The following is a 56,790-nucleotide window of genomic DNA, read 5'->3' as shown; positions in this document are numbered from 1 at the left end:
TGTCGCGGATCAGTACCGCCGAGGCCATTTTCGGTGTCGCCCCCAGGCTTAATTTCTCCTGCAGCTTCTGTTGTTCACTGCTAAACCGCTGGCCGAGGTTGTTGTAACACAGTCCTACAGCCACCATAGCGTTCCCCGCAATCATCCCGGAAATAGGGATAACCTGCATTGGCGTAAACTCGATTGAGCCGGACACCACCAGCACCGCCAGCGTCAGCGCCGTCCCGGTTGTAATGGCGATAAACGATGAGACAAACGCCTTATCGATATACTTACTGCGTTTCTGCGCGTTCCACGCCGCGTTAAAGCAGATAAACAGCACCATCAGGAGCGTCAGCACCGCGTGGTTGACGTTAAAAATATACTTCAGCACATAGCCGACAATAATGAGCTGGATAACCGCGCGGCAGATACTCCAGATAATATCTTTCTCCAGACCCAGCTTTTCCCGGTAGCTCACCACAATAGCGATCAGTACCAGCACCATCGAAAACGCCAGCGACGTATTCGTAATATTATGCTCACCCATGGTTTGCCTCCTGCATTTTCCCGCCCTGCGGCTCAAGCGTAATGACGTCATCCGCATGGGTAATTTCGTTTGAATCGTGCGTAACCCACAGCACGGCAATATTCTGCTCGCTTGCGTAACGATGAATAATCTCGTTAACGTTGCGTTTGTTCACCTCATCCAGCGCGCTGGTGATCTCGTCCAGTAACAATATCTTCGGCAAAAACTGCAGATTGCGAATCAGCGAAACACGCTGCTTTTCGCCGCCCGATAATTCATTGATGGATTTAGTCAGCGTCTCTTTCGACAGGCCAAAGCGGGCCAGATCGGCGATAAATTTTTCTGGCTCCGGCGTTTTATGACGGATTTGCCACGGAAAGACCAGGTTGTCATAAACCGTGTCCCCAAACAGCGAAGGGGTTTGCACGCAGTAAGAGACCTGCTGGCGATAGCTTTCTGGCGACAGCGTCGCGATATCCTGCCCTTCAAACAGAATAGCGCCCTCAGTAGGGCTGAGCAGTGAAGCGACTATCTTTAATAACGTACTTTTGCCACAGCCTGACGGCCCTGTTATCAGTTTGAACTCCCCCGGGGAAAGACAAAAATCGACATGCTGAAGGATCGTGGTATTTGCCACACGAAAACCGACATCCCTGACCTGCAAGAGCGTATTTTTATTGTTCATCATGCATCCTGTAACCACCTTTATTGCAACCACGCGTAGAATAATCCTTTCACGAACGCAGCGCGAATAGGGTGTGTCGATGGCTGGAGTAAAGGTTTTACCGGTATTCGTCGCGCCCCCTTCTTTACAGGGGCGAATTTCAGCCCGATAGCCGATATACTGACTTATAACACACACGCAGTTCCCTTCGTCACAGCATGCAAAACAGGAGGTTTTTATGCTTATCGTTATACCTGTCCTTATTTTCGTTGCGCTGGTTATTGTCGGCGCTGGCGTCAAAATTGTCCCACAGGGGTATCAGTGGACCGTTGAACGCTTTGGCCGCTACACCAACACGCTCCAGCCGGGTTTAAGCCTGATTGTCCCTTTCATGGACAGGATTGGACGTAAAATCAATATGATGGAACAGGTGCTGGATATTCCTTCTCAGGAAGTGATCTCCAAGGATAACGCCAACGTCACCATTGATGCGGTCTGTTTTATTCAGGTTATTGATGCCCCAAAAGCGGCCTATGAAGTCAGCAATCTGGAGCTGGCTATCGTAAATCTGACGATGACCAACATTCGTACCGTGCTCGGTTCAATGGAGCTGGACGAAATGCTCTCTCAGCGCGACAGCATTAACACCCGCCTGCTGCACATTGTCGACGAGGCCACCAACCCGTGGGGGATCAAAGTCACCCGTATTGAGATCCGCGACGTGCGTCCACCGGCAGAGCTGATCGCCTCCATGAACGCGCAGATGAAAGCGGAACGGACCAAACGCGCCTACATTCTGGAAGCTGAAGGGGTACGTCAGGCAGAGATCCTGAAAGCCGAAGGGGAAAAACAGTCGCAGATCCTGAAAGCGGAAGGTGAACGCCAGTCTGCCTTCTTACAGGCGGAAGCCCGTGAACGTTCTGCAGAAGCGGAAGCCCGCGCCACCCAGATGGTCTCTGAAGCAATTGCAGCAGGTGATATCCAGGCGGTGAACTACTTTGTTGCGCAAAAATACACTGACGCGCTGAAAGAGATTGGCTCCGCGAACAACAGCAAAGTGGTGATGATGCCGCTGGATGCCAGCAGCCTGATGGGCTCCATCGCCGGGATCACTGAACTTATCAAAGACAGCGGAAACGAGCGCAAAAAATGATTGAGCTAATCGTCGCACATCCTCATGCATTCTGGCTAAGCCTCGGTGGCTTATTGCTGGCCGCGGAGATGCTTGGCGGCAACGGTTACCTGCTCTGGAGCGGTGTTGCCGCTGTCATTACCGGGTTAGTGGTCTGGCTACTGCCCCTGGACTGGGCGTGGCAGGGGGCGTTATTTGCCGTGCTGACGCTGTTGGCCGCCTGGCTGTGGTGGCGCTGGCTTAACCGCCAGGTGACAGAGCAGAAACCGCTCGACGCCCACCTCAATCAGCGCGGGCAGCAGATTGTCGGCAAACGTTTTACGCTCGACACGGCGCTGGTTAACGGGCGCGGACATATGCGCGTGGGCGACAGTTCATGGCCCGTGGTGGCCGACGATGACCTCAGCGCCGGCACGCAGGTTGAGGTCATTGCGGTGGAAGGGATAACCCTGCGGGTTAAAGCCTGTCAGGCATGAGCCTTACGATGACAGCAGCCGGACAGATTATCGATAATCGGGCAGTCGGCGCTGTCATCCCCCGGACAGGATTCCGCCAGCGCCAGAAGCTGCTGACGCATCGCCTGTAACTCGGTAATGTGGCGTTCAATCTCAGCCACTTTCTCCAGCGTACGTTTTTTCACGTCTGCGCTATGGCGCGCCGGATCGTTAAATAAGGTGACCAGCTCGCCGCACTCTTCAAGGTTAAATCCCACCTGCCGCGCCTGGCGCAGCAGCGTCAGTTCATCAAGATGCAGTTGCGTATAACTGCGGTAGCCATTTTCACTGCGCAGCGGCGGTGTCACCAGCCCCTTCTCTTCATAAAAACGGATCGCTTTGCTGGTCAATCCGGTTTTTTTCGCAACATCACTGATATTCACATTTCCCCCTTGACCTTCCCCTTGATGGAAGGTTTAACCTTCATAACAGTTAGCGAAAAGCGTTATGCCGGTCAACATCTGACCAGATCATTATACGGGAGTTTTGTTATGTCTCACACTATTGACCTGACACTGGACGGCCTCTCCTGCGGCCACTGTGTCAAACGCGTTAAAGAAAGTCTGGAACAGCGTCCTGATGTAGACAGCGCTGAAGTGACCCTTGATCACGCCGCCGTCACCGGTAGCGCCAGTGCGGATGCGCTGATTGATACGATCAAACAGGCTGGTTATGGGGCGGAGCTGAGCCACCCAAAGGCTAAACCGCTGGCAGAGTCATCATCCCCGTCGGAAGCACTGACAGCGGCCACTCCTGAGCTTCCGGTAGCTGATGATATTGATGACAGCCAACAGCTGCTGATCAACGGCATGAGCTGCGCCAGCTGCGTCTCCCGGGTACAAAATGCCTTGCAGGCTGTACCGGGTGTCGCGCAGGCACGGGTCAATCTTGCGGAGCGTACTGCGCTGGTGATGGGCAGTGCCTCCGCCGCAGATTTAGTGCAGGCCGTTGAAAAAGCGGGCTACGGCGCAGAGGCCATCGAAGATGACCTCAAACGTCGGGAACGCCAGCAGGAAACGGCCGTCGCCACCATGAAACGCTTCCGCTGGCAGGCCATCGTCGCGCTGCTGGTTGGGGTGCCGGTCATGGTGTGGGGTATGATCGGTGACAATATGATGGTCACCGACGATAACCGCACGCTGTGGCTGGTCATTGGGTTGATTACGCTTGCCGTGATGGTCTTCGCAGGCGGTCACTTCTACTCCAGCGCCTGGAAAAGCCTGAAAAATCGCACCGCGACGATGGACACCCTTGTCGCACTCGGCACGGGTGCGGCGTGGCTGTACTCCATGAGCGTCAACGTCTGGCCCCAGTGGTTCCCGATGGAAGCGCGTCATCTCTATTATGAAGCGAGCGCGATGATTATCGGCCTGATTAACCTCGGCCATATGCTTGAAGCGCGCGCCCGTCAGCGCTCCTCCAAAGCGCTGGAGCGCCTGCTGGATTTAACCCCACCGACCGCGCGCGTCGTGACGGATGCAGGTGAAAAAAATGTCCCATTGGCTGAAGTTCAACCCGGCATGACGCTGCGCCTGACCACCGGCGACCGCGTTCCCGTCGACGGTGAAATCACTCAGGGCGAAGCCTGGTTTGACGAAGCGATGCTGACCGGAGAGCCCGTCCCGCAACAGAAAGCCCAGGGCGATGCCATTCATGCCGGTACGGTGGTGCAGGACGGTAGCGTGCTTTTCACCGCCAGTGCCGTCGGCAGCCATACCACGCTGTCACGCATTATTCGCATGGTGCGTCAGGCACAGAGCAGTAAGCCGGAAATTGGTCAGCTGGCCGATAAAATCTCCGCCATTTTTGTGCCGGTCGTGGTCGGTATCGCGCTGCTGAGCGCGGCTATCTGGTATGTCTTCGGCCCGGCACCGCAAATTGTTTATACCCTGGTGATTGCCACCACGGTGCTGATCATTGCCTGTCCTTGCGCGCTCGGTCTTGCCACGCCAATGTCGATCATCTCAGGCGTAGGCCGTGCCGCTGAATTTGGCGTGCTGGTACGGGATGCCGATGCGTTGCAGCGGGCGAGCACGCTGGACACGCTGGTGTTTGATAAAACCGGCACGCTGACGGAAGGGAAACCGCAGGTAGTGGCCGTGATAACGGCAGGCATCACGCAGGATGACGCGCTGCGTCTCGCCGCGGCGCTTGAACAAGGCTCCAGCCACCCGCTGGCCCACGCCATTATTGAGAAAGCCGGGAATGCCAGCCTGCCGCAGGTGAGCAATTTCCGCACCCTGCGCGGTTTAGGCGTCAGCGGTACCGCCGAAGGGCACACGCTGCTGCTGGGGAATCAGGCACTGCTGAAGGAGCACGGCGTTGAGACTTCAGCCCTGGAACAAGACCTGAAAGCTCAGGCCTCTCAGGGCGCAACCCCGGTTCTGCTTGCCGTTGATGGCAAGGCCGCGGCGCTGCTGGCAATTCGCGATCCGCTACGCCAGGACAGCGTGCAGGCGTTGCAACGCCTGCATCGCGCGGGCTATCGCCTGGTGATGTTGACCGGGGATAATCCTGTGACGGCGAACGCCATCGCCCGGGAAGCTGGGATTGACGAGGTCATTGCCGGGGTGTTACCTGACGGCAAAGCAGATGCCATTAAGACGCTGCAAAGCCAGGGTCGCCAGGTGGCGATGGTCGGTGACGGGATTAACGATGCGCCGGCGCTGGCACAGGCGGAAGTGGGTATTGCGATGGGGGGCGGTAGCGATGTCGCCATTGAGACGGCCGCCATCACCCTGATGCGTCACAGCCTGATGGGCGTTGCGGACGCGCTGGCGATTTCAAAAGCCACCTTGCGCAACATGAAGCAGAACCTGCTGGGTGCCTTCGTCTACAACTCGCTCGGTATCCCGATTGCTGCCGGTATTTTGTGGCCGCTGACCGGCACGCTGCTGAACCCGGTTGTCGCGGGTGCGGCGATGGCGCTCTCGTCCATTACCGTGGTGAGCAACGCAAACCGGTTGTTGCGGTTTAAACCGAAAGATTGAACCTTCTTCTCCTACGCGCTAGCATGAACCTTTCCGTTTATGGAGCGCGTATGAGTCTGTTTAATCGTATAAAAACATCGTTTCGCGCCCTCTTCCCCCGCCGTTATGCCTGGCCCGGCATGGACATCTCGCTTCCCGGCGGGCAGCACCTTCACCTGGTGGGCAGCATCCATATGGGCACGCAGGATATGTCCCCGCTGCCAGCTGGTCTGATGAAACTGCTGAAGAGCGCCGATGCGCTGGTCGTTGAAGCGGATATTTCGGGCCAGACGTCGCCGTTTGCCGGCCTCGAAAGCGATCTCCCCCTGGCTGAACGTCTGAACGACACGCAGTTTGCTGAACTGACGCGCGTCGCAGATGAGACGGGCGTGTCGCTCTCCATGCTGGACACACTGCCGCTGTGGCAAATCGCGATGGTCCTGCAGGCAACCCAGGCGCAGCGTCTGGGGCTACGCGGGGATTACGGTATTGATTACCAGCTGTTGAATGCTGCGAGAGCACGCCATTTGTCAGTCATTGAGCTCGAAGGCACGGACAGCCAGATAGCCCTGCTGCGCCAGCTTCCTGATGATGGGCTGATGCTGCTGGATGATACCCTGACCCACTGGCACACCAACGCGCGTCTGTTGCAAACGATGATCGGCTGGTGGCTGAATGCGCCGCCCACGGACGGTAAACTGGCGCTGCCGTCGACGTTCAGTGAATCGTTGTATGATGTGCTGATGAACGAGCGCAACAAAGCCTGGCAGCAGACGCTGCTTGCGTTACCTGCGGGACGTTACGTGGTCGCTGTCGGGGCGTTACATTTGTACGGAGAAGGGAATTTGCCGTCACTGCTGAAATAAAAAAAATGGCCAATATTTCTATTGGCCCGTCAAAGAGGAATTTCATCGTTTTTATTATGCCGAAGGAGACCTTCGGTTGAGCCGATTGTCGCTCAAAGTGACCATCACTGCCAATACTATTGCGCAAGATGGTGCTATTTTTTAGACAAACGTCAGGCGTATGCTGTCAGCATGAATTGTCTGTCGTAAGAAGGATAGCTATGACTCCCGCCGTTAAATTACTCGAAAAAAACAACATTCCCTTTCGGATCCACACCTACGATCACGATCCCAGCGAAACGAATTTTGGTGATGAAGTGGTGCGCAAACTGGGGCTGAACGCCGATCGGGTTTATAAGACGCTGCTGGTGGCGGTGAACGGTGATATGAAACACCTCGCCGTCGCGGTAACGCCCGTTGCCGGGCAGCTGGATCTCAAGAAAGTGGCCAAAGCGCTGGGGGCAAAGAAGGTGGATATGGCCGATCCGATGGTTGCGCAACGCACTACCGGTTACCTTGTTGGCGGTATCAGCCCGCTCGGGCAGAAAAAACGCCTGCCGACGCTGATTGATGCCCCTTCGCAGACGTTCGACACCATTTATATTTCCGGCGGCAAACGCGGGCTGGATATTGAACTGTCCGCAGGCGATCTGGCGAAAATACTGGACGCGACATTTGCGGATATTGCGCGACGGGATTGAGGAAGTGGCCCGGAGGCACTGTGCTTACCGGGCCGACGATTCTCAGACAGGCCGGGTCAGGCGTAGCCGCCCCCCGACACAAAACCGCACTACTGCCAGCTCACCTCGCCTTTCGGCTCATAGGTATTCACGTCGATCGGTGAATTCTGCTCGATAAACTGCTTCAGCACTTCCGCATCGATAAACCCGGTATTCACATAGCCCGGTTTATTGTCGATATGTGGATAACCGTCACCACCGGTGGCGTTAAAGCTTAATGTTGCCATGCGGTAGGTTTTGGCAGGGTCGACCGGCTCGCCTTTGATTTTGAGGTCGTTGAGCTTGCCGCCCTTTGCCACAAAGCTGACGTTGGCAAACTGCGGATAAGCGCCGGAATCCGGCTTCATCTGCGCCACGGCGGTGAGATAGTCAATCACCTCTTTACCGCTCATGTCGACATACACCACGATGTTACCGAACGGCTGAACCTTCAGCACATCTTTATAGGTTATGTTTCCGCCTTCGATGGAGTCGCGGATGCCGCCGCCGCTCATCACGCCAAAATCGGCATTTGTGCGCGCCATTTGTGCCGCCAGCACCAGATGCCCCATATTGGTCTGCACAAAGCGAACTTTGCTGCGGTCCCCTTCCAGACGACCATTCAGCGTACCAATCTTCACGTCCAGCTGCGCCTTGCCTTTATTCTGGAAGGGCGTCAGCAGGGAGAGCATCTGTGCGTTCTCGGCAATTTCCGGGGTGTAGAGTACGCGCTCACTTTTCCCGTCAGGGTAAGTCACTTTCTTCTTCAGGTTGACCGGAATGAGCTGATAGTGCACCAGCTTCATCTCGCCGTTACGGAACTCAAAGTCCGCACGCCCCACGTATTTACCCCATTCGTGCGCCTGCACAATCCAGATACCGTTCTGACGGTCCGGAGCACACGGCGTGCCTGGCACGTAGTCGACCTGCTTTTTATTCTCTGACGCCATGCAGACCGGGTCTTGTGAATGACCACCCACAATCATCGCCAGCGAGCCCGCAGGCAGGCTGCGAGCCATCTCCACGTCACCCGGAGCATTCGAGCCGTGCTCACCGTTGTCGTAGTGGCCCATATGGGTGGTGGCAATAATGACATCCGGCTCTTCGTTCTGCTGCAATTCCTGAATGACCAGCTTCGCTTCGTCTGCCGGTTTACGGAATTCGATATCGGTAAAGAACTCAGGGTTGCCGATTTTTGCCGTATCGTCGGTGGTTAACCCGATGACCGCAATTTTCAGATCCTGACGCTTAAACAGCGCCCAGGGTTTGAACAGTCGCTCGCCGGTGCTTTTCTGGTAGATGTTGGCAGAGAGGAACGGGAATTTGGCCCATTTTTCCTGCTGACGCAGCACCGTCAGCGGGTTATCGAATTCATGGTTACCGACGGCCATCGCATCGTAGCCAATAAGATTCATGCCGCGGAAATCAGGCTCCGCATCCTGTAAATCAGATTCCGGCACACCGGTATTGATATCGCCCCCCGACAGCAGCAGTACGCTGCCCCCCTGGGCTGCCACCTCTTTACGAATGCCATCCACCAGCGTTTTTTGTGCCAACAGACCGTATTCGCCGTATTCACTGCGCCAGAAATGGCCGTGGTGATCGTTGGTATGCAGAATGGTGATTTTATAGGTTTTATCTTTTTCATAGGCCTGCACGGGCAGGCTAACCAGACCCCAGGCGGCGATCAGCGCCAGCGCGACGCTCCGCTTCATTAACTTCATCTTCTCTCTCCCTGACCAATAGACAAAGGCAAAAATTACAGTGACTAATAAGAATAGACAAATAAGTTTTCAGAATTGCGACTTTATTCAAATGTCACTGCCGGGTATGTTAGTTGGATAATAATTACACCCTGCATTTCTAATAACAAAAGACGTGGTATTCATCTCTATGGCAATCAGTGAATCAACCCAGCCCGTGTCTGGCGCTCCGGCGTCGCGCACCTCGTTTAAAGTGTTAGGCGCAATCAGCCTTTCACATCTGCTCAACGACATGATCCAGTCGTTGATTCTCGCGATCTACCCGCTGCTGCAGTCCGAGTTTTCGTTAACGTTCGTGCAGATCGGGATGATCACCCTGACTTTCCAGCTGGCCTCCTCGCTTCTGCAACCGGTCGTGGGCTACTGGACGGATAAATATCCTATGCCGTGGTCGCTACCGATTGGCATGTGTTTTACCTTGAGCGGGCTGGTGCTGCTGGCAATGGCAGGCAGCTTTGAAGCTGTGCTGATTGCCGCCGCGCTGGTGGGCACGGGGTCGTCGGTCTTTCACCCGGAGTCCTCACGCGTGGCGCGCATGGCCTCCGGGGGCCGTCACGGGCTGGCGCAATCGCTGTTTCAGGTGGGCGGTAACTTTGGCAGCTCCCTCGGCCCACTGCTGGCAGCGGTGATCATCGCTCCGTACGGCAAGGGTAACGTAGCGTGGTTTGTGCTGGCAGCCTTGCTGGCGATTATCGTACTGATTCAGATCAGCCGTTGGTATGCCGCGCAGCATCGCGTGAACAAAGGTAAACCTAAAGCGAAGGTTATCAATCCCCTTCCTCGCGATAAGGTCATTCTGGCCGTCTCCGTGCTTCTGGTGCTGATTTTCTCGAAATACTTCTATATGGCGAGCATCAGCAGCTATTACACCTTTTACCTGATGCAAAAATTCGGATTATCGGTACAAAACGCCCAGCTTCACCTGTTTGCCTTCCTGTTTGCGGTGGCTGCAGGGACGGTTATCGGCGGGCCTGTGGGCGATAAAATCGGGCGCAAATACGTCATTTGGGGCTCTATCCTCGGCGTGGCCCCGTTTACCCTTATTTTGCCGTATGCAAGCCTGGAGTGGACGGGGATTTTGACCGTGATTATTGGGTTTATCCTCGCCTCGGCGTTTTCCGCCATCCTTGTTTACGCGCAGGAGCTGCTGCCAGGCCGTATCGGTATGGTTTCCGGGCTCTTTTTCGGTTTTGCTTTCGGCATGGGCGGCCTTGGTGCAGCAGTGCTGGGCATGATTGCCGACCACACCAGCATCTTCCTGGTCTATAAAATCTGTGCTTTCCTGCCGCTTCTGGGGATGTTGACCATATTCCTGCCTGATAACCGCCATAAAGCGTAATATAACGGTCGCTAAAGTTTTACTTTGGCGACCTGACCCCCTGATGCCATAAGGGTTTCTTCTGCACCCCCCCCGCCTAATTTATCAAAATGCGCTTTTTTACACGCATATTGCTGTTTTATTCAATCTTCAACAATTATTCATAAACATAACGGCAAAAATTGTCATAAACTATTACTCGGTTTTTGGTTTTTTAACCAAATGGAACACCCACAACGAAAGGAGACGGAATGCATCACGCCACACCGCTTATCACCACCATTGTTGGTGGACTTGTGCTCGCTTTTATCCTCGGCATGATTGCCAATAAACTGCGTATTTCGCCTCTGGTGGGCTATTTGTTAGCGGGTGTGCTGGCGGGTCCCTTTACGCCAGGTTTCGTGGCGGATACCAAACTGGCGCCCGAACTGGCGGAATTAGGCGTGATTCTGCTGATGTTTGGCGTAGGTCTGCATTTCTCACTCAAGGATCTGATGGCGGTAAAGTCGATCGCCATACCGGGAGCGATCGCACAGATAGCCGTAGCGACGCTGCTGGGAATGGCGCTTTCGACAGTGCTTGGCTGGTCGCTGATGACCGGTATCGTTTTTGGGCTGTGTCTTTCAACCGCCAGTACCGTCGTACTGCTGCGCGCGCTTGAGGAGAGGCAGCTTATCGACAGCCAGCGCGGACAAATCGCGATAGGCTGGCTGATTGTGGAAGACCTGGTGATGGTGCTGACGCTGGTGTTGCTGCCTGCCGTCGCCGGTATGATGGAAAAAGAGAGCGTCGGCTTTGCGACGCTGGCGCTGGACATGAGCATCACCATCGGGAAAGTGGTGGCGTTTATCACCATTATGATGCTGGTGGGCCGCCGTCTGGTGCCGTGGATCCTGTCCCGCAGCGCGGCCACCGGCTCCCGTGAGTTGTTTACCCTGTCTGTCCTTGCCCTGGCGCTGGGGATTGCCTTTGGGGCCGTTGAACTGTTCGACGTCTCCTTTGCACTGGGCGCGTTCTTCGCCGGGATGGTGCTGAACGAATCCGAGCTGAGCCACCGTGCGGCGCACGATACGCTGCCGCTGCGCGACGCCTTCGCCGTCCTGTTCTTTGTCTCTGTCGGGATGCTGTTTGATCCGATGGTTCTGGTTCAGCAGCCGCTGGCCGTGTTGGGCACCCTGGCGATTATTATCTTTGGTAAGTCGGTTGCCGCCTTCTTCCTGGTACGGATGTTTGGCCACTCGCCGCGTACCGCTCTGACCATCGCCGCCAGCCTGGCGCAGATTGGTGAGTTCGCCTTTATTCTGGCAGGCCTGGGTATGGCGCTGAATCTGCTGCCGCAGGCCGGGCAAAACCTGGTCCTCGCCGGAGCGATCCTCTCCATCATGCTGAACCCGGTCCTGTTTGCGTTGCTGGAAAAATACCTCGATAAAACCGAAACGCTGGAAGAGCAGACGCTGGAAGAAGCTATCGAAGAAGAGAAGCAGATCCCGGTGGATATTTGCAATCATGCCCTGCTGGTCGGCTTTGGCCGCGTAGGAAGCCTGCTCGGTGAGAAGCTGATGGCGCAGGGGATCCCGCTGGTGGTGATTGAAACATCACGTACCCGCGTCGACGAGCTGCGCGAGCGCGGCGTTCGCGCGGTGTTGGGCAATGCGGCAAACGAAGAGATCATGAATCTCGCGCATCTGGACTGCGCGCGCTGGTTGCTGCTGACCATTCCAAACGGCTATGAAGCGGGTGAAATTGTAGCGTCCGCACGTGAGAAGTGCCCGAATATTGAGATCATTGCCCGCGCCCATTATGACGATGAGGTGGAGTACATTACCGAACGTGGTGCGGATCAGGTGGTGATGGGTGAACGCGAAATTGCAAAAGCGATGCTGACGCTGTTAACGAAACCGCCGGTTGACGAGGTGGTGACGGGGTAAGCGTGCCTCCTGCAGCCCCTGACTGACCCCCTCCCACCGGGAGGGGGTACAAACACGAATACGGCAACCGCAAGGTTGCCGTTTTGCCTTTATCGGTCCCAGTAAGCTTCTTCGAGGCTATCCTCCCTCTCCGGCAGACCGCGGGTTAAGCGCGGCGAGTGCTGGTTCAGCACCTGATAACTCACGCGGTTCGCGTACTTACACACCTGCGCCAGCGACGAATAGGTGAGCCAGTTGAATTTGTGCTTGCTGGAATTCGGGACGTTGGTTTTATGGTAGGCATTCGCAGTGATGTCATGCAGCAGCGCCGCCAGTGCGCCATCTCCCGCGCCATTGGTGTTCATGATCTTTTCTGGCCCGCCCATATACGGCGCGATGTGGGAGTAAATACGCAGCGGGTTTTCGCAATCTTTATGGCGAATCGCGCGGCTGAACTCGTACTGGTTAAACTCGGCAATGGCGCCTGGCAGCAGTGGATGCTGCGTTTTGCGTTTGCTCTCTTCTTCCGTGAAGCCTGCCATATACAGCCCTACCGGTCCGGCAGTGCAGAGCACCAGATCGACCCAGTCGAGCGCTTTATCGGAGGCCAGCAGCGGATCGCTCTCGCCGGTCAACGCTTCAGCCTCTTCTTCGTTCATCGCCAGAATCGAGACGTGTTCCTTCAGGAAGGCCTGCCACCACTCGGGGTTGTCGGCTATCACGAATTTGGTACCCAGCGTCAGAACGACCGGCACATTGTATTTCTTCGCGTACTCAATCGCTTTCATGGTGGCTTCCGGCATCGGCTCGCCGGGTTTACAGCGCACCAGATACGACGTCAGCACCAGTGCAGACGCGCCCGCTATCACCGCTTCCGGAATGCTCTCTGCACGCAGCTTATTCATATGGCCGGGGCTGATGGCAAAGGTACGTTCGCCGGAATCGCTGATCAGCGTGAAGCAGCGGCCAATCGGCCCGTCAACGCCCTGAAGGTAGTTCAGATCGGTGCGGCTGGAAGTATTGCACAGGTAACGGTAGGCGTAGCCACCAATTTCGATGTTGCTGCACATGACGCCCAATAACACAGAGCGGTCGTCGGCAAGCACCGAGTAGTTGTGCATGGTGTTGCCGATAGTGCCACCGGCAAACTGATGGGTGATCAGGTTTTCACGCGTCAGCTCCTGATACAGGGCTTCGGCAACATCGTCCTCAATCACCAGCGAGTGACCGGCGCTCAGACCGTAACGAGCGACAAACGCATCATCCACTTTAGCTTCAATGTCCACCAGCGTCTGATCGATACCGACGACCCATGCGGCGCTGGTTTCATTTTCCGGCTGGATTTGCTGCAGGAGCGGATCGCGGGCATCAACGGGAAAGTAGTGTTTAGATTTGCGTTTACCGGGAAATTTCATGGGTCTGAACTGTGCAAGGATTATGGGCCGGGAATGGTAGCACAAACCCGGCCCATAGTGCGATCAGCGGCTGTTTGTTACCAGCGACACCATCATCTCGATATGCTCAGGCGAGTCGTTAAGGGCCGGAATGTATTCGTATTTCGTTCCGCCCGCCTCGAGGAAGAACTCTCTGTTCTGCACGGCAATCTCTTCCAGCGTTTCCAGACAGTCGGCGGAGAAACCGGGTGACATCACCTGAATATGTTTCACGCCCTTCTCACCGAGCATTTTGAGGGTTTCGTCGGTATAAGGCGTTAACCATGGCTCGCGGCCAAAACGCGACTGGAAGGTCATCATCACTTTCTCTGGCGGCAGGTCGAGGGCTGAGACCAGCTCACGGGTAGTATCGCGGCAGCGCTGCGGGTAATCATCCCCTTCATTGGCGAAGCGCTGCGGGATCCCGTGATAGGAGAGCAACAGCAGATCCGGCTCGCCATGTTTTTCAAACGACGCGCGCGCGCTACTGGCAAGCGCTTTAATATAGCGTTCGTTATCGGCGTAATCGCGAATAAAGGTCACGCCAGGAATACGGCGGCGGGTCGCCAGAATACGAGCCAGCTCATCCCAGACGGCGGCAACCGTCGAGCAGGAGTACTGCGGATAAAGGGCGAGTACCACAATGTGGTCGACGCCCTGCGCCAGCAGCGAGTCGACCGCGCTTTCCAGTGACGGTTTACCGTAGCTCATACCCAGCGCGACGGGCATATCCGGCAGGCGGGCGGCCAGCGCTTTTTCCTGCCGACGGCTATACACCATCAGCGGTGAGCCCTCTTCCATCCAGACGGACTGATAAAGCTTTGCTACACGTGGGGCACGAATCGGCAGAATGACGCCACGCAGCAGCGGCCACCACAACAGTCTTGGGGTATCCACGACGCGCGTGTCGCTTAAAAATTGTCGCAGGTAGCGTTTTACCGCTTCTGATGTCGGTGCATCTGGTGTACCCAGATTGGCAAGCAGGATGCCGGTTTTCGCCTGACTCATTCACGCCTCTTAACCATTTGAATGGTTTTCAATTGTAGCGGAAAAGCGTTTAAACGAAACCCATTGCTGCAATAGGTAAGATGAGAATTTTTCTCACCCGGAGAGCCCGGGTGAGAGAGGTGCAATTAGCCGAGGATTTTTTCCAGCTCTGCACGAACGTCAGCAACGGCTTTGGTGCCATCAACTTTCGCGTATTTGGTGTTACCCGCCTGCGCTTCTTTGGTGTAATAACCGATCAGCGGAGCGGTCATCTGATGGTATTCCACCAGACGTTTACGCACGGTCTCTTCCTGATCGTCTTTACGGGTGGTCAGCTCTTCACCGGTAACGTCATCTTTACCTTCAACCTTAGGCGGGTTGAATTTGATGTGGTAAACGCGGCCAGAGGCAGCGTGTACGCGACGACCAACAATACGGTCAACGATCAGCTCGTCCGGCACGTCGAACTCGAGCACGTAGTCCACGTTGATGCCCGCTTCTTTCATGGCATCAGCCTGAGGAATGGTGCGTGGGAAGCCGTCCAGCAGGAAACCGTTACGGCAGTCTTCCTGAGCAATGCGCTCTTTGACCAGAGCGATAACCAGCTCGTCGGTCACCAGCTTGCCTGCGTCCATGATGTCTTTCGCTTGTTTACCTAGCTCGGAGCCAGATTTAACAGCGGCGCGCAGCATATCACCGGTGGAGATTTGCGGAATACCGTATTTCTCCATGATGAACTGAGCCTGAGTTCCTTTACCCGCGCCCGGAGCGCCAAGCAGAATAATACGCATTGCGAAAATCCCCTCAAAAGTCGATTCAATTTTTCAAAAGCGCTAAACAATACCACCAGAACGGATATGGCTCAAGGAAGGCAGGCGGGCTGAAACGGTTAATGAAGGGAGATTAACGGGAAGGAGCGGTCTGGTGCCCTCCCCCGGTCCTCTCCCACAGGAGAGGGAGAAGACCAAGGGGAGGCGGGTCAATTACGCCAGCAGCAGCGCATTCACACGTTTAATGAACAGGTTAGGATCTTCCAGCGTGCCGCGCTCGGCCAGCAGAGACTGATCCAGCAGAAGCTCAACCCACTCGGCAAAGCGTGCTTCGTCCTGCGTATCCGCCGCGCGTTTCACCAGCGGATGATCCGGGTTCAGCTCGAAGATATATTTCACTTCTGGCATCGCCTGGCCCGCCGCAGCGAACAGTTTCGCCATCTGGGTGCTCATTTCATCCGCATCCGTGGTGACAATGGCCGGGGTATCGGTCAGACGGTGAGTGAAACGCACCTCTTTCACGCGATCGCCCAGCAGCGTTTTCACGCGCTCAACGAAAGGCTCCAGCGCCTTCTCCGCTTCTTTCGCGCTTTCGTCCACTTCATCGGCCAGCTTATCGATCGACTCATCGGCTTTGGCAACGGACTGGAACGCCTTACCGTCGAACTCGGTCAGGTAGTTCATCATCCACTCGTCGATGCGGTCAGACAGCAGCAGTACTTCGATGCCTTTCTTACGCAGCAGCTCGAGGTGTGGGCTGCTCTTCGCCGCGGCGTAGCTGTCGGCGGTGATGTAGTAGATCTTCTCCTGCCCTTCTTTCATGCGGGAGACGTACTCTTCCAGCGACACGGTCTGCGCAGAGGAGTCGGTGTGAGTGGAAGCGAAACGCAGCAGTTTAGCAATGGCTTCTACGTTGGATGTATCTTCCGCAGGGCCCTCTTTCAGCACCAGACCGAACTGTTTCCAGAAGGTCTGGTATTTTTCAGCGTCGTCTTTCGCCAGTTTTTCCAGCATCTGCAGCGCACGTTTGGTCAGTGCATTACGCAGGTTGCGGGTGACGGTGCTGTCCTGCAGAATTTCACGGGAGACGTTCAGCGGCAGATCGTTGGAGTCAATCAGGCCACGCACAAAGCGCAGGTAGTTCGGCATGAACTGCTCGGCGTCATCCATGATAAACACGCGCTGGACGTACAGCTTCAGACCGTGCTTGTGATCGCGGTTCCACATATCCCATGGCGCCTGAGACGGGATATACAGCAGGCTGGTGTACTCCTGCTTACCTTCCACACGGTTGTGGCTCCAGGTGAGCGGATCGGTAAAGTCGTGGGCGATGTGTTTGTAGAATTCGTTGTATTCGTCGTCTTTAATTTCAGATTTATTGCGCGTCCACAGCGCCTGCGCCTTGTTGATTTTCTCCCAGGACACCACGGTTTCACCGTCTTTCTCTTCCTGTTTTTCAATCTCAACCGGCAGGGCAATATGGTCGGAGTATTTGCTGATGATGGAGCGCACGCGCCAGTCATTCAGGAAATCGTCTTCGCCTTCACGCAGGTGAAGGGTGATTTCGGTACCGCGGTCCGCTTTGGTGATGTCATCAACGGTGTATTCGCCTTCGCCTTTAGATTCCCAGAAGACGCCGTGATCCGCACTGTCGCCTGCTGCGCGGGTACGTACGGTGACTTTGTCCGCAACGATGAACGCCGAGTAGAAGCCCACACCGAACTGGCCGATCAGCTGGCTGTCTTTCGCCTGATCGGAGCCCATTGATTCGAGGAACGCTTTGGTACCGGATTTAGCAATGGTCCCGAGATGGTCGATGACCTCGTCGCGGTTCATACCAATACCGTTATCGGCGATAGTCAGGGTACGGTTCTCTTTATCGAAAGAGACGCGCACGCGCAGCTCTCCGTCGCCTTCGTACAGATCCGGGTTAGACAGGGCGCGGAAGCGCAGCTTGTCCGCCGCATCGGAGGCGTTGGAAATCAGCTCACGCAGGAAGATTTCTTTGTTGGAATACAGGGAATGGATCATCAGGTGCAGAAGCTGTTTTACTTCTGACTGGAAACCACGGGTTTCTTGTCCTTTCATCTATGTCGACCTCAACAATGCCATTTAATGGGGTTTTAAAACGTTGAGGGAGAGATGGGGATATGAGGGGAGAATTTCAAGCGGAGGCCGCGATTGCAGCCTCCGTTTGGTCAGAAAATAATCTTGTGACGTCCAGCCAGAGAGTGGGACAGCGTGGTGCCGTCCACCATCTCCAGCTCACCGCCCACTGGCACACCGTGAGCGATGCGGCTGGCGTCAACGCCATACTGTGCGCACAATTCGGCGATGTAGTTGGCCGTAGCTTCCCCTTCCACCGTTGGGTTGGTGGCGAGGATCACCTCTTTGATCGTTTCGGACTCAAGACGCTGTTCAAGGCGATCGAGACCGATATCGTCCGGGCCAATACCGTCCAGCGGGGAGAGATGCCCCATCAGCACAAAATAGCGGCCAGAAAACTGCCCGGTCTGTTCGATGGCATAGATGTCCGCCGGACTCTCCACCACGCAAATCTGACCGTTTTCCTGACGACGCGGATTAGTGCAGATGTTACACACGTCCTGCTCGGTAAAGGTACGGCAATCCGCACAGTGACCAATTTCTGACATGGCACGGGTCAAAGCCTGCGCCAGGCGCATCCCGCCGCTGCGGTCGCGCTGCAATAGCGTAAACGCCATGCGCTGCGCCGACTTCGGGCCGACACCCGGCAGACAGCGCAGTGCTTCCATTAACTGCGTGAGCAGCGGACTGGTTTGCATCAGAATGGCATCTTGAAGCCAGGCGGCAGTTGCATACCGCTGGAAACAGAGGCCATTTTCTCTTTCTGAGTTTCATCGATACGGCGCGCAGCATCGTTAAACGCGGCTGCAACCAGATCTTCCAGCATGTCTTTGTCGTCTTCGAGCAGGCTTGGGTCGATTTCAACGCGACGGCAGTTATGCGCACCGTTGATGGTCACCTTGACCAGACCGGCACCGGATTCACCCGTGACTTCCAGCTGAGCGATCTCTTCCTGCATCTTCTGCATTTTTTCCTGCATCTGCTGAGCCTGCTTCATCAGGCCACCCAGACCGCCTTTTCCACCAAACATAGGCTTCTCTCTTCTTTCACGTTTAAGGATTACAACCGTAAGTCAGACTCACGATCAAATGGGGCGAATACTCTCTTCATCCAGATCGGCGTCGAAGAACCGGCGCAGAGTCTGGATATTGTTATCCGCGATAATCGACTCGCGCGCCTGCGCGAGCTTCTCTTCATAAATCGCCTGACGCCATTCCAGTGGCGTTCGCACCGCCGGATTATCATCTTCAATGATAGTCAATTCAACCGGTGCACCGTGTAATGCGGTGAGCGCCTCGGCCAGCGCTTTTTGCGCGCCAGGGGAATTCAGGTGCCGCTGACCCGTTCGCAGGTGTAAACGTACCTGATGACCGTCCTGCTCTTTCCAGGCATTCAGCGCGACCTGCTCAACCAGCTTCGGCAACTGCAGTTTACTGACCTCTGCGGCCCACGCGTCACGCTCAATAGACTCTTCGGCAAGTTTCGCGGAAAGCTCAGGTGTTTTTTCATGCTCCAGCGCCTTTTTTAGCGCTTTCGGTGTGGCAACTTCTTCTTTCACCTCTTCAACGAGGGTTGTTGCCTTCCAGCGGTAAGCCTCTTCTTTCACCGGGGCTTTTTGCTCGAGCGCGGACGGTGCAGGGCGCGACTGAACGCGCTCCGTAACCGAAGCCAGTCGTTCAAGCGCGGCGTTGTTCACCGGCCGCGCTCTTCCTGGCGCTGCCGGTTCACTCTTTTTTGGTTTGGTTGCTCCCTGAGCACGTTGCAACTGGCTTCGTGCGGCAAGCACCGAACTGGTGGCCTCCGGCAGCGGTACGTTCTGCTGCGGGGGAGCCGTCGGCTGCGGTGGCACCTGCTGAGGCGACATCACCGCAGTGGGGGCGACCGGAGCAAAAGACTGTCGGGGCACTTCCGGCTCCGGCAGAGGCATGCGCGGATGGAACGCCAGCGCACGCAGCAGGGTCATTTCAACGCCCATCCGGGGATCCGGCGCAAACGGCAGCTCTTTGCGGCCAATCAGCAGCGTCTGGTAATAAAGCTGCACGTCAGCCGGTGGGACGGTGCGCGCAAGTTCACGCATCCGGTGTTCAATAACCGCCATATCGGCACCGATGGCTGACGGAGAAAGCTGCAGCATCGCCACGCGGTGCAGCAGACTCAGCATCTCAACCAGCAGCGCTTCCCATTCAATGCCCCGGGCAGCCGCGGCGTTCACCAGCGACATGACGCGTTCACCGTTGGCGGCAATCATCGCTTCGATGAGAGAGAGCGCCTGATCGTCATCCAGCGTGCCGAGCATGGTGCTGACCGCGTCGGTCGAGAGTTTACCGTCACCGCTGGCAATCGCCTGGTCGGTGAGACTTAAGGCATCACGAAGGCTGCCGTCTGCCGCGCGGGCCAGCAGCTGCAGGGCGCGCGGTTCGTGGACAATCTTCTCTTCATCAAGAATATGTTCAAGCTGAGCGCGGATCTGCTCGACGTCCAGCGCCTTCAGATGGAACTGCAGGCAACGCGACAAAATAGTGACCGGCAGCTTTTGCGGATCGGTGGTCGCCAGCAGGAATTTCACATGCGCGGGCGGCTCTTCCAGCGTTTTCAGCAGGGCGTTGAAACTGTGGCGTGACAGCATGTGCACTTCATCGATCAGGTAGACCTTGAAGCGGCCACGCGCCGGCGCGTACTGCACGTTGTCGAGCAGATCGCGGGTATCTTCCACTTTCGTGCGCGAGGCGGCGTCGATCTCAATCAGATCGACAAAGCGCCCCTGCTCAATTTCACGGCAGTTGTCACACACGCCGCACGGCGTGGCGGTGATCCCGGTTTCGCAGTTCAGACCTTTTGCCAGCAAACGGGCAATAGAGGTCTTACCGACGCCGCGAGTGCCGGAGAAAAGATAAGCGTGATGGATGCGACCTAGCGACAAGCCGTTCGCCAGGGCCGTCAGCACATGCTCCTGACCGACAACGTCAGCAAAGGTTTGTGGTCGCCATTTACGGGCTAACACCTGATAACTCATGGGCAGGCTCTGCAACGCTGGAAGGTGAATTTATGGAGGGGAATGCTATCACAACCTCACCCATTGAGCGAGGTTGTGAAAACCGGGATTAATGACCCGAGAAAGGCACCAGGCTGTAGCTGGTAATGCCCTGTTTTTCCAGGCGCAGTTCGCCACCCAGATCGAACAGGTTAATGATGAATGCCGCGTCGGTCACTTCACCACCCAGACGACGGATCAGCTTCACGGTCGCTTCAATCGTGCCGCCGGTCGCCAGCAGATCGTCAACCACCAGCACTTTATCGCCAGGCTTGATCGCATCAACGTGGATTTCCAGCTGATCGGTACCGTACTCCAGTTCGTAGCTCTCTGCGATGGTTTCACGCGGCAGTTTGCGCGGTTTACGCACCGGCACAAAGCCAACACCCATTGCCAGCGCGACCGGCGCGCCAAACAGGAATCCACGGGCTTCGGTACCCACTACTTTGGTGATCCCGGCGTTTTTATAACGCTCGACCAGCAGTTCAATGCTGAGCGCGTACGCTTTCGGGTCTTCCAGCAAGCTGGTGACATCACGGAAAAGAATGCCAGGCTTTGGATAGTCCTGGATACTTTTGATGCTGTTTTTCAGATATTCAAGCTGCTGTGCAGTTGCGGTCATCGGTTTTGTGCCTAAATGAAACAGTGTTACTCACAGCGCGCAACGAGTCGGCCAGGGTAACAATTGTTTAACCTTTGACCAGGCGCAGCTGTGCTCGAAAACGGTCGAATTTACTGGCTGCGCGCAATAATTGCAACAGCCATTATAAGGCTTCAGTGCTTTTGTTGCTTTTCATCAACCACGGGGATCCGCCACATAAAGAAAAGCAGACAGGCGAGGATCGTCAGCAACAGAATGCGCACCCACATCATTTTCACCAGCCATAATGAAATGGCAAAGGTAATCAGGATCACCGCGATCGCACGCGGCTTCGCACCGGGCGGCATTGCCCGATGTTTTTGCCAGTGGCGCAAATAGCCGCCAAACCAGGAGCGGTACAGCAGCCAGTGGTGAAAGCGCGGCGATGAACGGGCGAAGCACCAGGCTGCCAGCAGGATAAAAGGCGTGGTGGGCAATAAGGGCAAAACCACGCCCAGCGTGCCTAACACTACCGCGAGCCAGCCAATGATGATTAAAATAGTACGCTGCATAATGCGAATCGTTATCAAACTGAACGGCTACTTTACCACTGGAGAGCGTATTGAAAACAGCCCTGCTTCTGGAGACGCTGCAAAATCAGCTGTCCACCCTGCGCGCGCAGGCTACGCCGTTAATGGGGCATGCTACGCTGAAGCCGCGCTTTGACCGGCAGCTTTTTCGTACCCGCAGCACGCGCATCCAGGATTATGTTGATGAGGCGCAGATGAATCTTGATGAGTTGCGCCACGCGGTTGAGAACAATCAACAGCAACAGGTCGCCTGGCTTGCGGAACATCTCACCGAGCAGATCACCGCCCTGCACCGAGAAATGACCGCCTGGCCGCTACGCGTCTGGGACAGCGCGTCGCCGGGTCTCGGTAAATGGCAGCGCAAGCGGCTGGAGAACCAGGAGTTTGCGCGCCGTCTGTTTGAGATGAAGCGGGAGCGGGAAACGCGCCTGAACGCAAGCGAGACGCTGGAAGAGCAGCAGTTATTAATGCGAGAGGTTAGCGCCATCGAGGGCCGCATCGTTCGTTGCCGTCAGGCGCTGGATGAAATCGAACGCGTCATTGAACGTCTGACCCGTTAACAGGAGCCGTAAATGTCACTGGAAAATGCACCCGATGAGGTCAAGCTGGCCGTCGATTTGATTATGCTGCTGGAGAATCATGATATCCCTGCCCAGACGGTGCTGAAAGCCCTTGAGATAGTGAAGACGGATTTTGAAGGCAAGGTGAAGGCCAGTCGCCTTCACCCTGACCCTCTCCCACCGGGAGAGGGAACCTGAATTACGCCGGAGTAGGATCGTCACCCTGAATCTCGCGCTTCACTTCCGTATGCTCATCACCTTTCTCGTTACGCAGGTGAACTTCAAGCTGGTTGAAGGCAATATTAATGTTGTTTTCACGGCACAGACGATCGATAGTGCGGTTCAGCTCATCCACGGTGTAGCTGCGATCGCGCAGTTCACGCACGTATAACCGCAGCTCGTGATCCAGCGTGCTCGGCCCAAAGGTGGTGAAGAACACATCTGGGGCGGGCTCGTGCATCACCTTAGGATGCGATTTCGCGGCTTTTAACAACACCTCTTTCACTTTATCCAGATCGGAGCCGTAGGCCACGCCCAGTCGAATGACGACGCGCGTTGTGGTGTCAGAGAGCGACCAGTTGATCAGTCGCTCGGTGACGAACGCTTTGTTCGGGATAATCACCTCTTTGCGATCGAAGTCGGTGATGGTGGTGGCACGAATACGGATCTTGCTGACCGTTCCCGAGAAGGTGCCGATGGTGACGGTATCACCGATACGCACCGGACGTTCGAACAGGATGATCAGACCGGAAACAAAGTTACCGAAGATCTCCTGCAAGCCAAAACCGAGACCGACAGAGAGCGCAGCCGCCAGCCACTGCAATTTATCCCACGAGACGCCAAGCGATCCAAAGACCGTCATCGCCCCGACAATAATAATGACGTAGTTGAGGATGGTGGTGATGGCATACGACGCCCCCTGACGCAGGTTCAGACGCGACAGCACCAGCACTTCAAGCAGGCCTGGCAGGTTTCGAATCAACGCCCAGGCCACCACTGACGACACCAGGGCAAAGAGCAGGCTGCCCATGGTCACGCTTTTCATTACCGCAGCGCCCGCTTCGGTGCCGTTGTATTGCCAGAGGGTGATACTGTCGAGGTAGGCAAAGACGGTGATTAAATCAGACCAGATCGCCCAGAACATCACCGCAAACAGCGCGATCATCACCAGCATGGTGATACGCAGTGTCTGCTGGTTAACCTGCTCCAGCGCGATGGTTGGCTCTTCCTGTGGCTCCGCGCCTTCGGCCCCCTCCTTCACCTGATGCTGGCGACGCGCGATGGCACGACGATAAGCGATGCGGCGAGCCGCCACGCTCAGGCCGCGCAGTACGGTCTGATAGAGCAGGTTCCAGACGATCACCAGATAGACGGTTTCAATCCAGCGTCCGGACAGGCGCAACGTGGTATAGAAGTACCCCGTCGCCGTGAGCACCATCAGTGCCAGCGGAATAATCGCCAGTACCGTCACGGTGGCCAGACGAATGTTGTGAGACTCTTTATCCCGCCAGCTGTCGCGGCACATCGGCCACATCAGGATGGCAATGAGCAGCAGGTTCAGCAAAATAACCAGCTGGCCCATGACATCGTCCATCAGGTGCAGCGGAGACAGCTCAGCGACAACGGACCAGAAGTGCAGCGGCAACAGCGCCAGGCTGACGCGTACAATCTGACGACGCCAGTGGCTGGTCAGTTGCGCAGGCATGTTGAAATGACGCACCGCAACGCCGTCTTTTTCCAGCACTTTCCAGCACACGCCAAACACCAGCCAGAACAGGGCCAGTTTTTTACTGAACGCCCACAGCAGGTCGCTGATGTTGAGTTGCATCGTCAGCAGGATAAGCCCCGCCGCCAGAATAATCAGGCAGACCGGCAGCGCGCGGATCAGATCGATCAGAATCGCTTTTGGCGTGTGCAGCTGACTGTCGTTACGCAGTTGCCCCACTTCAGACGCCAGCTTATCCTGGTATTTCTTCAGCCAGCCCAGACGCCAGCGGATCAGGCCGGCAATCAGCAGCAGCGGGAGCCCCGCCAGGAAGGCAATCATCACCGCAGGCCAGGCTTTCTCCCAGTTTACGGTGATTTTCATGCTCTTAATCTGCGCCTTCAGCGTTTCAGGGAAGGATTTAATCCAGTCCCAGTCCATCGGCTTATTGCTGTTAACCCAGAAAATCTGCTGGGTCAGGATCTCCTGCAGACTTTTCGACACGCTCACCAGCTGTTGCTGGTTGATCTGCAGGTTAATCGCCATCATCAGCTGGTTGCCGAGCTGTTTGTTGAGCTGGTCGAGCAGCTCGCGGCGCATATCCACAACCTGCAGCAGAGCGTCGTGAACTTCCGGGTTCACTTCACTGGAATGGCCTTCTTCCAATTTGGCGACAAACGTATCGCTCTGGAAAAGGGCGTCGCGCTGCTGGTTCACATCGAATTGTTCCAGACGCAAATCCGCAATGCGGTTGGTCATGTCCTCGAGCTCATCGGCGGACGGCAGCGTCTGCTGTTGCTGGTAGAGAATACGCGACAGCAGCAGGCTGCCTTTCAGAACCGCAATCTGCTCTTTAATGTTGCGTTCAGCCTGCAGCGCGCGGTCCAGCCAGTTTTTCACTCTGATATTTTGCTGAACCAGCGAGTTACCGCTTTCTGTTGCCAGTATCAGGCGCTGGCTCAGCTGATGGTTAGCCTCGAGCTCCTGTTTCACCAGCGGGTTCGCCTGAATGCGGGCAGTTTCGTCCGGTGAGACGGCTTCCTGAGCCGTTTTCTCCGTCAGCGTAAGGCGCTTACTGTTAACCGCCTCCTGCAACAGCTGAAGCTGATGTTCCAGACGATTAATGTTCGCCGTTACGTAGTCGCGCTGCTTCTGGAGCGTATCCTGCAGCACCGTATTCCCTTCCAGGCTTTTACGCTGCTGTTCGATTTGTGCATTCAGTAAGGCCTGCTGCACCAGCAGCAGCGTTTGCTGCGTTGGGCGCAGGGTGCCTTCGCCAACCGACGTACCGTTCAGACGGTTGCGGATCTGCTGCAGCTGCTGAGAGGCGGCGTACATCGCATTTTGCACGCGCTCGGGCTGGGTTTGCAGGGAGACAAGCTGGCTGTTGTACGTACCGAGATCGGACTGCGCCGTTTGCAGATCGTCGAGCAGCTGTGCGACGCGCGATTCCAGCTGACGCAATGACAGGGTCGCGAGCGTTTTACGGGTTTCGTCGTCATTATCCACATCGCTCAGGGCATTCAGCGATTCCGTGGCCTTACGCATGTTTTCAGGCGCCTGCGCCACTTTCTGCCGAAGCTGTGTGGTTTCCGCTTTAACACGCTCAATTTTATCAAGCGTTTCCAGCGTCTCCGTCAGATCCTGCTGAACGAGCTTATCCAGAGCAGAGAGATCTTTTTGTTTATTCAGGGTGTCGAGTTGCGACTGAACATCACTGCGTGAAGGGATGTCATTGTTGTTATCGGCGCGGGCCCAGGAAAGCGGTGCCGTTGCGAAGAAAAACAGCGTCGCCAATAAAAATACAAGAACAGGATGTTGCGAGCGATTGGTGTGCAGCATAGTTGTGAATGATGTCAGAAGATGACCGAAAATAGTCCGGCGTGCAGGATATCACGCTCGCCTGAAGCAGAATAGCGCGAACGTGAGCCTCTAAGAGAAATCCTGGAATCGCGTCAGGCTGTTAGCGAGCCTGACTTGCCATGCAGCGTCGGGGAGAGCTGGCACATCTCCAGGAAAATAGCGACATAGCTGCGGGCTTCGTTCTTCAGGTCAAAGGAGTCCGGGGCGAAAAGCCAGTTTTCCATCAGGCCGGAAATATAACTGCGCATCAGGACTGCCGCCCGTCGGGTCATTAACGTCGCCGGCAGCTGGTTCGCCTGCATGCACTGGGTGAGGACCTGTTCAATGCGATCGTAGCTTTCCAGACACAGGCTGCGCTGCGCCTGCTGGACGACCGCCATCTCTCCGACCAACTCGCATTTATGGTAGATGATTTCCATCATTAACCTGCGACGTTCTTCAACTACCGTTGCTTCAAGGATATATACTAATATTTCTCTTAATACTGAGAGTGGATCCTCGGGGAATTTTGCCCGATACTCAGTCTCAAGATCGCTAATGCTGGACTCTGAGAGTTGCCAGATTTCACTGAACAGATCTGTCTTGTCTTTAAAATGCCAGTAAATCGCTCCCCGCGTGACGCCCGCGGCCTGAGCAATCTGCGCCAGCGAGGTTGACGAAACACCCTGCTGAGAAAACAAACGCATAGCCACATCCAGAATGTGTTGTCGGGTTTCAAGCGCTTGTTGTTTGGTTTTTCGTGCCATACGTTAGTGAATTTACAGGAGTCAGATTTACATACATTTGTGAATGTATGTACCATAGCATGACGATAATATAAACGCAGCAATGGGTTTTTGGACTCAGGACCATTGATCAATTTGAAATCGGACACTCGAGGTTTACATATGAACAAAAACAGAGGGTTAACGCCTCTGGCGGTCGTTCTGATGCTCTCAGGCAGCTTAGCGCTAACAGGATGTGACGACAAACAGGCTCAACAAGGAGCTCAGCAGGTGCCAGAAGTTGGCGTGGTGACGCTCAAGTCCGAACCTCTCCAGATAACGACAGAATTACCGGGCCGTACCAGCGCATACCGCATCGCAGAAGTGCGTCCTCAGGTGAGTGGTATCATCCTGAAACGTAACTTCACCGAGGGTGGTGAAGTGAAAGCTGGCGAGTCTCTGTATCAGATTGATCCGGCAACCTACCAGGCCTCCTATGAGAGCGCGAAAGGCGATCTGGCGAAAGCAGAAGCTGCAGCCAAAATCTCCCAACTGACGCTGAACCGTTACAAAAAACTGCTCGGTACCCAGTACATCAGTCAACAGGATTATGACACTGCCCTGTCTGATGCACAGCAGACCAACGCCGCCGTGATTGCCGCGAAAGCTGCAGTGGAAACAGCGCGTATCAACCTCGCCTATACCAAAGTGACCTCCCCAATCAGCGGTCGCATCGGTAAATCTTCCGTCACGGAAGGGGCGCTGGTGCAGAACGGTCAGACCAACGCGTTGGCCACCGTGCAGCAGCTTGATCCGATTTACGTTGACGTGACCCAGTCCAGCAACGATTTCCTGCGCCTGAAACAAGAGCTGGCAAACGGCACGCTGAAGCAGGAAAACGGTAAAGCCAAAGTGGAGCTCGTGACCAATGACGGTATCAAGTTCCCGCAGGCAGGCACACTGGAATTCTCCGATGTGACGGTCGACCAAACTACCGGTTCCATCACCTTACGTGCGATTTTCCCGAACCCGGATAAGACACTCTTACCTGGTATGTTCGTTCGCGCGCGTCTGGAAGAAGGCACCAACCCAACCGCACTTCTGGTGCCTCAGCAGGGTGTCACCCGTACGCCACGTGGCGACGCGAGTGCACTGGTTGTCGGGGCTGATGACAAAGTCGAAACGCGCAACATCACTGCCACGCAGGCGATTGGCGATAAATGGCTGGTGACGGAAGGTCTGAAAGATGGCGATCGCGTGATTATTACTGGTTTGCAAAAAGTTCGTCCTGGCGCGCAGGTCAAAGCACAGGAAGTGAAATCTGACGATAAACAACAAGCTTCGGCCGCTGGCCAGTCAGAACAAACCAAGTCTTAACTTAAACAGGAGCCGTTAAGACATGCCTAATTTCTTTATCGATCGCCCCATATTTGCATGGGTGATCGCCATAATCATCATGCTGGCTGGGGGACTTGCGATCCTGAAGCTGCCTGTCGCGCAATATCCAACGATTGCGCCACCGGCGGTAACAATTTCCGCAACCTACCCCGGGGCTGATGCAAAAACGGTGCAGGACACCGTGACACAGGTTATCGAACAGAACATGAACGGTATCGATAACCTGATGTACATGTCCTCAAACAGTGACTCAACCGGTACGGTACAGATCACCCTGACCTTCCAGTCAGGTACTGATGCTGACATCGCGCAGGTTCAGGTCCAGAACAAACTGCAGCTCGCCATGCCGTTGCTGCCACAAGAAGTACAACAGCAGGGTGTGAGCGTCGAGAAATCGTCCAGTAGCTTCCTGATGGTTGTTGGCGTGATCAACACCAACGGCACCATGACGCAGGAAGATATTTCCGACTACGTGGGCGCCAACATGAAGGACGCCATCAGCCGTACGTCTGGTGTGGGTGACGTTCAGCTGTTCGGTTCTCAGTACGCGATGCGTATCTGGATGGATCCGAACAAACTGAACAACTTCCAGCTGACGCCGGTGGACGTGATCAACGCCATCAAAGCGCAGAACGCCCAGGTTGCCGCCGGTCAGTTAGGCGGTACCCCGCCGGTGAAAGGCCAGCAGCTTAACGCCTCGATCATCGCACAGACCCGTCTGACCTCCGCCGATGAGTTCAGCAAAATTCTGCTGAAGGTGAATCAGGACGGTTCGCAGGTTCGTCTGCGCGACGTGGCGAAAGTGGAACTGGGTGGCGAAAACTACGACATCATTGCGAAGTTTAACGGCAAGCCAGCTTCCGGTCTCGGGATCAAACTGGCGACAGGTGCTAACGCCCTGGACACCGCGACGGCTATCCGTGCGGAACTGAAGAAGATGGAACCGTTCTTCCCGTCCGGCCTGAAGATCGTTTATCCGTATGACACCACGCCGTTCGTCAAAATCTCGATTCACGAAGTGGTTAAAACCCTGGCAGAAGCGATCATTCTGGTATTCCTGGTCATGTATCTGTTCCTGCAAAACTTCCGCGCGACGCTGATCCCAACCATCGCCGTACCGGTCGTATTGCTCGGGACCTTCGCCATACTGGCCATCTTTGGCTACTCGATAAACACCCTGACGATGTTCGGGATGGTGCTCGCCATCGGCTTGCTTGTGGATGACGCCATCGTGGTGGTAGAAAACGTCGAGCGTGTCATGGCGGAAGAAGGTCTACCGCCGAAGGAAGCAACCCGTAAATCCATGGGCCAGATCCAGGGCGCGCTGGTCGGTATCGCGATGGTACTGTCTGCGGTATTTATCCCGATGGCCTTCTTCGGCGGCTCTACCGGTGCAATTTATCGTCAGTTCTCCATCACCATTGTCTCGGCGATGGCGCTGTCGGTACTGGTTGCATTGATCCTGACGCCTGCACTGTGTGCCACCATGCTGAAACCTGTTCAGAAAGGCGGTCACGGCGAGCATAAAGGGTTCTTCGGCTGGTTTAACCGCATGTTTGATAAGAGCACGCATCACTACACCGACAGCGTGGGTAACATCCTGCGCAGCACCGGTCGTTACCTGCTGCTCTATATCATCATCGTGGTGGGGATGGCCTATCTGTTCGTTCGTCTGCCAAGCTCGTTCCTGCCAGATGAAGACCAGGGCGTGTTCCTGACGATGGCACAGCTGCCGGCGGGTGCCTCGCAAGAACGTACCCAGAAGGTGCTGGATGAAGTAACGGATTACTACCTCACCAAAGAGAAAGCTAACGTTGAATCCGTGTTTGCGGTTAACGGCTTTGGCTTTGCGGGTCGTGGTCAGAACACCGGTATTGCCTTCGTTTCTCTGAAAGACTGGTCAGAACGTCCGGGCGAAGAGAACAAAGTTGAGGCGATTACTGGCCGTGCAATGGGCACGTTCTCACAGATTAAAGATGCGATGGTCTTCGCCTTTAACCTGCCAGCGATTGTTGAACTGGGGACAGCGACAGGTTTCGACTTCCAGCTGATTGACCAGGGCGGTCTGGGTCATGAAAAACTGACGCAGGCACGTAACCAGCTGTTCGGTGAAGTGGCGAAACACCCTGACCTTCTGGTCGGCGTGCGTCCTAACGGTCTGGAAGATACGCCTCAATACAAAATCGACATCGATCAGGAGAAAGCGCAGGCACTGGGCGTTTCCATCAGTGACATCAATACCACGCTGGGCGCGGCCTGGGGCGGTAGCTACGTCAACGACTTCATCGACCGTGGTCGTGTGAAGAAAGTGTACGTGATGTCAGAAGCGCAATACCGTATGTTACCGAACGATATCAACAACTGGTACGTTCGCGGCAACAACGGCCAGATGGTGCCGTTCTCATCCTTCTCTACGTCGCATTGGGAATACGGTTCGCCGCGTCTGGAACGTTATAACGGGCTGCCATCCATGGAGATCCTGGGTCAGGCCGCACCAGGCCGAAGCACCGGTGAAGCCATGAACCTGATGGAAGAGCTGGCAGGTAAATTGCCTGCGGGTATCGGCTATGACTGGACCGGTATGTCCTACCAGGAACGTCTGTCCGGAAACCAGGCCCCTGCCCTGTACGCCATTTCACTGATTGTGGTCTTCCTGTGTCTGGCGGCACTGTATGAGAGCTGGTCGATTCCGTTCTCCGTTATGCTGGTGGTGCCACTGGGGGTTATCGGTGCGCTGCTTGCGGCAACGTTCCGTGGATTAACCAACGACGTGTACTTCCAGGTGGGCCTGCTGACAACCATTGGCTTGTCGGCGAAGAACGCGATACTTATCGTTGAATTCGCCAAAGATCTGATGGAGAAAGAAGGTAAAGGCCTGATTGAGGCGACGCTTGACGCGGTGCGTATGCGTCTGCGCCCAATCCTGATGACATCACTGGCATTTATCCTCGGGGTAATGCCGCTGGTTATCAGTACCGGTGCGGGTTCCGGTGCACAGAACGCCGTCGGTACAGGCGTTATGGGGGGTATGGTTACCGCAACCGTACTTGCTATCTTCTTCGTTCCGGTATTCTTCGTGGTGGTTCGCCGCCGCTTTAGCCGCAAGAATGAAGATATTGAGCACAGTCATTCGGTAGAACCGCACTGATACCGGTTTCACATGATAAAAAGGCCGCATTAGCGGCCTTTTTCTTTTTCAGAAAAAAATCATAAAATAGGCTTATTGTGCTTCTATTTATTTCCTGCCGCCTACAATGACATATCATAATTAAGTGATAACGTAATCGCTGAATTCAGGATTTTTTTAATTTCATTTCCCTGCTTAAATGATTAGGAATATTCCTAACCATATCTTCAGACAAAGAGAACTCCGGATTTGGACATCTTAGGATTGTTTACGCTAAGCCAATGAAACGTAAGGGAGCGAAAAAAGTTCCACGTTAATCTGGATAAAAATGTTTAGCGCTGAAGGCACATTTGCGTAAAGGCTCGCAGTCAGTGCTTTTATTTGTAATTTTTCGTAATAGCGCGGTGAAATCTTGATCAGAGTGGATTATAGTTAGAGTTATCAGGAACACAGCACCCGTGCGGCTAAGTATGTTGTATCCATCCCGACATGATGTTCGGTGAGTAAGAAATCACTCAGAAGGGGATGCGCTATGGACGAGTACTCGCCAAAAAGGCATGATATCGCGCAGTTGAAATTTCTCTGCGAATCCTTGTACCATGACTGCCTTGCCAATCTTGATGAAAGTAACCATGGCTGGGTAAACGACCCAACGTCTGCCATCAATTTACAGTTAAACGAGTTGATCGAGCATATTGCAACCTTCGCACTTAATTATAAAATTAAGTACAATGAAGATAATAAGCTGATTGAGCAAATTGATGAATACCTGGATGACACCTTTATGTTGTTCAGCAGCTACGGCATTAATGCGCAAGATTTGCAGAAATGGCGTAAATCGGGCAACCGACTATTTCGTTGCTTCATCAACGTGAGCAGAGCTAACCCCGTTAGTCTTTCCTGTTAAAATTATTACAATTAGTAAGGTAAATTTATGTCTGAAAAACCACTCACAAAAATCGATTATTTGATGCGTTTGCGACGCTGTCAGTCAATAGACACGCTTGAACGTGTAATTGAAAAGAATAAATACGAGCTTTCTGATAATGAACTGGCGGTATTTTATTCAGCAGCTGACCACCGTCTTGCTGAACTGACCATGAATAAGCTGTATGACAAAATCCCAACGTCCGTGTGGAGATTTGTCCGTTAATCTTTGAAGTGTGTCTGTAGAGGTTCTACGCCACTTTCTCAGCTGTATTCAACTTTCTGGCTATACCCTCCTGCCCCAGTGCAGGTCTCCGTGTAAAACGTGCTCATCCGCAATATTATTGTGATTATAGTCACAGTGGTTTTCCGGGAACGTTCCCCTGTTATCCTGTTCCGATTACCCTACGGTAAAGACGACCAGTGAGGTTCCCAATGAGCATAGAAAAGCAGAAGATGATTGCAGGTGAACATTACCGCCCTGGTGATGAAACATTACGGGCCGACCGATTACGCGCCCGACACCTGGTTCACCGTTATAACCACACTGCACCTGATGAGAAACTCGAACGCCAGAACATTCTGGCGGAACTCCTCGGGCAAAGCGAAGGGGCCTATATTGAGCCGAGCTTCCGCTGTGACTATGGATATAACATTTATCTGGGCAAAGAATTTTACGCCAATTTCGATTGCGTGATGCTGGATGTCTGCCCGATACATATTGGCGACAACTGCATGCTCGCGCCAGGGGTGCATATTTACACGGCAACCCATCCGCTGGACGCCGACGCGCGTAATAGCGGCGTGGAGTTTGGCAAGCCGGTGACCATCGGCAACAACGTCTGGATTGGCGGACGTGCGGTTATTAACCCGGGCGTTACGTTGGGTGATAATGTGGTGGTGGCCTCTGGCGCTATCGTAACGAAAGACGTCCCGGCGAATGTCGTCGTCGGCGGCAATCCGGCAACAATCATTAAACGGCTGTAAAGTGACGGGGAGTCAACTGTTATGGTCTTTTAGCGCCTGACTGTTACTTTTTTCAGCCAAATGGCTCCCCTAAAATTGGCAGACATCCTGTATTGTCAATTCTCATAAAGGCAAAAAATGACCGAGATACAGCGCCTGCTTACTGCCACCATCGACGATCTTAATCACCGCGAAAAGCGCGACAATCGCCCGCGCTTTAGCATCAGCTTTATTCGCAAACACCCTGGACTGTTTGTCGCAATGTATGCCGCCTGGCTGGCGACACTGATTGTGATGCTGAAGTCCGAAACTCTGGTGGACTCCGTCTGGCTGCTTGTCATTCTGTTTGTGGTGTTTAACGCCTTTTTCTTTTTTGACGTTAATCCCCGCTACCGCTACGAAGATATCGACGTCCTTGATTTCCGGGTTTGCTATAACGGTGAATGGTATAACACGCGTTACGTGCCGCCGGAGCTGATCGAAAGCATCATGCACTCCCCCGCGGTTGAAACAGTGCAAAAAGAGAAGCTGCAGAAGATGGTATCCACCAAAGGTCAGCTCTCTTTTTATGATGTCTTTACCCTTTCCCGTCCTGCTGTTGTGTGATTAAAGCCTGTATGCGTCGGATACCCGACACAAACTGAGAAGCAGAGGTATTGCCGTAACCTAACACCAGACCGGTTTGCCCCTGCTTCGGCTCCAGGTAATACCCGCTCAGTGCAGCGGGTGCCAGCTGAAACGCCCTCGCCTGCTCGACCACTTTTTGGTCGTCGATGCCGTCTATTGCCAGCGTCAGATGCATCCCCCCTTCACCCGCCAGAATGCGATGCGGGGTATGAAGCTCAGCACTCAGCGCCTCACGCAGCTGTCGGTAGCGCTTACGGTAGAGCCGGCGCATGGCGGCAAGGTGGCGGGCATAATGTCCTTCCTCAATAAACAGCGCCAGGGTTCGCTGTTCGGCGCGATGCCCGCCACGCAGCAGCGCGCCAATGGCCGGACGGGCCGCTTTTGCCAGCGCCGGGGGTAACACCATGAACCCCATTCTCAGCGACGGAAAGAGGGTTTTGCTGAAGGTACCAAGATAGACAACCGGCGCATTGTTGACCATTCCCAGCATTGCGGGCACGGGCTCACCGGAATAACGAAACTCGCTGTCGTAATCATCTTCAATAATCCAGGCGTTATGCAGCCGGGCCAGATCCAGCAGCGCCAGGCGTCGCCGCGCACTGAGCACGCTTCCGTACGGAAACTGGTGCGAAGGTGAGGTGAAAATAAGCGCAGGGGACGGCGTATCCAGCCCTTCCCAGAACATGCCTTCGTCATCAACCGGCATCCCCGTCATGACTAAGCCCGCTTTGGCAAAGGCGCTTTTAGCCCCACCATAGCCAGGATCTTCCACCCACGCGACGCTGCCGGGTTCGCTCAGCAGCATCGTGCAAAGGTTTACCCCCTCAAGCGCGCCTTCGGTCATTACTATCTGACTGGCATCGCAGTCAATGCCGCGCGAAAGGGCAAGGTGGCGGGCAATGGCCGCCCGCAGCGACGGCTCCCCGGCAGGATCGCCATACCCTAACAGCGCGCTGCCCTCTTCACGCAGAACCCGGTCGTACAAGCGCCGCCACAGCGGCAGGGGAAAGTAGTTGATGGCCGGTGTTCCCGGCGTAAATGCCGGAACCGGGGTATCACGCGGCACCGGCGCAGGCAGCGAGGCGACCCGGGTGCCGAGCGTGATGGCAGAGTCCGGCAATGCCTGAACGAGCGTACGCTGCGCCAGCTGCGCTACCCGCGTCCCCAGGCGGTTACGCAGCAGATACCCTTCGAGCGTCAGCTGTTCCAGCGCCGCATTGACGGTATTCCGTGAAAGCGAGAGCTGCTGAGCCAGCATTCGCGAACCGGGAAGCCGGCTCCCGGCGTGTAGCTTGCCGCACAGTATCGCCTCACGCAGTGCATGATACAGCGCGCGCTGCAGCGTCTCTTCCCCCCGCGCTTTCAACGCGGCATTCAGCAAAGTATAAAATTCATCGCCCGGTATGTTCATCTCGCCTCCCGTGGTACCACCAAAACATAGCTGAGTGGCACTTTTTAAGGAACCAGTAATTCACTAGTCTGGCGTTCTTATCAACGTCACGGACAGTAAAATGAAAACATTCAACGAGTTTGGACAGCCAGTAGGCGAGGCGCTTATCGACTGGCAACCCCGCCAGCACCCTTCACGTGTGGTGCTTCAGGGCCACTATTGTCGCCTTGAGCCGCTGCGGGTGGAGCACGCTGAGGCGTTGTTCAGCGCGTATTCTCTGGCCGAAGATACCCGCAGCTGGACGTGGCTGTTGCGTGAGCCGGATGCCAGCGCAGAGGCGTTTGCAGGGTGGGTAGAGAGCGTGCGTGACTTATCCGATCCGATTCACTTTAGCGTTATCGACAACCAGACCCAGTCTCCGGTCGGCACGCTGGCTCTGATGCGGATCGATCCAACCAACGGCGTTGTGGAGGTGGGACATGTTCATTTCTCCCCGCTGCTCAGCCGCACGCCGATGTCGACGGAAGCGCAATATCTGCTGATGCGATACGTGTTCGACACCCTTGGGTATCGTCGATACGAGTGGAAGTGCAACAGCCTGAATGCGCCTTCGCGCAAGGCGGCACTGCGTCTTGGCTTTCAGTTTGAGGGGCGTTTTCGTCAGGCACTGGTCACGAAAGGTCATAACCGGGATACCGACTGGTTTTCGATTCTCGACAAAGAGTGGCCGGCGCTGGCGAGTGCCTTTGAAGGCTGGCTTGCCACCGACAATTTTACTGCCGATGGCAACCAAAAAAGATCCCTGGAAAGCTGGCGCGAAGCACGCGTCTAGCGTCTTTTCTTACGTCCCTGAACCGCCTTAAAGCGCGGATTGGATTTGCAAATCACGTATAAGCGTCCCTTGCGTTTGACTATCTGGCAATCCGGGTGACGCTGTTTTGCACTGCGCAATGAGTTAAGTACCTGCATGGTTATCCCCGCTTCGCATTAAGAAAGCCGCCGAAACGCTTACGGAAGCGCGCCGCACTGCCATCCGTCGAGAACGTTTTCTGCTTGCCGGTGTAGAACGGGTGCGATTTTGAAGAGACCTCGATGGTGATATACGGATACGTTTCACCGTCGAGTTCAATTTCGCGGTCGGTCTTAATGGTTGAGCCGACTTTAAAGTATTCATTAGCACTGGTGTCGTGGAACACCACGGTGCGATAGGCTGGGTGGATATCTGGTTTCATCGTAAACTCTTTATGTTTTGTTATAACATAACAAATAATATCTAACCCCTGCTGATAAAACAACCCCTCTGCCCCGACGATATTTTCTGTTGTGCCGTAAATCATGACCTGCGCGTGCTATAACTTTATCATTTAGCGGTAAAATCTTTCTCCTCTGGCAGGTTTTTCAGCGCCCAGGAGCGGGCATAAGAGGAAGGAGACAGCACCATGAAAACCCGACATCTGGTCAGTCTGGTGACCGGCGTACTTATCATTGCGGTACTGGTTCCGATTAGCCTGAGCATCTGGCTGGCACATCGCCAGGCGGAAGATAAGTTTGTCGATGCGCTGGATAGCTATGCCTCACGCGTGCTGATACGTACCGCCAGGGTAGTGGATGATGCAAAGGAAGCGCTCAATAGCCTGCAGACCTTTAAAGGGATCCCCTGTAGCGTTATGCATTTAAGGGAGATGCGGCGGGTCGCTTTTTCATGGCGTTATGTTCAGGAAGTTATTTATATCAACAATCTTGAGCCCCTTTGCTCGTCCCTGGAACAAACCAGTCAGTCGGCCCCTTTCCCGCCGCCCATGCGAATCACGGAAGATGGTTATGGCACATGGCTCACCACGCAAAACGATCTCGGTTTTAGCCGCTACATGGCGGTCCTGGGTCGGGGCCACTATCTGGTGCTGGTGGATCCTGCCTCGCTTGTCGATGTGATCCCTTTTGGTGAGATCGCCACAGATGCCGCCCTGGTGGGCAGCAAATCACATCTCATTTTTGCCAGCAGCAGCAAGCTCGATCCGCATATCCGCAATCTGGTTAAGGATCAGGGCGTCACCCGTATTCAGTACAACGACTCGATATACATTATGAAGCCTGTTCCTGAACTGGGGTTTACGGTGGTCGCCTGGGCGGCGTTAAAACCGCTGGCAGAAACCTGGCACCAGCAACTTCTCATCTGGCTGCCGTTCGGCATACTGATAAGCCTGCTTGCCGCACTCTTTGTTTTGCGACTGCTGCGTCGCATCCAGTCGCCACGCAACCGCCTGCTTGACGCCATCAATAACCGGGAATTTGTGGTGCATTACCAGCCCATTATTGAACTCTCTAGCGGGAAGATTGTGGGCGCAGAGGCGCTAACCCGCTGGCCCCAGCCTGACGGGAGCAGCCTTTCACCGGATATTTTTGTGCCGCTTGCTGAGCAAACGGGGCTCATCTCGCAGCTGACGCATTTGGTCATTGAAAAGGTGTTTGAGGATATGGGCTACTGGCTGCACCTTCACGCCGGTCAGCATATTTCCATTAACCTCGCGCCGGCCGATTTGACCTCGGGAAAACTCCCGCCACTGCTGAGTCACTTAATGAATAAGTGGAAAGTCCATCCGCAACAGATCGCCCTTGAGTTAACCGAGCGCGGCTTTGCCGATCCTAAAATCAGCGCACCGGCCATCGCCGCCTTTCGTCATTCAGGCCACGCAATCTATATTGATGATTTCGGTACGGGCTATTCCAGCCTGAGCTACCTGCAGGATCTGGATGTCGACACGCTAAAAATTGATAAAGCGTTTGTGGATGCACTGGAATATAAAAACGTGACGCCACACATTATTGAAATGGCAAAATCGCTGAAGCTGGCGATGGTTGCGGAAGGCGTGGAGACCGAAGGGCAACTCGCCTGGCTACGTCGTCACGGCGTGCAGTATGGGCAGGGTTGGTACTACAGCAAGGCGTTGCCGAAAGCGGACTTTATTCTTTGGGCGGAAGATAACCTCAAAACACATCCTACTTAAGATAGGATTTGATCACCTGTAACACGACGCCAAGATCGGCTTCGCGCTGAGCTTCTTCAGGCTCTTTCACCACATGATCGGTGAGATGACCTTCGATCACCTGCATCATCATGCCGTTTACCGCGCCGCGGATCGCCGCCAGCTGTTGTAACACGTCGGCGCATTCGTGGTCGCTATTGAGCATTTTTTCCAGGGCAGCGCTTTGCCCCTGAATTTTCTTCAGGCGAGTCAATAACATCTTCTTGTCGCGAACCGTATGTGACATCTCTGTCTCCCTCATCGTATGGCTTTTAAAGCATATCATGCTCTACTCCCCCTGAGTATTTTTCTACTGGGGGGTAGTATTAGACTACTGGGGGGGAGTAGTATCTGAAAACGCTTTCCACTCCGGAATTTTCCATGAACGATTTTGCTTCACTCCTGCAGCAAGGCAATGCCTGGCTGTTTGTACCCAGCGCTATCCTCCTCGGCGCGCTGCATGGCCTGGAACCGGGCCACTCCAAAACGATGATGGCCGCGTTTATTGTGGCTATTCGCGGTACGCTGAAACAGGCGGTGTTGCTTGGTCTGGCGGCAACGCTTTCCCATACGGCGGTGGTCTGGATCATTGCCATGGCAGGATTATGGTTTGGCCGGGGCTGGGATGCGCATACGTCTGAGCCCTGGTTCCAGCTGGTCTCGGGGATACTGATCGTGCTGATCGCCCTGTGGATGGCCTGGCGAACCTGGAAGGAGAGTCGGCCACACGCTCACCACCATCATCACGATCACCATGACCATCATCATGATCATCACGACCATGACCATGACCATGACCATGACCACCATCATGATCATCACGACCATGGGCATCCACTGATTGAAGAAGAGTGGCAGGACGCCCACCAGCGCGCGCATGCACAGGATATTAACCGCCGCTTCAACGGCCAGAACGTTACCACCGGACAAATTGCACTGTTTGGCCTGACCGGAGGGCTTATCCCCTGCCCGGCCTCAATCACGGTCCTGCTCATCTGCCTGCAGCTGAAGCATTTTGTCCTCGGCGCAACGCTGGTATTCAGCTTCAGTATTGGTCTGGCGTTAACGCTGGTCGCTTCCGGTGCAATTGCCGCCCTGAGCCTTAAGCATGCGACAAAACGCTGGCCGGGTTTCAGCGAGTTTTCACGAAAAGCACCGTGGATCTCCGCCGCCCTGATTACTGTGGTCGGGATTTACATGAGCCTGCACGGCCTGAGCGGTATCCTGGCGTAAGCGAGGCGGCCACTGCTGTGGCCGCCTCTTTGCTCAGTCAGGGTTCTGCTGCCAGCTGAAGGTATAGCGAAGCTGGCGTTTCTGCAGAATAAATTCCGGCGAGACGCTGGGGCTCCACGAGTCATCACCGCCCACGCCCATATGAAATGCGTCCAGGTTAAGCCAACACCCCGGCTCCTCGCGCAACAGATGATGGTGGGTTGTCTCGTGCAACTGCTGCTGGCTGTAGCGGCTGACGGAGAAATGGAACAGGCCATTCAGCCGATGCGCGCCCAGCAGCAGTTCACGGGTATCACAGCGCAGACCATTTTCTGTCGGGAAGATGTAAGGCGTGTGCATGGCTTCCAGCGGTAATGTCCAGCGCCCCTGCTGAGCCGCCAGCGTTCTGTCCGGGTAGTTTTCATGTGGCCCAAGCCCCAGCCACTGAACCGTTTCCGGCGTTGCGGCAAGATGAACACTCAGGCCTACGCGTGCCGGTTCCGGGATATCAGACGCAATATCGACCTGAATATCGCCATGCAAAACGCCCCGATCGTCCACCCGCCAGACTTTACGGCTCAGGAAGAGCGCTTTACCGCGATACTCCCAGACATGAAGGGTTTTCACCACCGCCTCGGCTGCATGCTGCTCTCCTTCACAGTGCAGTAATCGCGGGGTGAGCTCGTACATGCCTGCCGCTTTCCAGCGCTCCACCCACGCATTCGGATCGATTCGCGTGGCCTCGCTCACGCCAATATCATTGTCCAGCGGTGCGCGGCTAACGTTATCCGTCAGCGGTGAGAGCAGCGTTTCAACGCCATTGCGCCACCATTGCGTCAGGTGTCCTGATGCGCGGTTGAACTGCCAGCGTTGCTGCTGATGTACCAGCTCAAGCACGTCGCCAGTTTGCGTTAACACTGGCGGTACACCTTCTGGCACTGGCGGGGCGATATACAGGGGCGTCGGAACCGGCCACTGCTCCCACGCGCAGCGATGGTTTGCCGGTGACCACGGCGTCGCCCGCGGCTGGTGCACTTCAACGTTCAGCCAGACGTCACCCGCTTCAGGCGCCAGCGCTGGCAGGTCGATATACAGACGCTGTGTGCCCAGGGGAGCAATGGAGAGCGTCACGTCCCCCCTGGCCAGCACGCTGCCGTCACGGACAAGGGTCCAGCGCAGCACCTCGTTATCGGTATGACGGAACAGGTAATCGCTGTGGACTTCAAGCACCAGCGGAGACGTACTTACCCGCGTAAAGGTGAAAAACTGCTGAGCGCGCTGGGCTTCATACAGCGCCGGATGCGGTGTGCGATCGGGAAAAACCAGCCCGTTAAGGCAGAACTGGCGGTCATTGGGCGTGTCGCCAAAATCTCCCCCGTAGGCCCAGAACGGTGTGCCATTGTCGTCTTTTCTGGTCAGTGCCTGGTCAACCCAGTCCCAGACAAATCCCCCCTGCAGGCGAGGATGGCGGCGAAACGCCTGCCAGTATTTGGCAAAACCACCGAAGCTGTTCCCCATCGCGTGGGCGTATTCACAGAGAATAAGCGGACGCGTTTCATCCGGCATGCCGATCCATTTTTTAACAGACCATTTCGGTACCGCCGGGAAGGGCTGATCCTGATCGACCCGGGCATACATCGGGCACACGATATCAGTCGCTGCCGTATTCGCCCCACCGCCTTCGTACTGCACCGGACGCGTCGGATCGGTGGTTTTCAGCCAGCGATACAGTGCGTCATGGTTCGCGCCATGGCCGGACTCATTCCCCAGCGACCAGATGATAATCGAAGGATGATTGCGGTCGCGCTGCACCATGCGGGTGACGCGTTCGCTCATGGCAGGGAGCCAGCGCGGATCGTCAGCAAGGCGACTCATCGGCACCATGCCGTGGGTTTCAATATTGGCTTCGTCGACGACATACAAACCATAGCGGTCGCAAAGCGTGTACCACAGCGGATGGTTCGGATAGTGCGAGCAGCGCACGGCGTTGAAGTTATGCTGCTTCATGAGTTCGATATCGCGGCGCATCGTCGCTTCATCCATCACCTGGCCGTTTTCCGGGTGATGCTCATGCCGGTTAACGCCACGGATAAGCAGGGGTTTACCGTTGAGCTTCAGCAGGCCATTGCTGATCTCTATGCGGCGGAACCCCACATCGCAGGCCTCCGTTTCCAGCACCTCACCCTGCGCGTTCAGAAGCGTCATCGTCAGGCGATAAAGTTCCGGCGTTTCCGCACTCCACAAGGCAGGCGCCTCAACGGGGAGCATCACCGTTAGCCGCTCGGCCCAGCCGCCGCGCTCATCGACAACGGCTGTGCCCGGCCGGCTGGTAGCACTGGCGCATTTTTCGCCGTTGCGCCACAGGGTAAACGCCACCTCACACTCCGCAAACTGTGCGCCTGCGAGCGCGAGATCCACCTTCAGCACCGCGCGATCCCGCTCCGCATTCAGGTCAGTCACAACCTGATAATCGGCTATGTGCGTCTCTGGCTTATGCAGCAGCGACACATCGCGGAAAATCCCGCTCATGCGCCACATGTCCTGATCTTCCAGATAGCTCCCGTCGCACCAGCGCAACACCATGACCGCAATGCGGTTCTGGCCAGGACGCAGCACCGTTGAAAGATCGAATTCGGCGGGCAGTCGGCTGTCCTGTGAATAACCGATCCATTGACCGTTACACCACAGATGAAACGCCGAATTCACGCCATCGAAGATAATGCGGGTTTGGCCGCTCTGCAGCCAGGCATCATCCATCTCAAATGTGAGCGAGTAACAACCGGTTGGGTTTTCTTGCGGCACAAACGGTGGGTTTACAGGGATAGGATAGGTCACGTTGGTGTAGATGGGCGTGTCGAACCCCTGCATCTGCCAGTTAGAGGGCACGGGCATCAGCACGGCATCGGCGCAATCTTCACTGACCCATACCGAAGGAACCTGCTCTGGCGCAGGAAAGAAGCTAAAACGCCACTCCCCGTTAAGGAGGCGTCGGCTGACGGTTCCCCCGTCTTCTCTGGCGGAGTGTTCGTCACGCCAGCTGTGCAAGGGAGCATGTGCTGCCAGGCGGTTCCACTGGGTGACCCCCGGGTTTTCCCAGTCCCGACGAGCCAGAAGTGCGCTGAGGGTCAGCGATGGAGTGTTGGACATATTAACCTCTTTGCGAAGCGCTCACAATTTTAGCTAACATGCCCTGGCTACCGGGTGCGGTAAAGCGTCGGATCGCGGGGTAGCGAGTCAGATCACAAAAGTCTTACCGGCGGGCAAGTTGCTCAGCCGCTAACGCCAGGCTCCTGAGCTGCTGTGCCAGATCCTCGCGTTCGATCTGCTGCGGATCGTGGCGAGCGGTAGAATGGCGGGTCACCAGAGTCACCGGAAGCTGAACCTGCCAGCATGCGTCACCCTCAACTGGCGCCAGCAGCCACTCCACGCTTCGCTCGCCGGCCTCGCGAAAAGCCTGGCGAATAGTGGTCAGTGGGGGAGAAAACCAGGCGCTGTCTGCCGTATCGTCGAACCCGACAACCGACATCTGGCCCGGGATCGCAGTCCCTTTTTCCGCACAGGCGCGCATCACCCCCAGCGCCATTTGGTCGTTCGCGACCACTATCGCATCCGGGAGTTGCGCGGCAGATAACAGCAAATGTCCTTTCTCATAGCCGCTTGCCGCACTCCAGTCGCCGTGCGCCACCGCGACAGCCTCAAGCCCGGCCTGTGCCAGCGTGGCGTTCCAGCCTGCGAGACGTGCCCGGGCAGAGACAGAGCTCTCCGGTCCGCTCAGCAGCGCTATACGCTCATGCCCCAGCGAAAGCAGATGCTCAATCCCGAGACGAGCACCCTGCTCTGCATTAAACACAAGACTGTTTACCTGAGCCGAGGGTGAGACATCCAGAAACAGCACCGGAATGGGCGATGCGAGGGCTTTTAGCGCTTCAGCATGAGAATTCTCCAACGGCACATTCACCAGCAGAGCTTCCACACGCTGCGCCAGCAACGTCTGAAGGGCAGACTGGCACTGCTGTGGATGTTCCACCATTGAGATAAGCACGCTCGCCCCCTGTTCAACCGCCCGGGATTTTACCGCCGAAACAATTTGCGAAGGGGCGTGCAGCGCCAGATCGGTAGTAATAAGGCCAAGCGTACGGGTACGTTTACCCGCCAGCTGTTGTGCCCTGAGATTGGGGACGTAGTGCAGTTCCGCCATCGCCTGCTGCACCTTTTCCCGCGTGCGGGCAGAGACATGCTCCGCGTCGTTAATCACACGGGAAACGGTCTGATAAGAAACCCCCGCAAGGAGGGCAACATCATAAAGAGTGATTGCTTTCATGCATTCTGGCATCGCGTCATTCGAAGGCCACTATTCTGACACAGCGACGCCATGAAAACATGTGAGCGCTTCGCAGAATTAAACAACCCGCTCCGGCTGGGGAGTCTTCTCAACGCGCGGCTTATAACGGAACAGAGGCAAGCAGATCTGGATAAGCGGGCCAATGGTCAGCGCATACGCGACGGTGCCTATCCCGAACGTTCCGCCCAGCATGCACCCAATCAGCAGCACGGACACTTCAATCGAGGTACGCACGCTGCGGATGGACCATCCCATACGGGCATGGATCCCGGTCATGAGACCGTCGCGCGGGCCCGCCCCGAAACCGGCACCGATATACATACCGGTGGCTATCGCGTTCACGACAATTCCAGCCACCAGCAGCGCGATACGCAGGGGCAGCGAGGTCACCTCGGGGATCAGGGCCATGGAGGCATCTGCCGCCAGGCCAATAATAATTACATTACTGAGGGTCCCCAGACCAGGCATCTGACGCAGCGGGATCCACAGCAGGAGTACCGCCGCACCGGTTAAAATAATCACCATCCCAATGCTCAACCCCAGCTGGATCGCCACGCCAAGGTGGAAGACGTCCCACGGATCGAGCCCCAGATCCGAACGAATAAACATCGTGGTTGAAAGCCCATACAGCCCTAAACCGACATACAGTTGTAGCAGACGACGTACCATTTTTTATCTTCTCCAGTGAACCAGGCTTTCATCTTGAGCGAAAATGGCATTATGATTAATGTCCAGTTTTCAAATAGTGGACTGCACATGTCATCTCGCCGCTTCGGAAGCCAGTCATTGGTACGCCTGTTAGGCCATTGGCAACAAACCTCGTCCCGGACCCCGCTCTGGCGTCAGCTGGCGGATGCGTTACGCCTGTTAATTCTTGATGGCCGACTGGCGCTTAACACCCGTCTACCCGGCGAGCGGGAGCTGGCCACTGCGCTGGATGTGAGCCGGACCACCATCAGCAGCGCACTCGCCCATCTGCGTGAGGAAGGTTATCTTGAAAGCCGCCACGGCAGCGGTTCACGCGTTATCCTGCCCGACACACGCGCCGTGCCAACTCTTTCAGCAGCCAGTGCCGCGCTGGATCTCTCCACCGCGGCGCTCAATGCCGGGCCTGAGATCCACCAGGCCTATACCCATGCGCTCACGGCCATTACGCAACATCTCTCGCTTACAGGTTACGATCAGCTTGGGTTACCGGCGCTGCGGGAAGCCATCGCCGCACGCTATACCGCGCGGGGGCTTCCGACCCGGACAGACGAGGTGATGGTGGTCAATGGCGCGGTCAGCGGTTTTGCGCTGGTCCTGCGGATGATGACCGGCCCGGGGGATCGCGTCGTGGTCGATCATCCCACTTACCCGCTGGCGATCGCCGCCATTCAGGGAGCGCAGTGCCGTCCAGTGGGTGTGTCGCTGCCGGAAACGGGCTGGGATACCCATGGGTTTGCCGCAACGCTTGCCCAGACAGCGCCGCGCCTGGCATACCTGATGCCCGATTTTCATAACCCTACCGGGCGATGCATGGATATTCCCACCCGTCAGGCAATCACCGAGATTGCCGCGCAAACCCGCACGACGCTGGTAGTAGATGAAACGATGGTGGATCTGTGGTTTGACTCGCCCCCGCCGCCGCCGCTGGCGTCATTCAACCCGCAGGCCACCGTGATAACGTTAGGCTCTGCCGGAAAAAGTTTCTGGGGCGGCCTTCGTCTTGGCTGGATCCGTGCCTCCTCGCGCACCATCGCTACGCTTGCCCAGACGCGGGATACCCTGGATTTAGGATCGCCCATGCTCGAACAGCTGGCGACGCTGTGGCTTATCAATAACAGCGAAACGTTTTTGCCTGCTCGCCGGAAGATGCTGGCGGAACGACGAGACCAATGCGGCGCGCTGTTGCGCGAGCACTTCCCTGAATGGACATTCCATGAAGCGGAAGGCGGGCTTTCCTACTGGATTGAACTGCCGGGGATGCTGGCAACACAGCTTGCTGCACGCGCAGAGATACTGGGAATCAACCTGGGGACCGGCACGCGGTTTGGTTTATCGGGTGCGTTTGATCGGTATTTACGTATGCCCTTTTCACTCGATCCGGCTGAGCTTGAACAGGCGTTACTGAGAATAAAACCCTTGTGGCTCGCCCTGAATAAAAACGTGCCATCAATAAAAAGAAGTCTGGTTTGATATAAAAAATTTGAAGTGGATCATAAAATAAAAACTGCTGACTGTCACAGATACAGTCAGCAGTTTTCACCATTCAAGATTTAGTGCTGAGGAGGAATAGGAAAACCTTTCAGTGAAATAACGAAATTTTCACCGTCTTTCTTTATTTTTGCGCCGGTATCACACCAGTCAGACGCAATACGAAAGAACTCATCACTTCCTACATTCCAGCCAAGACGTACATGCTTCACGTAGCCTGAACGCAACAGATCGCAGGCCTCGTTGTAGTCACTGGCAGTTGACAGTTGTTGTTTCATTTTCTCTTCTTAAGAATTTTACGTAGGGCCTTGATTTCTTTAGGAGTAAATGGAGAAACACTCTCTTCTTCCGTATGCTGGTTATCAATATCCTCTTCCGATACTCCCGCCTCTTCTACCGCTTCGAATGCCAGCAGCAGCAGTTTCTCTGTCGTCACGCTTAAATTCTCGTTATTAACTTCAGCATAGTGGCGAAGTCTTTCTTTTAGCGCTTGATCAATCTTAACGTTTAACACCGCAGTAGCCATGTTTGTCACTTCCCTTCGGAATAAGTACTTTATTTAATACACGAACTTACCAATGTTATCCAGATATATATTTTTAAGTTATGACAGAAAAAAGACATCCGATATTAAAATGACAGTCTATTATTACAAGTTTATGACAGTAATATTTCAATGCAATGAAATATATATTACATGCAGTCAGTAAAGTCCTAATAACGTTGTGGATTAAAGGCTATTCGAAGCGAAGAGAAACAGGAAGAGTGTTGATGAGAGCAGAAATGGGTGGGGGCCCTGCCAGCTACATCCCGGCACACACGTCGTCTGCCCTGGCTGCTTCCTTCCGGACCTGACCTGGTGAACAGAGTAGCGTTGCGGGAGAACCAACAGAGCCCCCATTGAGAGCGTTGATAACCAACGCGCTGGCGCATTATCCCTGTGCTTACCGCCAATTGCAAGCGACCCGCAACTGGATGCTGGTTTCTTGCGCAAACTGGCGCAGCAATTGGGTTTATCTTCGTTTAACATGACTGTCCAGACATTCCCCACAGGTAGACGTATGGACGTACATGACTCCTTTCCACAACGCGTATGGCAAATTGTGGCCTCTGTGCCGGAAGGTTATGTTACCACCTATGGCGACGTAGCGCGTCTGGCCGGTTCCCCGCGTGCGGCGCGGCAGGTCGGTGGCGTACTGAAAAGGTTGCCGGAAGGAAGCACCCTGCCCTGGCATCGGGTGGTAAATCGTCATGGGGCGATCTCGTTGACCGGGCCGGATCTGCAGCGCCAGCGTCAGGCGTTACTGTCAGAAGGGGTGCAGGTGTCGGGGTCAGGACAGATTGATTTGCAAAAGTACCGCTGGGTGTATTAAACCCTCTCCCGAAGGAGAGGGTTTAAAGCGTTACATCTGGGTCGGAGGGGTTGGCAGAGACGGTTGGTTAGTCTGTGGCGCAACCGGCACTTCGGTTTGCTGTACCGGAACCAGGTTCAGGTCAACTTTTGTCCCGCCGTGGTTAATCGCTTCCTGCACCGTATCGGTGATAAACACCAGTTTATCGTTGATCGTTACTGCTGCGCTCAGGAGGATACGGGCATTAGGCTGCACGTCTGATGGGTTATACGGCAACACGAAGCTAAACGGTGCCTGCTTACCTTCCGTACGTACGGCACGCTGGGCCAATACTTTAGACGGCGCGTCTGCCAGGGAAGCATCAGACAGGGTTACCGTTAATACCGCATCTGGCGGTAATGCGACTTTCTGTTTAATCCAGATAGTCCCGGAAACGTTAGGCTGCTGAATGGACTGCTGTGAGAGTGTATTAATCCCGTTTGGATCTGCTGCTGGCACCGGCACCTGGGCGCTCTTTCCTGCACAGGCGGACAACGCCACCGCAATTGCTACACCACTTAGCATGGGCACGAGTTTCATTGAAGTCTCCTTATCATCAATGCACCAGCGGGATCGATCCCATCCGATGTCGTTTCAATCACATAACACAGGTAAGTTTGGCACAGATCACTGATTTATGCCTAAAATCGTCCAGATATTCAGATTATTCTACCCATCGGACCACTTTCATTTCTGCGTTATACTCTGCCTATCTTTCGCTACGGCGTTTATTGAGGACAACTATGAGTCAGGCACTGAACAATCTGCTGACATTACTGAATCTGGAAAAAATTGAGGAAGGACTCTTTCGCGGACAGAGCGAAGATCTCGGCTTACGCCAGGTCTTCGGCGGGCAAGTCGTAGGACAAGCGCTCTACGCAGCAAAGGAGACCGTTCCTGCAGACCGTCTGGTGCACTCATTTCACAGCTACTTCTTACGCCCTGGTGATAGCGCGAAACCCATCGTATATGACGTTGAGGTATTGCGGGATGGCAACAGCTTTAGCGCGCGTCGTGTCGCGGCGGTTCAGAATGGCAAGCCTATCTTTTACATGACCGCCTCGTTCCAGGCGCCGGAACCGGGTTATGAGCATCAGAAAACGATGCCACCCGCGCCGTCGCCAGACGATCTCAAATCAGAGACCGATATCGCCCGTGCGCTGGCGCATCTGCTTCCACCGCAGGTAAAGGAGAAGTTTCTCTGCGATAAACCGCTTGAGATCCGTCCTGTTGAATTCCATAACCCGATGAAAGGCCACACGGCCGAGCCGAAGCGCCAGGTCTGGATCCGCGCTAACGGTACCGTGCCCGCGGATTTCCGCGTTCATCAGTATTTGCTGGGTTATGCTTCAGATTTCAACTTCCTGCCGGTGGCGCTGCAGCCGCACGGCGTGGGCTTCCTTGAAAAAGGGATGCAGGTGGCCACCATCGATCACTCCATGTGGTTCCATCGTCCGTTCGACATGAACGAGTGGCTGCTCTACAGCGTGGAGAGTACCTCGGCGTCAAGCGCGCGCGGCTTTGTGCGCGGTGAGTTTTACACTCAGGATGGCGTGCTGGTCGCGTCGACGGTGCAGGAAGGGGTAATGCGTAACCGCGGGTGATGCTGTACTGCGGCCCTCTCCCGACGGGAGAGGGAACAAAACGAAAACGGCAACCCTGGGTTGCCGTTTTGCTTATCAGGCGTTGTACGCATTCTCGCCGTGGCTGTTGACGTCCAGGCCTTCGCGTTCCTGCTCTTCCGGAACACGCAGACCGACGGTCATATCCGCCAGTTTATAGCCGATGAAGGCCACAACGGCAGACCACACGACGGTGATGGCAATACTTTCCAACTGCACCAGCACCTGGTGAACCATGGTGACGCCTTCTGCGTACCCCACGCCACCCAGCGATTTCGCCGCGAAGATACCGGTCATGATACAGCCGACGATGCCGCAGACGCCGTGTACACCGAAGACATCGCACGGGTCATCGACGCGCAGAACACGTTTCAGCGCCGTCACACCCCACAGACCCGCCAGACCGGCGACCAGCCCGACAAGCAGCGCGCCGCCAACACCGACGTAGCCACAAGCTGGCGTGATACCAACCAGACCGGCAATTGCACCTGAACAGGCACCCAGCAGTGAAGGCTTACCGCGTACCGCCCACTCACCAAACACCCATGAGAGGATCGCACCCGCCGTGGCCACAACCGTGTTCACGAAGGCCAGCGCGGCGATTTCGTTTGCTGCGCTTGCTGAACCGGCGTTGAAGCCGAACCAGCCAAAGTAAAGGATCGCTGTACCGGTAAAGACCATCGGCAGGTTGTGCGGTTTGAACGCTTCTTTACCGAAGCCCACGCGTTTGCCAATCAGGTATGCCCCTACCAGGCCCGCCACCGCGGCGTTGATGTGTACAACGGTACCGCCTGCGAAGTCCAGCGCGCCATGGCTCGCCAGCAGACCGCCACCCCAGACCATGTGCGCAATCGGCACATAGGAGAGCGTCAGCCAGACCACCACGAAGATCAGTACGGCGGAGAAGCGAATACGCTCAGCCAGCGCCCCGACGATCAGCCCGACGGTGATACAGGCGAACGAGCCCTGGAAGGCAACGTGAATATATTGATAGAAACTGCCCATCAGCGCGGTCAGTTCGATGTTTTTCAGCATGACCCAGTCAAAGTTTCCGAAGAACGCATTGCCCGTGCCGAAGGCCAGAGAGTAACCGTAGACCACCCACAACACGCAAACCAGCGCGAACGTGACGGCAACCTGCGTCAGCATGGAGAGAACGTTTTTGCCACGGATCAGGCCGCCATAGAACAGCGCAATGCCCGGAATGGACATGAACAGCACCAGCGCGGTGCTGATCATCATAAAGGCGTTATCGGCTTTGTCTGCCACCGCAGGGGCAGCCAGTGCCAGGCCCGGCAGCAGTGCCAGCGAACCCAGACCCGTTTTGATTGTTGCTATCTTCATTTTCTCGATCCCTATCACTGTGTGCCAGGAGTTACTTACAGTGCCGCTTCGTCAGATTCGCCGGTACGGATGCGAATGACGCGCTGCAATTCGGCAACGAAAATTTTGCCGTCGCCAATTTTGCCGGTGTAGGCCGCTTTGCTAATGACATCAATAACTTCATCAAGCTGGTCATCAGCAATCGCGACATCAATTTTTACTTTTGGCAGGAAGTTAACGCTGTATTCTGCCCCGCGGTAAAGCTCGGCATGACCCTTCTGACGACCAAAGCCTTTCACTTCGGTGACAGTCAGTCCCTGAATACCCATGGAAGACAATGCTTCACGCACGTCTTCGAGTTTGAATGGTTTGATTACAACCGTAACCAGCTTCATAGATCCCCTCCAGTCAGAATTCGGTAATGGCCGCCGCTAATACGCAGAAGACATTGCAAGGGGTGTGCCAGAAATGAAAACCTGAGGGAAACGCGCTGCAATGAGCATTACACGAGCGTGTTTAACGAACCGGTGAAAAAAAACGCACCATGACAGTGCACGGTGCGTTTCAGTTTTGCACCAACAGTAATGACTGTTAGCGCGCTGCCTTGTTTTGGTGCATCAGGCGCTGAGGGACTCGTCCTCACGCACGCTGGCGGCCAGCTCTTCACCGGCCAGCTGCAGCTGATACATCTGCCAGTAGCGCCCTTTTGCTTCGAGCAGCTCCCGGTGCGTACCGCGTTCGACGGCCTGACCGCGATGCAGCACCAGGATGGTGTCTGCGTCGACAATCGTTGAAAGACGGTGTGCGATAACCACCAGCGTCGTGTGGTCACGCACCGCGGCCAGCGCCAGCTGGATAGCCTGCTCAGTACCAGAGTCGATGCTGGCGGTTGCTTCGTCGAGTATCAGCACCTGCGGCGTTTCAATCAGCACCCGCGCCAGGGCCAGAAGCTGCTTTTGTCCCACCGAGAGGTTATTCCCCTGCTCACCGAGCCGGGTATTGATCCCATCGCTAAAGCCACGCGCCAGCTCTGCCAGCTGCACGGTTTCCAGCACATCCCACACCTGTTGCTGGGTATAATCCCGCCCCAGGGTGACGTTGGCGTAAAAGGTATCGGCCATGACTACCGGGTCTTGCTGCACCATTGCAACGCCTTTGCGCAACACATTGTGGCTCAGTGATGCGAGCGGACGACCATCAATGCGGATTTCACCCTGACTGACCGGGTAATAGCCCATCAACAGGCTGGCGAGGGTACTTTTGCCGCTGCCGGTGTGCCCCACCAGCGCCACAAAGCCGCGCGACGGCACATCAAGAGAGATGTCCTGCAACACCAGACGGTCTTCACGGTAAGCAAACGAGACCTTATCAAACGTAATCTCTCCGCTTTGCAAAGGACGCTCATCATCGCCGTAGGTCTGACGTGGCCGGTCCATCAGTTCGAACACGCGCTCCCCCGCCACCACGGCCTGTTGCAACATAGACTGCTGGGTGGTGAGTTCTATCAACGGTTCATTAAGGCGTCCCAGATAGCTGATAAAAGCGTACAGAACCCCAACTTCAATTGTTCCGTTCGCGCTCATCCCGAAAAGCATCAGCAGGCCACAGAGAACAAGCGCCGAGAAGAGGCTCAGCAGTGGACGTAGCAGGAAACCGTCCAGTCGCAGCGTTTGCATACGCGCCATATAGTGCGACCGGCTGGCTTCCCCCATGCGCTCACCAAAGCGAGCCTGCTGGCGGAACTGCTGAATGACGCTCATGCCGTTGATCACTTCGTTGAAGCCATCGTTGATATCGGCCAGATAGGCGCGCACCCGACGCACAATCGGCGTGCTGTAGCGTTGATAGATGACCATTACAATCAATACGGCCGGGAAGATGGTGATCGCCACCAGAGCCATACGCCAGTTGAGGCTAAACATCGCCACCAGCATGGCGCCAATCAGCGCCGCGCTGCGCAGCACGGTTGCCACGACGGTGACATACAGATCGCGGATCACCTCGGTATCGTTGGTCACCCGGGATATCACCTGCCCAACCGGCTGGGTATCAAACTCGCTCAACGGCTGGCGCAGCGCCGCATCCATCACATCCGTACGTAGCTTCTGCACCACGCCCACGGCCGCCCGGTTAAAGAGCAGAGACTGGGCGTAATGCAGTGACGCCGCAGTCAGCTGTAGCCCAACGTAGGCCACTCCTAACCCCGCGACGAGCCCCAGCGGCAAATAGCTTTTCGCCACCATATTGTCGATAAAGTAGCTGATGAGCAGCGGACCGCTCACTTCTGCAATCGCGGCAATCCACAGCAACAGCACGGCAAGTGAAAGCGGTTTTCGCCACGGAGAACCATAGGCCAGCAGGCGTTTTAGCGTCGGCCACTGCGTCACGGTCTTACGCATTAGCGTTCTCCTCATCCTGTTCCGGGGCGTCGTCCAGCGCCGCTTCAAGCTGCTGATAACGATACATATCGCGATACCAGCCCGGTTGCTCCGCAAGCTGTTCATGCTGTCCGCGCTGGGCAATGTGCCCGTGCTGTAATACCAGAATTTCATTGGCTTCCGTCAGCGCCGACAACCGGTGTGCACTGATGATCACCGTCCTTCCATCCCCCCACTGTCGCAGGTTATGCAGGATCTGGTGCTCGGTGCGGCCATCGACGGCGGAGAGCGCATCATCAAGGATCAGGATTTCGGCATTCAGCAGCAGCGCGCGGGCAATCGAGAGACGCTGTTTTTGCCCGCCGGAAAGCATAACGCCACGCTCACCCACTTCCGTTTCATAGCCCTGTGGCAGACGCAGAATATCGTCATGGACGCTGGCCAGGCGCGCGACGTGCTCAATCTCTTCCTGAGTCGCCGCCGGGCGTCCGAGGGCAATGTTATTCGCCACGGTGTCAGAAAAGAGAAACGGCGTCTGGCTGACCACCGCCAGACGACCGCGCCAGTCATCGAGCAGCAGGTTCGTCAACGGAATATCATGGAAGCGAATATCGCCCTGCGTGACGTCAAAGTGACGTTGAAGCAGGGAGAGTACGGTACTTTTCCCGGCGCCTGTCGGACCGCAGATACCGAGCATCTGACCCGGTTTGAGCGTAAAGCTGACGTTCTCCAGTACCGTATGTTCCGTTTGCGGATACACAAACTTACGGACGTCGACATTCATCACGCCGCGCCCTTCCGGTACCGATTCGCTACCGTCATTCACCACTGGCGCTTCGGCCAGCATCGCGCGAATACGGCTGTAGGCGGCGCTGCCGCGCTCTACGATGTTAAACATCCAGGCCAGTGCCAGCATCGGCCATATCATCAGCCCCAGGTACATGGCAAAGCTGGTCAATTGCCCGAGGGTTAGCGAGCCCTGCACCACCATCCAGCTCCCGCCACCAATGGCCAGCAGGTTTGCCATGCCAATCGCGACATAGATTGTCGGGTCAAACCGCGCATCGATACGCGCAACGCGCATGTTCTTCGCCCCCGTGTCGGCGGCATCGGCTGCAAACAGCGCGGATTGTCGATCTTCCAGGCCAAACGCTTTGATCATGCGGATGCTGGTCATGCTCTCCTGCGTACGGTCATTCAGCGAGGAAAACGCCGCCTGCGCCAGCTTGAAGCGCTCATGAAGCTGTTCGCCATAGCGGTTGATCGCCAGCGCCATCAGCGGCATAGGCAGCAACGCCAGCAGCGTGAGCTGCCAGCTTATCTGGGTGGACATCACAATCAGAACCGCACAGCCCATCACCAGAGAGTCCACCAGCGTTAACACCCCTTCCCCGGCGGCAAACACGACGCGGTCAACGTCATTGGTGGCGCGAGCGATAAGATCCCCGGTGCGATGACGCAGGTAGAACTCGGGATGCTGGCGGCTCAGCTGACGATAAAAATCTTCACGCAGTTCGACGGCCAGCTGATAGGACGCCCCAAACAGCAGTACCCGCCAGACGTAGCGCAGCAGATAGACAATGATGGCCGTCAGCACCAGCGTGCCGACCCACATCAACACCCGTGCGGTGGTGTAATGCTGTTCTGTAACGCCATCCACCACGTATCCCACCACTTTCGGTGGAATTAACTGCAGGATGGCAATGATAATAAGCAGGGCCACAGCGCCGAGGTAGCGTTGCCACTCCCGACGAAAGTACCAGCTTAATTGGGCAAATAATCGCACGCGGTTTGTTCCTGAAGGTATGGATCCGGCTACGCCGGGAAGTTATTCAATTAATCAATGGGTAGTGCTGTGGTGTATTTAATCTGTTCCATGGCGAAGCTCGAGGTGACGTCCGACAAGCCCGGTACGCTGTTCACCAGCCGCTTGTAAAAATCATCATAACGCTTCATGTCTGCCACCTGGACGCGCATCAGATAGTCATACTCTCCCGCCATGCGCCAGAAACCGAGCACCTCCGGCATCTCGGAGACCTGTGTTACGAAGCGGCTGTACCACTCGCTGCTGTGATGTTGGGTTTTTATCAGGACAAATGCCGTCAACCCAAGCCCCAGTTTTTCGGGATCTAAAAGCGCGACTCGCCCCAGAAGGATGCCGTCATCTTCAAGCTTCTTGAGGCGCTTCCAGCACGGCGTGGTGGTCAGATTAACGGCATCTGCCAGTGCCTGCAAAGAGAGGGTACAGTCACTTTGCAGTAAAGAAAGCAGCTTACGGTCTATTTTATCTAGCATACCCACCTCACAGAGAAAAATTTTCTCCCTTCATTCTATTTTAAAGGCCATATAGCAACAATTTTTTCTGTGCTTTTCGCTATGCTGGGCACAAAATGACAAACGGATAAATACGATGAATAGCGCCTGGGTTAAACATGCCATCAGCGAAATCAATGCCGACTATCAGCGCTCGGCGGACACCCATCTCATTCGCCTGGCTCTGCCGGGCTTTGCTGGCATCCAGCTGTACCTGAAAGATGAAAGCACCCATCCCACCGGTAGCCTGAAGCATCGCCTGGCGCGTTCGCTCTTTTTATACGGTTTGTGTAACGGCTGGATTAAGGAGGGAACCACGATTATTGAATCCTCCTCCGGTTCAACCGCCGTATCCGAAGCCTACTTTGCCCGCCTGCTGGGCCTGCCGTTTATCGCCGTGATGCCCTCCTGCACCGCGAAACGAAAAATTGAGCAGATCGAATTTTACGGTGGACGCTGCCACTTTGTGGAAAGCGCCTGCGAAATTTACGCCGCGTCTGAAATGCTGGCCCGTGAGCTGAATGGCCACTATATGGACCAGTTCACCTTTGCCGAGCGAGCCACAGACTGGCGCGGCAATAACAACATCGCCGACAGTATTTTCCGCCAGATGACCCACGAACCTCACCCTGTTCCGTCGTACATCGTGATGAGCGCCGGTACTGGCGGCACCTCAGCCACCCTGGGGCGTTACATCCGCTGTCAGGGCTATGATACGCAGCTGATGGTGGTGGATCCGCAGAACTCGGTGTTCCTGGACTACTGGCAAAGCCGCAATGCGGATCTGCGCAGCCCGGTGGGCAGTAAGATTGAAGGAATTGGCCGCCCGCGCGTGGAGCCTTCATTCATTCCGGACGTGGTGGATGAAATGCTCCGCGTGCCGGATGCCGCCAGCGTGGCAACGGCGCACTGGCTAGAGACACAGATTGGCCGTAAAGTCGGTGCTTCTACCGGCACCAACATGTGGGGAGCCCTGCAGCTTGCGGCTCGCATGCGTGAAGAGGGGCGCACCGGCTCTATCGTCACCCTGCTCTGCGACAGCGGCGAGCGCTATCTTGAGACCTATTACAATGCGCAGTGGGTTCAGGCAAACATCGGCGATATTGAGCCGTGGAAAGCGCAGATTACGCAGCTGGTGAAATAAAAAAAAGCCAGACCGGGGTCTGGCTTGCTGGAAGGGTCTCACTATTCGGGGGAATATGGGAGGTTGTTGTTGTCCAGCCAATGCGTCAAAAAATGAGACACTGCTTCGTTACCGCAGTGTCCGATAACCGGTAGATGGGGAAGCTCTGCCTTCAACTGCGGCATCGCATTTCCCATGATCAGACCGCGACCAACGCTGCCCAGCATTTCGCGGTCGTTCATGGCGTCGCCAAACGCCATACATTCCTGCATCGTTAAGCCTAAGTGATCGCTCAGTACCGCCAGCGCCGATCCTTTATTACACCCAACCGGCAAAACCTCGAGACAGTCCACCGCTGAAAAGGTCAGGTGTGCCCGGTCGCCTAACGCGTCATTCAGCTGAATGCGTAAGCGACAAAGATCGTCATGATCGCCGCAGAAACAGATCTTCGTCACCGCATGAGCCGGAATACGGCGCAGATCGATAAGCTGATAGCGGAAACCACTGTAGACATGGGCGTGCAGCAATGCCGGAATGTCATGCCCGGTAAACCAGCCGTTATCGTTAAAGACATGAACGCTGGCCCGGGTGTCCCAGGTGCTGTGCAGGACGATATCTGCCACTTCCGGGTTGAGATCCTGACGGTGGAGAACATCGCCTTCGACAGAGTGAATGCGCGTCCCGTTGCCGGTAATAAGAAAAGCATCCAGGGAAAATGCCCCCAGCAAATGGCGCATCTCCAGCACATGACGGCCGGTGGCAAACGTCAGGGTGACATCACGTT

The 56,790-nt window shown here is 55.5% G+C and carries 53 protein-coding genes, 1 other RNA gene and 1 other annotated feature (2 of these 55 cut by a window edge); of the genes, 22 read left to right on the top strand and 32 right to left on the bottom strand.

Annotated elements, in window-relative coordinates; all coding sequences use genetic code 11:
- Window positions 1–529, bottom strand: the 5' portion of a protein-coding gene (gene fetB / locus HV340_RS05250) for an iron export ABC transporter permease subunit FetB (RefSeq protein ID WP_020885171.1). Its footprint begins 254 nt before the window's first position; only the first 529 of its 783 coding nucleotides appear in the window; its start codon is at window positions 527–529; its stop codon lies off the left edge, out of view.
- Complete coding sequence (gene fetA, locus HV340_RS05245; RefSeq protein WP_063925408.1) at window positions 522–1,193, bottom strand: iron ABC transporter ATP-binding protein FetA; 672 nt, start codon at window positions 1,191–1,193, stop codon at window positions 522–524. The genes fetB and fetA overlap by 8 nt, the downstream gene beginning before the upstream one ends.
- A gap of 217 nt (window positions 1,194–1,410) precedes the next feature.
- On the opposite strand from fetA, the gene HV340_RS05240 reads away from it, so the two are divergent.
- A complete protein-coding gene (locus tag HV340_RS05240) occupies window positions 1,411–2,325 on the top strand; it encodes an SPFH domain-containing protein (protein WP_014168925.1) in 915 nt (304 codons plus the stop codon).
- Window positions 2,322–2,780 (top strand): NfeD family protein, encoded by a 459-nt coding sequence (locus HV340_RS05235; RefSeq protein ID WP_014168924.1) that lies wholly within the window; start codon window positions 2,322–2,324, stop codon window positions 2,778–2,780. Before HV340_RS05240 ends, HV340_RS05235 begins: the two co-directional genes overlap by 4 nt.
- Here the strand turns inward: HV340_RS05235 and cueR are convergent.
- Window positions 2,771–3,181 carry a Cu(I)-responsive transcriptional regulator gene (gene cueR, locus HV340_RS05230; protein ID WP_014168923.1) on the bottom strand — a complete coding sequence of 137 codons (411 nt, stop codon included), beginning with the start codon at window positions 3,179–3,181 and terminating at the stop codon, window positions 2,771–2,773. The two genes, HV340_RS05235 and cueR, sit on opposite strands and share 10 nt — an antisense overlap.
- A 108-nt stretch (window positions 3,182–3,289) precedes the next feature.
- Here cueR and copA point away from each other — a divergent pair, with 108 nt between their 5' ends.
- From copA to ybaK, 3 genes are all read left to right on the top strand, one after another.
- Window positions 3,290–5,788 carry a copper-exporting P-type ATPase CopA gene (gene copA, locus HV340_RS05225; protein WP_063925409.1) on the top strand — a complete coding sequence of 833 codons (2,499 nt, stop codon included), beginning with the start codon at window positions 3,290–3,292 and terminating at the stop codon, window positions 5,786–5,788.
- A gap of 50 nt (window positions 5,789–5,838) precedes the next feature.
- Window positions 5,839–6,633 (top strand): TraB/GumN family protein, encoded by a 795-nt coding sequence (locus HV340_RS05220; RefSeq protein ID WP_059305803.1) that lies wholly within the window; start codon window positions 5,839–5,841, stop codon window positions 6,631–6,633.
- A 200-nt stretch (window positions 6,634–6,833) separates the two neighbouring features.
- Complete coding sequence (ybaK, locus tag HV340_RS05215; protein ID WP_020885175.1) at window positions 6,834–7,313, top strand: Cys-tRNA(Pro)/Cys-tRNA(Cys) deacylase YbaK; 480 nt, start codon at window positions 6,834–6,836, stop codon at window positions 7,311–7,313.
- A gap of 89 nt (window positions 7,314–7,402) precedes the next feature.
- On the opposite strand, the gene ushA is transcribed toward ybaK, so the two are convergent.
- Window positions 7,403–9,055, bottom strand: coding sequence for a bifunctional UDP-sugar hydrolase/5'-nucleotidase UshA (gene ushA / locus HV340_RS05210; protein ID WP_181216349.1), 1,653 nt, complete (start codon window positions 9,053–9,055; stop codon window positions 7,403–7,405).
- 169 nt (window positions 9,056–9,224) lie between these two features.
- Here ushA and HV340_RS05205 point away from each other — a divergent pair, with 169 nt between their 5' ends.
- On the top strand, window positions 9,225–10,433 hold the full coding sequence (locus HV340_RS05205; RefSeq protein WP_032677549.1) for an MFS transporter: 1,209 nt from the start codon (window positions 9,225–9,227) through the stop codon (window positions 10,431–10,433).
- Between the two features lie 230 nt (window positions 10,434–10,663).
- A complete protein-coding gene (gene ybaL, locus HV340_RS05200; RefSeq protein ID WP_047744113.1) occupies window positions 10,664–12,340 on the top strand; it encodes a YbaL family putative K(+) efflux transporter in 1,677 nt (558 codons plus the stop codon).
- Between the two features lie 89 nt (window positions 12,341–12,429).
- On the opposite strand, the gene HV340_RS05195 is transcribed toward ybaL, so the two are convergent.
- The 9 genes from HV340_RS05195 to HV340_RS05155 all read right to left on the bottom strand — a co-directional run bounded on the left by HV340_RS05195 (window position 12,430) and on the right by HV340_RS05155 (window position 21,798).
- Window positions 12,430–13,734, bottom strand: coding sequence for an inosine/guanosine kinase (locus HV340_RS05195; RefSeq protein WP_020885178.1), 1,305 nt, complete (start codon window positions 13,732–13,734; stop codon window positions 12,430–12,432).
- Between the two features lie 63 nt (window positions 13,735–13,797).
- Window positions 13,798–14,760, bottom strand: a complete 963-nt coding sequence (hemH, locus tag HV340_RS05190; protein ID WP_014168915.1) for a ferrochelatase — start codon at window positions 14,758–14,760, stop codon at window positions 13,798–13,800.
- 125 nt (window positions 14,761–14,885) lie between these two features.
- Window positions 14,886–15,530 (bottom strand): adenylate kinase, encoded by a 645-nt coding sequence (gene adk / locus HV340_RS05185; RefSeq protein WP_006809841.1) that lies wholly within the window; start codon window positions 15,528–15,530, stop codon window positions 14,886–14,888.
- Between the two features lie 192 nt (window positions 15,531–15,722).
- A complete protein-coding gene (gene htpG / locus HV340_RS05180; protein WP_014168914.1) occupies window positions 15,723–17,597 on the bottom strand; it encodes a molecular chaperone HtpG in 1,875 nt (624 codons plus the stop codon).
- 110 nt (window positions 17,598–17,707) lie between these two features.
- A complete protein-coding gene (recR, locus tag HV340_RS05175; protein ID WP_006809843.1) occupies window positions 17,708–18,313 on the bottom strand; it encodes a recombination mediator RecR in 606 nt (201 codons plus the stop codon).
- Entirely contained in the window at window positions 18,313–18,645 is a 333-nt protein-coding gene (locus HV340_RS05170) for a YbaB/EbfC family nucleoid-associated protein (RefSeq protein ID WP_010428194.1), read from the bottom strand. Before HV340_RS05170 ends, recR begins: the two co-directional genes overlap by 1 nt.
- A gap of 54 nt (window positions 18,646–18,699) precedes the next feature.
- Window positions 18,700–20,628 carry a DNA polymerase III subunit gamma/tau gene (dnaX, locus tag HV340_RS05165; protein WP_025204840.1) on the bottom strand — a complete coding sequence of 643 codons (1,929 nt, stop codon included), beginning with the start codon at window positions 20,626–20,628 and terminating at the stop codon, window positions 18,700–18,702.
- Window positions 19,306–19,370: a sequence feature (DnaX frameshifting element), on the bottom strand. (Overlaps the previous gene by 65 nt.)
- 88 nt (window positions 20,629–20,716) lie before the next feature.
- The gene (apt, locus tag HV340_RS05160; RefSeq protein WP_181216348.1) at window positions 20,717–21,268 is read right to left on the bottom strand and encodes an adenine phosphoribosyltransferase; all 552 of its coding nucleotides are present in this window, start codon (window positions 21,266–21,268) and stop codon (window positions 20,717–20,719) included.
- A gap of 152 nt (window positions 21,269–21,420) precedes the next feature.
- Entirely contained in the window at window positions 21,421–21,798 is a 378-nt protein-coding gene (locus HV340_RS05155; RefSeq protein ID WP_020885182.1) for a DUF454 family protein, read from the bottom strand.
- 50 nt (window positions 21,799–21,848) lie between these two features.
- Here HV340_RS05155 and priC point away from each other — a divergent pair, with 50 nt between their 5' ends.
- A complete protein-coding gene (gene priC, locus HV340_RS05150) occupies window positions 21,849–22,376 on the top strand; it encodes a primosomal replication protein N'' (protein ID WP_181216347.1) in 528 nt (175 codons plus the stop codon).
- A 12-nt stretch (window positions 22,377–22,388) separates the two neighbouring features.
- Window positions 22,389–22,574, top strand: coding sequence for a pleiotropic regulatory protein RsmS (gene rsmS, locus HV340_RS05145; RefSeq protein WP_014168908.1), 186 nt, complete (start codon window positions 22,389–22,391; stop codon window positions 22,572–22,574).
- 1 nt (window position 22,575) lies between these two features.
- Here the strand turns inward: rsmS and mscK are convergent, their stop codons facing one another.
- Together mscK and acrR are read right to left on the bottom strand one after the other, a co-directional pair.
- Complete coding sequence (gene mscK, locus HV340_RS05140; protein ID WP_181216346.1) at window positions 22,576–25,923, bottom strand: mechanosensitive channel MscK; 3,348 nt, start codon at window positions 25,921–25,923, stop codon at window positions 22,576–22,578.
- Between the two features lie 113 nt (window positions 25,924–26,036).
- Window positions 26,037–26,690 (bottom strand): multidrug efflux transporter transcriptional repressor AcrR, encoded by a 654-nt coding sequence (gene acrR, locus HV340_RS05135; RefSeq protein ID WP_014168906.1) that lies wholly within the window; start codon window positions 26,688–26,690, stop codon window positions 26,037–26,039.
- Between the two features lie 141 nt (window positions 26,691–26,831).
- Between acrR and acrA the strand changes: the two genes are divergently transcribed.
- The 6 genes from acrA (at window position 26,832) to HV340_RS05105 (ending at window position 33,672) form a co-directional block, all read left to right on the top strand.
- The gene (gene acrA, locus HV340_RS05130; protein ID WP_032677536.1) at window positions 26,832–28,025 is read left to right on the top strand and encodes a multidrug efflux RND transporter periplasmic adaptor subunit AcrA; all 1,194 of its coding nucleotides are present in this window, start codon (window positions 26,832–26,834) and stop codon (window positions 28,023–28,025) included.
- A gap of 22 nt (window positions 28,026–28,047) precedes the next feature.
- On the top strand, window positions 28,048–31,194 hold the full coding sequence (acrB, locus tag HV340_RS05125) for a multidrug efflux RND transporter permease subunit AcrB (RefSeq protein ID WP_014168904.1): 3,147 nt from the start codon (window positions 28,048–28,050) through the stop codon (window positions 31,192–31,194).
- A 511-nt stretch (window positions 31,195–31,705) separates the two neighbouring features.
- On the top strand, window positions 31,706–32,080 hold the full coding sequence (gene tomB / locus HV340_RS05120; RefSeq protein ID WP_020885187.1) for an Hha toxicity modulator TomB: 375 nt from the start codon (window positions 31,706–31,708) through the stop codon (window positions 32,078–32,080).
- 27 nt (window positions 32,081–32,107) lie between these two features.
- Complete coding sequence (locus tag HV340_RS05115) at window positions 32,108–32,326, top strand: HHA domain-containing protein (protein WP_014168902.1); 219 nt, start codon at window positions 32,108–32,110, stop codon at window positions 32,324–32,326.
- A gap of 209 nt (window positions 32,327–32,535) precedes the next feature.
- Window positions 32,536–33,087 (top strand): maltose O-acetyltransferase, encoded by a 552-nt coding sequence (gene maa, locus HV340_RS05110; RefSeq protein WP_020885188.1) that lies wholly within the window; start codon window positions 32,536–32,538, stop codon window positions 33,085–33,087.
- A gap of 117 nt (window positions 33,088–33,204) precedes the next feature.
- The gene (locus tag HV340_RS05105) at window positions 33,205–33,672 is read left to right on the top strand and encodes a YlaC family protein (RefSeq protein ID WP_059305809.1); all 468 of its coding nucleotides are present in this window, start codon (window positions 33,205–33,207) and stop codon (window positions 33,670–33,672) included.
- Here HV340_RS05105 and HV340_RS05100 read toward each other — a convergent pair.
- On the bottom strand, window positions 33,644–35,104 hold the full coding sequence (locus HV340_RS05100; protein WP_059305810.1) for a PLP-dependent aminotransferase family protein: 1,461 nt from the start codon (window positions 35,102–35,104) through the stop codon (window positions 33,644–33,646). The two genes, HV340_RS05105 and HV340_RS05100, sit on opposite strands and share 29 nt — an antisense overlap.
- A 100-nt stretch (window positions 35,105–35,204) precedes the next feature.
- On the opposite strand from HV340_RS05100, the gene HV340_RS05095 reads away from it, so the two are divergent.
- The gene (locus HV340_RS05095; RefSeq protein ID WP_014168897.1) at window positions 35,205–35,915 is read left to right on the top strand and encodes a GNAT family protein; all 711 of its coding nucleotides are present in this window, start codon (window positions 35,205–35,207) and stop codon (window positions 35,913–35,915) included.
- Here HV340_RS05095 and ykgO read toward each other — a convergent pair.
- Window positions 35,912–36,052, bottom strand: a complete 141-nt coding sequence (gene ykgO / locus HV340_RS05090; protein ID WP_003859006.1) for a type B 50S ribosomal protein L36 — start codon at window positions 36,050–36,052, stop codon at window positions 35,912–35,914. The two genes, HV340_RS05095 and ykgO, sit on opposite strands and share 4 nt — an antisense overlap.
- Window positions 36,053–36,054: 2 nt before the next feature.
- Window positions 36,055–36,315: a type B 50S ribosomal protein L31 gene (locus tag HV340_RS05085; protein WP_010428154.1), complete on the bottom strand. Its 261-nt coding sequence runs from the start codon at window positions 36,313–36,315 to the stop codon at window positions 36,055–36,057.
- Between the two features lie 207 nt (window positions 36,316–36,522).
- On the opposite strand from HV340_RS05085, the gene HV340_RS05080 reads away from it, so the two are divergent.
- Entirely contained in the window at window positions 36,523–38,088 is a 1,566-nt protein-coding gene (locus HV340_RS05080; protein ID WP_025204844.1) for an EAL domain-containing protein, read from the top strand.
- On the opposite strand, the gene HV340_RS05075 is transcribed toward HV340_RS05080, so the two are convergent.
- Window positions 38,081–38,353 (bottom strand): metal/formaldehyde-sensitive transcriptional repressor, encoded by a 273-nt coding sequence (locus HV340_RS05075; RefSeq protein WP_020885193.1) that lies wholly within the window; start codon window positions 38,351–38,353, stop codon window positions 38,081–38,083. The two genes, HV340_RS05080 and HV340_RS05075, sit on opposite strands and share 8 nt — an antisense overlap.
- 134 nt (window positions 38,354–38,487) lie before the next feature.
- Here HV340_RS05075 and HV340_RS05070 point away from each other — a divergent pair, with 134 nt between their 5' ends.
- Window positions 38,488–39,339, top strand: coding sequence for a nickel/cobalt efflux protein RcnA (locus tag HV340_RS05070; protein WP_163387262.1), 852 nt, complete (start codon window positions 38,488–38,490; stop codon window positions 39,337–39,339).
- Between the two features lie 33 nt (window positions 39,340–39,372).
- Here HV340_RS05070 and HV340_RS05065 read toward each other — a convergent pair whose 3' ends face one another.
- The 3 genes from HV340_RS05065 to HV340_RS05055 form a co-directional block, all read right to left on the bottom strand.
- Window positions 39,373–42,465: a beta-galactosidase gene (locus HV340_RS05065; RefSeq protein ID WP_063925412.1), complete on the bottom strand. Its 3,093-nt coding sequence runs from the start codon at window positions 42,463–42,465 to the stop codon at window positions 39,373–39,375.
- Between the two features lie 103 nt (window positions 42,466–42,568).
- Window positions 42,569–43,639, bottom strand: a complete 1,071-nt coding sequence (locus HV340_RS05060) for a LacI family DNA-binding transcriptional regulator (protein ID WP_063925413.1) — start codon at window positions 43,637–43,639, stop codon at window positions 42,569–42,571.
- A gap of 78 nt (window positions 43,640–43,717) precedes the next feature.
- Entirely contained in the window at window positions 43,718–44,329 is a 612-nt protein-coding gene (locus HV340_RS05055) for a membrane protein (protein WP_032677524.1), read from the bottom strand.
- Between the two features lie 87 nt (window positions 44,330–44,416).
- Here HV340_RS05055 and HV340_RS05050 point away from each other — a divergent pair, with 87 nt between their 5' ends.
- Window positions 44,417–45,838: a PLP-dependent aminotransferase family protein gene (locus HV340_RS05050; RefSeq protein ID WP_025204848.1), complete on the top strand. Its 1,422-nt coding sequence runs from the start codon at window positions 44,417–44,419 to the stop codon at window positions 45,836–45,838.
- A gap of 80 nt (window positions 45,839–45,918) precedes the next feature.
- Here the strand turns inward: HV340_RS05050 and HV340_RS05045 are convergent, their stop codons facing one another.
- From HV340_RS05045 to ffs, 3 genes are all read right to left on the bottom strand, one after another.
- A complete protein-coding gene (locus HV340_RS05045; protein WP_014168888.1) occupies window positions 45,919–46,134 on the bottom strand; it encodes a hypothetical protein in 216 nt (71 codons plus the stop codon).
- Window positions 46,131–46,382 (bottom strand): hypothetical protein, encoded by a 252-nt coding sequence (locus HV340_RS05040; RefSeq protein WP_020885198.1) that lies wholly within the window; start codon window positions 46,380–46,382, stop codon window positions 46,131–46,133. The genes HV340_RS05045 and HV340_RS05040 overlap by 4 nt, the downstream gene beginning before the upstream one ends.
- 268 nt (window positions 46,383–46,650) lie before the next feature.
- Window positions 46,651–46,747, bottom strand: an RNA gene (ffs, locus tag HV340_RS05035) — signal recognition particle sRNA small type.
- A 170-nt stretch (window positions 46,748–46,917) separates the two neighbouring features.
- Here ffs and HV340_RS05030 point away from each other — a divergent pair.
- Window positions 46,918–47,229, top strand: coding sequence for an MGMT family protein (locus tag HV340_RS05030; protein ID WP_181216345.1), 312 nt, complete (start codon window positions 46,918–46,920; stop codon window positions 47,227–47,229).
- 30 nt (window positions 47,230–47,259) lie between these two features.
- Here HV340_RS05030 and HV340_RS05025 read toward each other — a convergent pair whose 3' ends face one another.
- On the bottom strand, window positions 47,260–47,787 hold the full coding sequence (locus HV340_RS05025; RefSeq protein ID WP_014168885.1) for a YbaY family lipoprotein: 528 nt from the start codon (window positions 47,785–47,787) through the stop codon (window positions 47,260–47,262).
- A gap of 203 nt (window positions 47,788–47,990) precedes the next feature.
- Between HV340_RS05025 and tesB the strand changes: the two genes are divergently transcribed.
- Window positions 47,991–48,851 (top strand): acyl-CoA thioesterase II, encoded by an 861-nt coding sequence (tesB, locus tag HV340_RS05020; RefSeq protein WP_020885200.1) that lies wholly within the window; start codon window positions 47,991–47,993, stop codon window positions 48,849–48,851.
- A gap of 75 nt (window positions 48,852–48,926) precedes the next feature.
- On the opposite strand, the gene amtB is transcribed toward tesB, so the two are convergent.
- The 5 genes from amtB to HV340_RS04995 all read right to left on the bottom strand — a co-directional run bounded on the left by amtB (window position 48,927) and on the right by HV340_RS04995 (window position 54,865).
- Window positions 48,927–50,213 (bottom strand): ammonium transporter AmtB, encoded by a 1,287-nt coding sequence (amtB, locus tag HV340_RS05015; protein WP_020885201.1) that lies wholly within the window; start codon window positions 50,211–50,213, stop codon window positions 48,927–48,929.
- 35 nt (window positions 50,214–50,248) lie between these two features.
- Window positions 50,249–50,587 carry a P-II family nitrogen regulator gene (gene glnK, locus HV340_RS05010; RefSeq protein ID WP_008503304.1) on the bottom strand — a complete coding sequence of 113 codons (339 nt, stop codon included), beginning with the start codon at window positions 50,585–50,587 and terminating at the stop codon, window positions 50,249–50,251.
- Window positions 50,588–50,809: 222 nt separating this feature from the next.
- On the bottom strand, window positions 50,810–52,591 hold the full coding sequence (locus HV340_RS05005) for a SmdB family multidrug efflux ABC transporter permease/ATP-binding protein (RefSeq protein WP_020885202.1): 1,782 nt from the start codon (window positions 52,589–52,591) through the stop codon (window positions 50,810–50,812).
- Entirely contained in the window at window positions 52,584–54,356 is a 1,773-nt protein-coding gene (locus tag HV340_RS05000; protein WP_047355644.1) for a SmdA family multidrug ABC transporter permease/ATP-binding protein, read from the bottom strand. Before HV340_RS05000 ends, HV340_RS05005 begins: the two co-directional genes overlap by 8 nt.
- Window positions 54,357–54,406: 50 nt before the next feature.
- Window positions 54,407–54,865 (bottom strand): Lrp/AsnC family transcriptional regulator, encoded by a 459-nt coding sequence (locus HV340_RS04995; RefSeq protein WP_020885204.1) that lies wholly within the window; start codon window positions 54,863–54,865, stop codon window positions 54,407–54,409.
- A 115-nt stretch (window positions 54,866–54,980) separates the two neighbouring features.
- On the opposite strand from HV340_RS04995, the gene HV340_RS04990 reads away from it, so the two are divergent.
- Window positions 54,981–56,027 carry a PLP-dependent cysteine synthase family protein gene (locus HV340_RS04990; protein ID WP_040016790.1) on the top strand — a complete coding sequence of 349 codons (1,047 nt, stop codon included), beginning with the start codon at window positions 54,981–54,983 and terminating at the stop codon, window positions 56,025–56,027.
- A gap of 41 nt (window positions 56,028–56,068) precedes the next feature.
- Here HV340_RS04990 and cof read toward each other — a convergent pair whose 3' ends face one another.
- A protein-coding gene (gene cof, locus HV340_RS04985) for an HMP-PP phosphatase (protein WP_014168878.1) crosses the window boundary here: on the bottom strand, window positions 56,069–56,790 show its 3' portion. Its footprint extends 97 nt past the window's final position; the window shows 722 of its 819 coding nt (coding positions 98–819); its start codon lies off the right edge, out of view; its stop codon occupies window positions 56,069–56,071.

It is taken from the genome of Enterobacter sp. RHBSTW-00975, from assembly GCF_013615235.1.
Classification (GTDB): Bacteria; Pseudomonadota; Gammaproteobacteria; order Enterobacterales; family Enterobacteriaceae; genus Enterobacter; species Enterobacter ludwigii.
This window is presented reverse-complemented; position numbering and strand designations above follow the sequence as displayed.

What these genes read in the sequence shown, in the direction of transcription:
- fetA (WP_063925408.1), bottom strand. Translation starts at nt 1,193, where the DNA reads ATGAACAATAAAAATACGCTCTTGCAGGTCAGGGATGTCGGTTTTCGT.
- HV340_RS05240 (WP_014168925.1), top strand. Translation starts at nt 1,411, where the DNA reads ATGCTTATCGTTATACCTGTCCTTATTTTCGTTGCGCTGGTTATTGTC.
- HV340_RS05235 (WP_014168924.1), top strand. Translation starts at nt 2,322, where the DNA reads ATGATTGAGCTAATCGTCGCACATCCTCATGCATTCTGGCTAAGCCTC.
- copA (WP_063925409.1), top strand. Translation starts at nt 3,290, where the DNA reads ATGTCTCACACTATTGACCTGACACTGGACGGCCTCTCCTGCGGCCAC.
- HV340_RS05220 (WP_059305803.1), top strand. Translation starts at nt 5,839, where the DNA reads ATGAGTCTGTTTAATCGTATAAAAACATCGTTTCGCGCCCTCTTCCCC.
- ybaK (WP_020885175.1), top strand. Translation starts at nt 6,834, where the DNA reads ATGACTCCCGCCGTTAAATTACTCGAAAAAAACAACATTCCCTTTCGG.
- ushA (WP_181216349.1), bottom strand. Translation starts at nt 9,055, where the DNA reads ATGAAGTTAATGAAGCGGAGCGTCGCGCTGGCGCTGATCGCCGCCTGG.
- HV340_RS05205 (WP_032677549.1), top strand. Translation starts at nt 9,225, where the DNA reads ATGGCAATCAGTGAATCAACCCAGCCCGTGTCTGGCGCTCCGGCGTCG.
- ybaL (WP_047744113.1), top strand. Translation starts at nt 10,664, where the DNA reads ATGCATCACGCCACACCGCTTATCACCACCATTGTTGGTGGACTTGTG.
- HV340_RS05195 (WP_020885178.1), bottom strand. Translation starts at nt 13,734, where the DNA reads ATGAAATTTCCCGGTAAACGCAAATCTAAACACTACTTTCCCGTTGAT.
- hemH (WP_014168915.1), bottom strand. Translation starts at nt 14,760, where the DNA reads ATGAGTCAGGCGAAAACCGGCATCCTGCTTGCCAATCTGGGTACACCA.
- adk (WP_006809841.1), bottom strand. Translation starts at nt 15,530, where the DNA reads ATGCGTATTATTCTGCTTGGCGCTCCGGGCGCGGGTAAAGGAACTCAG.
- htpG (WP_014168914.1), bottom strand. Translation starts at nt 17,597, where the DNA reads ATGAAAGGACAAGAAACCCGTGGTTTCCAGTCAGAAGTAAAACAGCTT.
- recR (WP_006809843.1), bottom strand. Translation starts at nt 18,313, where the DNA reads ATGCAAACCAGTCCGCTGCTCACGCAGTTAATGGAAGCACTGCGCTGT.
- HV340_RS05170 (WP_010428194.1), bottom strand. Translation starts at nt 18,645, where the DNA reads ATGTTTGGTGGAAAAGGCGGTCTGGGTGGCCTGATGAAGCAGGCTCAG.
- dnaX (WP_025204840.1), bottom strand. Translation starts at nt 20,628, where the DNA reads ATGAGTTATCAGGTGTTAGCCCGTAAATGGCGACCACAAACCTTTGCT.
- apt (WP_181216348.1), bottom strand. Translation starts at nt 21,268, where the DNA reads ATGACCGCAACTGCACAGCAGCTTGAATATCTGAAAAACAGCATCAAA.
- HV340_RS05155 (WP_020885182.1), bottom strand. Translation starts at nt 21,798, where the DNA reads ATGCAGCGTACTATTTTAATCATCATTGGCTGGCTCGCGGTAGTGTTA.
- rsmS (WP_014168908.1), top strand. Translation starts at nt 22,389, where the DNA reads ATGTCACTGGAAAATGCACCCGATGAGGTCAAGCTGGCCGTCGATTTG.
- mscK (WP_181216346.1), bottom strand. Translation starts at nt 25,923, where the DNA reads ATGCTGCACACCAATCGCTCGCAACATCCTGTTCTTGTATTTTTATTG.
- acrR (WP_014168906.1), bottom strand. Translation starts at nt 26,690, where the DNA reads ATGGCACGAAAAACCAAACAACAAGCGCTTGAAACCCGACAACACATT.
- acrA (WP_032677536.1), top strand. Translation starts at nt 26,832, where the DNA reads ATGAACAAAAACAGAGGGTTAACGCCTCTGGCGGTCGTTCTGATGCTC.
- acrB (WP_014168904.1), top strand. Translation starts at nt 28,048, where the DNA reads ATGCCTAATTTCTTTATCGATCGCCCCATATTTGCATGGGTGATCGCC.
- tomB (WP_020885187.1), top strand. Translation starts at nt 31,706, where the DNA reads ATGGACGAGTACTCGCCAAAAAGGCATGATATCGCGCAGTTGAAATTT.
- HV340_RS05115 (WP_014168902.1), top strand. Translation starts at nt 32,108, where the DNA reads ATGTCTGAAAAACCACTCACAAAAATCGATTATTTGATGCGTTTGCGA.
- maa (WP_020885188.1), top strand. Translation starts at nt 32,536, where the DNA reads ATGAGCATAGAAAAGCAGAAGATGATTGCAGGTGAACATTACCGCCCT.
- HV340_RS05105 (WP_059305809.1), top strand. Translation starts at nt 33,205, where the DNA reads ATGACCGAGATACAGCGCCTGCTTACTGCCACCATCGACGATCTTAAT.
- HV340_RS05100 (WP_059305810.1), bottom strand. Translation starts at nt 35,104, where the DNA reads ATGAACATACCGGGCGATGAATTTTATACTTTGCTGAATGCCGCGTTG.
- HV340_RS05095 (WP_014168897.1), top strand. Translation starts at nt 35,205, where the DNA reads ATGAAAACATTCAACGAGTTTGGACAGCCAGTAGGCGAGGCGCTTATC.
- ykgO (WP_003859006.1), bottom strand. Translation starts at nt 36,052, where the DNA reads ATGCAGGTACTTAACTCATTGCGCAGTGCAAAACAGCGTCACCCGGAT.
- HV340_RS05085 (WP_010428154.1), bottom strand. Translation starts at nt 36,315, where the DNA reads ATGAAACCAGATATCCACCCAGCCTATCGCACCGTGGTGTTCCACGAC.
- HV340_RS05080 (WP_025204844.1), top strand. Translation starts at nt 36,523, where the DNA reads ATGAAAACCCGACATCTGGTCAGTCTGGTGACCGGCGTACTTATCATT.
- HV340_RS05075 (WP_020885193.1), bottom strand. Translation starts at nt 38,353, where the DNA reads ATGTCACATACGGTTCGCGACAAGAAGATGTTATTGACTCGCCTGAAG.
- HV340_RS05070 (WP_163387262.1), top strand. Translation starts at nt 38,488, where the DNA reads ATGAACGATTTTGCTTCACTCCTGCAGCAAGGCAATGCCTGGCTGTTT.
- HV340_RS05065 (WP_063925412.1), bottom strand. Translation starts at nt 42,465, where the DNA reads ATGTCCAACACTCCATCGCTGACCCTCAGCGCACTTCTGGCTCGTCGG.
- HV340_RS05060 (WP_063925413.1), bottom strand. Translation starts at nt 43,639, where the DNA reads ATGAAAGCAATCACTCTTTATGATGTTGCCCTCCTTGCGGGGGTTTCT.
- HV340_RS05055 (WP_032677524.1), bottom strand. Translation starts at nt 44,329, where the DNA reads ATGGTACGTCGTCTGCTACAACTGTATGTCGGTTTAGGGCTGTATGGG.
- HV340_RS05050 (WP_025204848.1), top strand. Translation starts at nt 44,417, where the DNA reads ATGTCATCTCGCCGCTTCGGAAGCCAGTCATTGGTACGCCTGTTAGGC.
- HV340_RS05045 (WP_014168888.1), bottom strand. Translation starts at nt 46,134, where the DNA reads ATGAAACAACAACTGTCAACTGCCAGTGACTACAACGAGGCCTGCGAT.
- HV340_RS05040 (WP_020885198.1), bottom strand. Translation starts at nt 46,382, where the DNA reads ATGGCTACTGCGGTGTTAAACGTTAAGATTGATCAAGCGCTAAAAGAA.
- HV340_RS05030 (WP_181216345.1), top strand. Translation starts at nt 46,918, where the DNA reads ATGGACGTACATGACTCCTTTCCACAACGCGTATGGCAAATTGTGGCC.
- HV340_RS05025 (WP_014168885.1), bottom strand. Translation starts at nt 47,787, where the DNA reads ATGAAACTCGTGCCCATGCTAAGTGGTGTAGCAATTGCGGTGGCGTTG.
- tesB (WP_020885200.1), top strand. Translation starts at nt 47,991, where the DNA reads ATGAGTCAGGCACTGAACAATCTGCTGACATTACTGAATCTGGAAAAA.
- amtB (WP_020885201.1), bottom strand. Translation starts at nt 50,213, where the DNA reads ATGAAGATAGCAACAATCAAAACGGGTCTGGGTTCGCTGGCACTGCTG.
- glnK (WP_008503304.1), bottom strand. Translation starts at nt 50,587, where the DNA reads ATGAAGCTGGTTACGGTTGTAATCAAACCATTCAAACTCGAAGACGTG.
- HV340_RS05005 (WP_020885202.1), bottom strand. Translation starts at nt 52,591, where the DNA reads ATGCGTAAGACCGTGACGCAGTGGCCGACGCTAAAACGCCTGCTGGCC.
- HV340_RS04995 (WP_020885204.1), bottom strand. Translation starts at nt 54,865, where the DNA reads ATGCTAGATAAAATAGACCGTAAGCTGCTTTCTTTACTGCAAAGTGAC.
- HV340_RS04990 (WP_040016790.1), top strand. Translation starts at nt 54,981, where the DNA reads ATGAATAGCGCCTGGGTTAAACATGCCATCAGCGAAATCAATGCCGAC.